Source organism: Paenibacillus aceti (assembly GCF_003614185.1).
In the GTDB taxonomy this organism is placed as follows: Bacteria; Bacillota; Bacilli; order Paenibacillales; family Paenibacillaceae; genus Fontibacillus; species Fontibacillus aceti.
Genome location: NZ_KZ987724.1, coordinates 299868 through 357538 on the forward strand (window position 1 = coordinate 299868; position 57671 = coordinate 357538).

Sequence of the window (57671 nt, forward strand, 5' to 3'; positions counted from 1 at the left end):
TAGAAATTCTCGTACAGGGCGATCATATCATTCTGGAAAGATATCGCCCAAAATGTGTGTTTTGCGGTTCCATGGAGCATGTTAGTGACTTCAAAGAGCGTTCTATCTGTAACCAATGTCTGGTCGAGATGACCCATCTGACCTAATCATAATAAATAAGCTTCCCGGACTCGGGAAGCTTATTTATTATAATCCTTTGGTTTTGTCATCGTTGTAGGATGAAGTAAGAATTCCGCATAAGAACATGGCCAATACAATAGCGATAATCCAGTACGTCAATGAGAAAGACAAGGACGACACCTCCAAGTTAGCATCTCTTGTTCCTATTATATCCATCTCCGCGACAAAAATAAATCTAAAATATGATATTGTTCATAGACAAGTGAAGAAATCGCGTTGCCGATGGCGCAGGTCAGCTAATAAGTGCGAATATGCAACTATATTGCTGCTTGTTACTATCCACCTGAGAAATAACTGTATAAATACAACTATTTCTCGCCGAAAGCCCCGTTTACGGTAAAATCAAGTCCAAGTAGTTGTATAAACACACTTATTTTCTAAATTCGGGTCCATTTTCCGGAAAATAAGTGTATTTTAGCAGTTATCTTTTTATTTGAAAAATAGAAAATGTGTAGGAACAGGACGAAGCTGACCATCGGAAGGATGGTTCACGATCTTGCCGTTAACGACAAGCGAGGATGAGCCACCGCCATCCAGGTTGTACGCATCTTGAACTCCCAGCTTATATAGTCTGCCCTGTAGTTCCTCCAGTGTAGCACCGGAGCCACCCTTCTCATTATATCCGTCCACGACGATGATCAGCAACTGATCGTCCTTGTAATTGCCGATAGCAGTTCGTGGTGCGCGTAAAGGAGAGGTTTTCCATTTTGCCGGGATTTCCTGCTTCTGGCCATTCTTCAGTAGAATCGGAACGAAGGAAGCGCCGAATTCTGGATTCAGCCGATCCAATTGCTCCTGACTGGAGAATTTTCCACCGATCAGTTTCCCCGATTTATTAAGTCCTACGAAGAATAGATCCTTATAGCTTGGTTCGAAGCTACCTAAATATTTGCCGTTCAGCATGGTTGTGCTTAGCGGGTAGCGCTCTTTTTCGGAGTCGGCGAATCCTCCGGGATTAATCCCTGCGACGGCGCCATAGCGTTTGGCTGCTGCCAATGTAGTCTCAGCGCCGCCTAGTTTGTCCTTGCCCAGTGTCATCTTCATCGCATCGGGAGATTTGAGCTTCACCTTCATGGCATAGCCGCGATAAGAGCCAGGATTTACGGTGAACAGCTCGATTCGAATCCGGTCTGACTCAATCGTCTTGTAAGGAGAGCCGAGCTTGCTCGTAATTTTATGGTTATAGATGATCTCCGGGCGTTTGGCTGCATTTTGTGAGGTCTGTACGATTTTGGACATGGTCGAGGTTGTCTTGTTGTACAGTTCAGCAGTCTTCTTAATCGACGTTATTGTTACTTTGGCATCCTGTTCTGCTTGATCCAGCTGTGCGGAAATCGCAGTGGTGGCAGCAGGGATGCCCGTATCGACGGTAAATGGCCGGGTCTCCTGATGAAGATGCAGACCGGGTCCGCTAATCAGCATCGCGATCAGCAGACCGAGGAAAGGTCCTGTGGCGAGCAGAAAAAAACGATTGATTTGTTTGATAGGCGTCATCATTTTAATAGATCCATCTTCTTCTGCAGTGCGGCCAGTTGTTTCTTGACTTCATTTAATTGCGAGTACAGCTTATTGCTGTTGTCGGTCTTGTCGCTCGAGTTGTCCTTCGTGAAGGTCAGCAGTTCATTGAAGACTTCAACTTTGCTGTTCAGCTCTTCAATCTGAGCGGATAGATCCGATAGCTGCGCTGTGTAGTCCGTCTTCATCGCTTCCGTGCGGGTCTGTATTTCCAGATTCATCTGTGTGATCATCGATTCTTTCAAATGATTGCTGTATAAATAAGCGCCAGTAACGCCAAGAGCAATTAGTAGAACCCAGGTTAGTAGAACCAGCTTCGCGGAAGGCTTGCGTTTCTTTCTGTTGGGGACGCTGTCTGTCGCCGGCTCTGTAGAGTAACGCATCATATCACCTCTAGATATCATTTCCAAGATTACATTCTATCATGTGGTATCGTTTCTCGCAAAATGTTGTATACCAGCTATTCTAGTGATGGGGTGGCTGAAAGCGAGAGGAAAATAGAGGGATCGCCAGCTGGATTGGGAGGGAGCCCAGGAGGATTTGGGGGTGAATCGATTTGAATTGATTTGCTGCAACAATTTGTCCTCAGGTACAATCGCCTTAGGGTGATGAATCGGGAAATGGGGGATGAACGTGGAGGGGTGGCTGAAGCAGATGATAGAGCGTCTGCCGGGAATATTGGGGGATGAGATTGAGGGGTTTATTCGAGACGGAGATTTGATATCTTTTGCGGGAGGCTGCGGCGGGGAGCTGCCTGCGATAAAGCAGCGGCTGGAGCGAATTGAGGAGGAGCTGCAGAGAGCTGGTCGGCTCCAGGGCGAAGAGGAGCTGGAGGAGGCTGCTGCTGAAGCTTCGGTCTGGCTTCAGCAGTGGCTATGCTCCGCCTATGAGCAGGTAGAAGGCGGAGATCGTGGAGCGGTAGCAGCGGCGGCGGATCGCCTGCTGCTACAGGATAGTGCGGCAGCCGCGCTGGAGCTTGTGTTCAGCGCGCTGCTTAAGCCGGGCGACGCGGTGCTGGTGGAGACGCCCAGCTCGCCGGAGGCGCTGTGGGCGCTGCGCAGCCGCGGCGCGATCCCTGTCCCGGTCAGCTGTGACCGGGACGGCATGCTGCCGGACGACCTGCGGCGTCTGATCAGCGCGGCGAAGCCGGCGCTGGTGTATGTGACGCCGCCGCATAGCGCCGGGCCGTCCGGCGCGGTGTGGAGCCAGCAGCGCAAGCTTGCGCTGCTGGAGCAGTGCGATCGGCATCGCGTGCCGATCGTGGAGGACGGCACCCCCAGCGGGGTGCCGGGGTTTGCGCGCGCCGCCGCCGGGCGTGGCGGCGCGCTCGGGGCGGGCTCCGCACCGCATGGGGAGCCGTCCGATAGCTTGTATTCCCTTTGGCATCAGGATGCCAAAGGAGAGGGAACAAGCGTGATCGGACTGGATGCGTGCGAGCGGGCCCTGTTCCCTGCGCAGCCGCTAGCTTGGCTGCGCGCTGATGCGGCGATGCTCGACAGGCTCGCCGCCGCTCATCCCCAGGCAGCCCTGCTTAGCCCGGCTGCCTGTCGCGGCCGCCTTATGCTTCATTCACTGCTGGCAGATGCCAGCTTCTCATTAATGCAGCATGCGGCCGAGATTCTGGCGGAATATGAAGCCCGCCGAATATATATGAAGCAATTATTCAAAGCCGCTGATTGGCGGGGCATCGAGATTCATGATCCAGGGTTCGGCCTATTCCTGTGGCTGCGCCTTCCCGAGGAAATCGATCCTGAAGCACTGCTCAGGGCTTCTTTGCTGGAGGGGACAGCTTTCGTGCCGAGCCATCGATGCTATGCACCTGATCAGAATACGCCAGATCCAGAGCTATCACCGCTTGGAAAAGGCGGATGGCTGCGCCTTAACTTCGCGGCTTACCCGAGCATGGGAATCGCGGAAGGAGTGGCCCGGATTGGAGATGCCCTCTCGGCATTCACGGCAAGAAGCTAGCTGTTATGCTGCAAACACCGTGCGTGGAAGCTCCGGAGTACCTAAAGAGTATCGAAATATCAAAAAGCCTGCAAAAATGCAGGCTTTAACACACAAAACCGCCTGTTTCCGTGAAATTCCTGCAAATATGCAGGCATTTCCTCCAAATTTCTCGAAACCAGGCTGATCCTAAGCAAAAACCTGCATAATCGCAGGAATTTTCTTTTTCGAGCCTATAATTATGATAAAGCCTGCATTTTTGCAGGAATTACTACCCTAACGGAGTTACTCTCTGCTCGCTTAGCCCGTCCCAAGCCAATATGTTGAATGAGTTACGCGCCCCTGCTCAAAGTTACTCCGTTCTAAGCTAGTTTGGATCATGAACACAAAAGTTGCGCGGTTAGCACGGTTTATAACTAATTATCTACGCACGCATGGTGCGTCACCAGCCCAATCTATGCGTAAAAGTTCACAAGCATCTGTTAGCGCCTTGCCCCTCTCAAACCAATATGTTGAAAGATTTCCATGCAATAGGTTCCTACCTGCATGCCAATAAGCGGTTTAGTCTATTTCTCAGCAGTTGGAGCGGCATTGCGCCAGCCATCGATAATGTGACCATACTGCTTAAGTCCGTGCTCGCCTTCGGAGGTTAGGACGTAGCGGCCACGAGAGACTCGGCGGAACCAATGGTAGTAATTTTTCTGCAGGATGGTCGCCGCCTGTCCGATGCCGCTTAGCGCTTTGATGTCTTTCGGGGCCATTTCTCCGCCTTCTTGCAGCACCATAGCTACGCGCAGCGCCTTCTCACGATAGGCAGTCATCAGTTTGGTGCCGTGGCTGCCGCCAATATTGTAGTCACCGCTTCTTTCCTTGAATTCATATTGCAGACGCGCAGCCCGGGTCTTCACGATCCTTTGGGAAGGCGCTGGCAGATGATCTCCAGGCAAACAGTGGATCTCCACAAAAGGCGGTTTAGTTTTGTATTGCGTAATCGTAATGAAGCCGAGCCCAAGTCTGCGGCATAGATTCGTAATGTCGCTCCAGCGCTGATTGTGGGCTCCTTTCTTGGCACGGGTTCGCTCCACGGCCAAATAGACCTCGCTGCTCAGTTTCTGGCGCTCCACTCCTTGCAGCAGGAGGGGCAAATTGAAGCTTTTCTTCATTTCGACGATTAGCGGCTGATCTTGTTCCGGGTGGAAGCCGACCAGATCGCAATGCCGTACCTCGCCTTTAATTTCATAGCCCCGCTCCTCAAAAAAAGCCTTCAGCGGAGCATACAATTCCGTCTCATGCTTGACTGCCATATTGCCTCTCCTTTATATCCTAAAATTTATATGTAACTGGGAACGTTATGTATCATTAAAAATGCTATTTCGAAAAAGGCTGCCCTGAGTTGTAACGAAACTAGGTATCGCTATTTGCATCAAAAGGAGCGATTTTAAAATGTAACGAAAAGGGTATCGCTATTGCGGCCAAAAAACGGCTAAATGGTGGATTTCTGCTCAAATAGCGATATGGAGTTTCATTAGATTTGAATGGGGGCCGATTTTGCGAAAATAACGATATGGAGTTTCGTTAGCGCTCCGGAGCTCCAGGAGGGAGACTTGGCCGTGCTTTTCAACAGGCTGCATATTTGCAGCTTTCAGAGGTTGCCCCCCAACTCCCACGACTCTCCATCCATACCAGGCTATCCATACTAGTCAAATTATAGCACAGCCGGAAATGCAGCTCGAACGGTTCGCGATCAGGGAGAGGGCCCAGGTGTTCCACGTACAGAGTACATATTAAATCAACTATTCCGACGGGAATAATTTATACAGAGAAAAAAGGTCAACTTCTTGCTTGTTTCCGCATAGGTATGTAATACACTTTTTCAAATTGAGTTATGTAGTAGGTGGCGTGGTTGAAGTAAGGTTGCAAGCTTACTGTAATAGTGAGTGTACGTTTTACTATCGATAGTGGACTTTTGAACAACCAGGATCAGGATCAAGGGACGGGGAGACCCCAAGCGGAGTACAGGAGGTACCGAACATGGATATTTTTGAACGAATAGCGTCTTACCGGGCGGAAAGCGATGCTCTGGCATGGAACGGAACATTTAAAGAATATGTCGCTCTGCTCGCTGAGGATCCTTCGCCCGCCATGACGGCGCATGCCCGGGTGTATGAAATGATTGAGTCTTATGGTGTGGAAGAGGTCAACGGCCGGAAGAAGTATAAGTTCTTTGAGCAGGAGATCTTTGGGCTGGATCGGGCGGTGGAGAAGCTGGTCGAGGAATACTTCCACTCCGCTGCCAGGAGACTGGATGTGCGCAAGCGGATCTTGCTGTTAATGGGCCCAGTGAGCGGCGGGAAATCAACGATCGTCACGATGCTTAAGCGTGGCCTGGAGAAGTTCTCTCGTACGGATCGCGGTGCAGTCTATGCTATCTCCGGCTGTCCGATGCACGAAGAGCCCCTGCATCTGGTTCCGCATGAGCTGCGCCCGGAGGTCGAGCGATCGCTGAATGTGCGGATTGAGGGGAACCTCTGCCCGGTCTGCCAAATGAGACTGAGGACGGAGTTCAACGGGGATATCGAGAAAGTGCCGGTGGAGAGAATTATCATGTCTGAGGATAGCCGAACCGGCATCGGCACGTTCAGCCCTTCGGACCCGAAGTCACAGGATATTGCTGACCTGACAGGGAGTATCGATTTCTCGACAATTACGGAATATGGCTCGGAGTCTGATCCGCGAGCGTACCGTTTTGACGGCGAATTGAATAAAGCAAACCGGGGGTTAATGGAGTTCCAGGAAATGTTGAAATGCGATGAGAAGTTTCTGTGGAATCTGTTGTCTTTGACACAGGAAGGTAATTTCAAAGCTGGAAGATTTGCCCTTATTTCCGCGGACGAACTTATTGTGGCCCATACTAACGAGTCGGAGTATAAGTCCTTCATCGCCAACAAGAAGAATGAGGCGCTGCAATCGCGGATGATCGTCATGCCGATCCCCTATAATCTGAAGGTATCGCAGGAGGAGAAGATCTACGCTAAGCTGATCGGTCAAAGTGACATGGGACATGTGCATATTGCGCCACATGCTCTGCGTTCGGCAGCGATCTTCTCTATTCTGACCCGATTGAAGGAGACGAAGAAGCAAGGGGTCGATCTGGTCAAGAAAATGCGCCTCTATGACGGGGAAGAGGTCGAGGGCTATAAGGATGCCGATCTGAAAGAGCTGCAAAATGAATATCTGGAGGAGGGAATGTCCGGCGTTGACCCGCGTTATGTCATTAACCGGATTTCCAGCGCTCTGATCAAGCAGGATATTCAGTGCATGGGCGCGCTTGATATTCTTCGGGCGCTCAAGGATGGACTGGATCAGCATGCCTCCATTACGAAGGAAGAAAGAGAGAGATACTTGAACTTCATCAGCATTGCCCGCAAGGAGTATGATGAGATCGCCAAGAAGGAAGTCCAGAAGGCGTTCGTATATTCTTTTGAAGAATCGGCCAAGACGCTGTTCGAGAACTATCTTGATAATATAGAAGCTTTCTGCAACTGGACGAAGCATCGCGATCCGCTGACCGACGAGGAACTGGACCCGGATGAGCGGCTCATGCGCTCGATTGAGGAGCAAATCGGTATTTCTGAAAATGCCAAAAAAGCATTCCGCGAAGAGATTCTAATCCGAATATCCGCCTATTCCCGGAAAGGCCGCAAGTTCGAATATAATCATCATGACCGACTGCGTGAAGCGATTGAGAAGAAGCTATTCGCGGATTTGAAGGATATCGTCAAGATCACGACGTCGACCAAGACGCCGGATGAGAATCAGTTGAAACGCATCAATGAAGTAAGCAAGCGTCTGATCGATGAGCATGGCTATTGCCCCGTGTGCGCGAATGAGCTGCTTCGGTATGTGGGCAGTTTGTTGAACCGATAGCAAGGTGAGAAATAACAGATTTCAGCATCATTGAATATTTATTCATTTTCTGAAAATGTCTTAACAAATCACAATTTTTACACTACAATTAAGAAGTAGCCTTTGATCGGGAACTGAATTTAGACAGCAGTCCAATCCTATATTTAAAAACAGGGCGTACCCTTGTCGCGGTGCGCTCTTTCCAATTTTTTTGGGCGGGCAAAATTACATGGTTTTGGAGTTGACGGTAAAACTTACATATTGCACAAGAAGGGACATACTTCATGAAAAAGAGATTGGCCGATATTGTAACCATTATGATTGGTGCGTTAATTTTTGCATTGGATGTTAATCTGTTCGTTATTCCGAATGATTTTGGCGAGGGCGGAGTTACTGGGGTTACGATCATTCTGTACTATTTATTTCGCTGGTCTCCCGGTCTGGTTAACTTCGTTCTTAATGCGATACTGCTAGTAGTAGGCTACAAGTTTCTTGATAAGCAGACGACGGTCTATACGATTATCGCTGTCACATTCAACTCTCTCTTCCTGTATCTTACCGAGGGCTGGACTATCGCTTCCGATAATTTGATGATCAATGCGATCTTCGGCGGAGTATTTGCCGGGGTCGGTATCGGCTTGATTATTAAGGTGGGCGGGACGACAGCCGGATCGACGATATTGGCAAGAATCATGAATAAGTATCTGGATTGGAATGTTAGCTATGCTCTGCTATTCTTCGATTTGATCGTGGCCTTCGCTTCTTTGTTCATTATTGGCGTACAGAGTCTGATGTTCACCATTGTGATGCTGTATATCGGTACTAAGGTGATGGATTTTATTATCGAAGGTCTGAATCCGAGAAAAGCGGTCATGATCGTGTCCAAGGAGCAAAATCAGATCGCCGAGCAGGTGAATGTCGTGATGGAGCGGGGCGTTACGGTGCTTCACGGACATGGTTTCTATACGAAGCTGCCGCAGGAAATTTTGTATATTGTCATTAGTAAGCAGGAGATCAGTCAACTGAAGAAGATCGTGAAAGCGATCGATACGAGTGCATTTATTACGATTCATGATGTGCGTGATGTGTTCGGGGAAGGATTTATGGAGCTGTCGAAATAGACGGCTCTTTTTTGTATTGTACAATATTAACCCTGGATTAGAAGATTTTCCACCTCAAATTCAAGTATAGAGAGGGTAATATAGAGGTGAAAACACATCATGGGAGGTGCTTCATGAGGATCATAGTAGAGGATACAGAGGAACAGTTCCACATTACTGCTGCACTTGAAGTTACGAAGCAGGTCATCGCGAAGCCGGAGAGCGTCATGATGCTTGCGGGCGGCCAGACAACGATCGGGCTGCATCAGGAGTTAGTTCGTTTGCACCAGCAGTGGCATGTTGATTAAGCCAAAATGTATGCGTTTACATTGGACGAGTACATCGGATTACCCCCTGACGATCCAAGAAGCGTCAGCTATCGGATTCGTCATCAGCTGCTGCACCATGTGAATGTTCGGAGCGACCATATTCATATGCCCGATGGATTAGCTGCGGATTTGCAGGCGGCCTGTGCCGAGTATGACAGACTGCTTGACGAGCATTCTGTTGATCTAGGAATTGTTGGTGTGGGGAGTAATGGGCATATCGGATTTAATGAGCCGGGGACGCCTCTTGTTCCTGCGTCTGTGCTGCAGCTTCATCCCTTTTTGACGGTTATCCTCGATAAGAAGGCGGCTAAATTATTGTAACTGTAATGAAGTCTAATCGTATATATAAGGATTACATAGATCAGGATAAATAGAAAGGAGATCTACAAAATGCGTGTTGGTATTGATGGACCGGTAACTGTAGGAATTGATATAGGTGCGACGAAAATATTGATCGGGTCGGTAACGCGACAGGGGGAAATCGTTCATCAGACCAGATACGGGATTGACTTGAGTACGGAATCGCTATTAAAGAGCAGTATCTACCATTCTATCGCGGATTACATACATGAGCACCGCAAGGAGAATCTGTCCGGAAATATCGGTGTTGGGGTGTTCGGACATGTTGACTTCGAGCAGGGAGACTGGCTTGGCACGATGAGATTGCCTGGGATGGAGATGATCCGATTCAGGGAGGATTTGAAGCTGCGATATGGAATGAATGTCGCCCTCGATAATGATGTACATACGGCGGCGCTGGCGGAGCTGCATCTGGGCAAAGGCCGTGAATACCGCCATTTTCTATATGTGAATGTGGGCACCGGGGTTGCTGCGGGAATCATAAGCGACGGCAGGCTTATACGGGGAGCGTCCAACTATGCAGGTGAAGTCGGTCACATTTTCGTCGGTCGTGATATGGAGCAGTGCATGTGCGGCAGTAGCTGGTGCCTGGAATCAGCAGCGTCCGGAGGCGGGATGATCAATCGGGTGATCCGCTGGATCAGCGAGTATCCCAATTCCAGGCTGCTCCCTTTGGTTAAATCCGGTGAGATTACTACCGCCGATATCTTCAAGGCCGCGCGTCAGGGAGATTCACTGGCGACGAAGATACATAAGGAATTCATCTGGTCGCTCGGGATCGGACTGGTCAATCTCGTCAATATTCTTAATCCGGAAGCGATTATTATGGGCGGGGGCGTGATGCGGGACGGCTGGCTGTTGAAGGAGCTCAGTTCTTTTATCTATCAGAATACGACCGGGGTATCCAGAAGAGGCTTGAAGGAAATAACGGTCACAGAGCTGGGGCCGCAGGTGGCGGGCTTGCTCGGTGCGGCTTGTCTGGCATGGGACTATGAGAAGACAGGTTGATTACTAGACTGGAAAGAGAGGGGAAGGCCGGATGAAGATTCTAATCAATCATATTGGCTATGAGTCAAATGGAAGTAAGCGCGCTGTTATTATGGGCGGGGATGCAGATGAGGTGAATGGCTTTCGGGTGGTAGATTCTAAGAGCGGGCAGACTGTCTACTCTGGAAATGCTCAGCGCTGTGGCAGGGTGGATAAATGGAGGGAATGGCATTTCTGGACGGCTGATTTTGACGACTTGCAGACCGAGGGACAGTATTCTATCGAATGTGATTTTCTACTTCAAAGCGCAGCGCTGGCTGCGGCCAGCAGGCACGCCTATCCCGGCGATTATACGCGCGAGCAATATTTGTAGGCGGCGCGTGAAGCCTATGACCATCTGGCCGAGCATCATGCTGAATATTTGAATGATGGGACGCCGAATCTCTTGGATGAGTATTGTGAGTTAACGGCTCTGACTGAGTTGTATAAGGCTTCTCTGGAACCGGATTATCTGAAAAAAGCAGGCGAATGCGTAGAGCGACTCATCGGATATTTGCATTCAAGTGGGGAGTTGGAGTGGTTACTGGAGCGCTAATGAGGAAGGACGTCCGTTCTTCCATCCTTCGGATGCCGGATTACCTGTCGTCTCCTTGTTGAATTATTTGGAGCGGAGAAGGATCAAGAGCGGAGAAGCAAGATACTTGAGGCGGCGCAAAAGGCCATGGAGTTCGAATTGCAGATTACGCGGGAGACCAGCAATCCGTTCCATCTGGCGCGGCAATTGGTGCAGAGTGTTGATGGCAGAAGGTATACTTCCTTCTTCCTGCCGCATCAGACAGAAGCTTCCCCTTGGTGGCAAGGAGAGAATGCCCGGCTAGCGTCTCTTGCAGCGGCGGCCAGACTGCTGGCCAAGCATTTGAAGGAGGATGCTGAGGCTGACCTGAGGGGCAGATTGCTCAGGTATGCAGATGCGCAATTGAATTGGATTCTCGGGCTCAATCCCTTCGATAGCTGTATGCTTCAAGGCTCGGGACGCAACAATCCGCAGTACCATTTCGTGAACGGGTTCGATTATATGAACTGTCCGGGTGGCATCTGTAATGGAATTACGTCAGGATTAACCGATGAGCAAGACATCGAATTATTCCTTAAATCCGTACCGGGGATTGTAGATGATAATTGGCGTTGGGCCGAGCAGTGGCTACCCCATGCTTCGTGGTATATGTATGCGGTCGCGCTCGGTGATGATCTGGAAAAGAGTTAACCAGTCTTTCGGAGCTCTAACGAAACACCATAACGTTATTTCGGCGAAATCAGCACCCACTCAAATCTAACGAAACACCATATCGCTATTGGGGTAGAAATCCTCATTTCGCCCCTGATTTGCCCTGATAGCGATACCCCGTTTCGTTAGATTTTCAAATCCCTTTGTTTGACACAAATAGCGATATCTAGTTTCCTTACAATTTAGAGCAGCCTCTTGTAACCTTAAAAATGCAGCTTCTCCCGCTTAGGGAGGGTGGTAAATGGGAAAAGCCTGCAAAACTGCAGGCTTTTAGAAAGTCCTCATGGTCTATATAATCCTTCGGCTCACTTTATTGCCGTCATAGCTGAACATAGCGCTCTTGTCTTCGACTACAGTCTCCAGATGAACGGGTCTGCCCCAGAGTGTGTAGACATAAGGGAGCGTCCGCTCCAAATATTTCAGATCTAGCTCAAGCCCTTCGTATTGATGCTTCAGCAGCAGCTCGCCAGCACGATTGTAGTCACCGTCCTGCACGACGATGTAAGGAAATCCGCCATTCATGCGGGAGGCGACCAGTTGATCGCGCACGTTCTCCCAGGCCTTGTCAGTGATTTTCCACTCTGGGCCCTGTTTCTCGAAAATATACAGATCCAGATCATCCACTAGTTGCTTCGTCAAGTAGCTGCGCAGGAAGGAAATATCGGAGTCCAGCTCGCGTACATCGAAGATCTTCTCCCGGCCTTGTCCGGGGACCCGCCCGAATCTCGTCCGTTCTTCCTCTGTTGGCTCGTTCCAGCGCCGCTCGATATCCTCGAATATTTTCAAACCTAAATAATAGGGGTTCAGGCTCTGGGAAGGCTGCACGACAGAAGCGTTAAGCTTGGCGAATTCGATCGTCTCCTCGCTGCTCAGATCCATTTCACGCAGTATGCGCTGATGCCAGTAAGAAGCCCAGCCCTCATTCATGATCTTCGTCTCCATCTGCGGCCAGAAGTAGAGCATCTCCTCGCGCAGCATGCTCATAATATCACGCTGCCAATCCTCCAGATCCTCGGAGTATTCCTGTATGAACCATAGCACATCCTTCTCGGGCTCCGGTGGAAAAGGAATCGCCTCCCCGCTATCCGGGAGGGCGGCGCTTTGGGTCTCCAGCTCCCACAGATCGTCATACTCTCCCTGCCGGATCGGTGCCTTTCGCTGCTCCTTGGCCAGGCGCTGCTTCGCTTCCATCTGCTGACGCTTATCGTAGCGCTGCGGCTTGATCAATTGACGATCGACATGCTCTTGGATCGCCAGCACGGCATCGATGAAGGCTTCCACCTTGCTAGCACCATGGATCAGCTCGTAACCATTGATCCGCTGAGCAGTTGCCGCCATGCTCTCGACCATATCCCGATTCGTGGCGGAGAAACGCAGATTATTCTTGAAGAAGTCACAGTGGGCGAGCACATGGGCGACAATCAGTTTGTTCTGAATCAGCGAATTACCTTCAAGCAGGAAGGCGTAGCAGGGATTGGAGTTGATGACGAGCTCATAGATTTTGCTTAATCCGAAATCGTATTGCATTTTCATTTTGTTGAAGGTCTTTCCGAAGCTCCAGTGGCTGAATCGAGTCGGCATACCATAGGCTCCGAAGGTGTAGACGATGTCTGCAGGGCATATTTCATAACGCATCGGATAATAATCCAGCCCGAAGCCGTCGGCGATCTCCATAATTTCCTGAATCGAGTATTCTAGCTGCTCCAGCTCGGTCGTCATGTTATTTTTCCCCCTCCCGTTTGTGGAAAAAGCGCTTCAAGGCCTGATATACTTCACCCTTTTCCTTAATGACATAGTACAGGAACCGCTCATGCGTCAAATTCCGGTAGGCCGACATTAGTGTGCTGCTCCGGTTGTATTGATTCACCTCACCGTAGCCGAACATATTCGAGCGCTTCAATAGCTCGCCGATCAGCCGGGTGCAGCGTACATTGTCCGAGGTCAGATTGTCGCCGTCAGAGAAATGGAAGGGATAGATGTTGTAGCTGGATGGGGGATAGCGTTCATCGATGATTTCCAGCGCCTTCTGGTAGACAGAGGAGCAGATCGTTCCGCCGCTCTCTCCCCGGGTGAAGAAGTCCTGCTCGGTAACCTCCTTGGCTTCCGTATGATGTGCGAGGAATACGATCTCAACTTTCTCGTACTGCTTGCGCAGAAAGCGGGTCATCCAGAAGAAGAAGCTGCGCGCGCAGTATTTCTCAAAATTGCCCATCGATCCGCTGGTATCCATCATGGCGATAATGACCGCATTGGAATGGGGGAGCTTCACATCCTCCCAGGTTTTATAGCGCAGATCATCCGGGGATATGCCATGGATGCCGGGTGAACCGGAGGTCGCATTGCGGCGCAGATTCTCCAATATCGTTCGTTTCTTGTCTATGTTGGACATCAGGCCCTTCTTGCGGACATCGTTGAAACGGAAGGAGACGGTCTCCAATTCGTCCTTCTCCTTCTCTTGGATGAAGGGAAGCTCCAATTCACTGAACAGCATATTCTCCAGGTCCTCGATGCTGATCTCGGCCTCTACGACATCATGGCCGGGCTGATTGCCTGCCTTACCGCCTTTGCCGGCATCCTTGGGTTGATCCTGGGCCAGCACATCACCCACTTCACTATCCCCATCCCCTTGCCCGACATGCTTCTGCTTCTGATAGTTATGAATGAAGCGGTACTCCTCCAGATTGCGCAGCGGTACCTTGATAATCTGCTTGCCGTCCGACATGATGATATTCTCTTCTGTAATCAGATCAGGCAGATTCTGTCTGATCACTTCCCGTACCTTCTCTTGGTGACGCTGCTGGTCCTGATAGCCTTTACGGTGCAGCGACCAGTCTTCCTTGGAGACCACGAAGCTAGACTTATTCTGTTCAAATGAAGATGACACGGTGGGCACCTCCCTATCGGAATGTCAGGATTTAAAAAGTAGCTGTAACTAAGTATATTCAAGCGGGGCGGTGATATGTGAGGGAGAGGCTCAGCTTGGCAGGTGAAATATTAACGGAGGGCATTAAAACAAATAACCCGCCGATGAAGGCGGGTATTGTGATTATAGCAGATCCGTGTTTCTGAATTAAAGGGTCTTCTTCGTATATAGAATCCCGATCGTCTTCGCGCCGCAGTGGCTGGAGATGACGCAGCCAGCTTTGGAGATAGCGACTTCTCTTGCTCCGGTCTTCTCCTGCAGAATATTCTGCAAATAGACGGCATCTTCATCCGCGAGGGAATGAGTGACGAAGATCAGGTCATTGTCCATGTCGTCTACGCGAGCCAGCGCATTATCCAGCATTTGCTGCAGCGCCTTCTCACGGCTGCCGCGCACCTTATAGGCTGGGGTCATCTTACCATCGATCACCTTGATCACCGGTCTGATCTTCAGCAGGCTGCTGACCAGGTTCTGCATACCCGAGCAGCGTCCGCCCTTATAGAGATAGTCAAGCGAATCGATGACAAATTCCGTCTCCACCTGCGGACGGGTTCGATGCAGCAGATCCATAATCTCTTCCATGCCCCGACCGTCTTCCGCTGCTCTGACCGCCTTCATGACCTGCAGTCCGATCCCAGTTGACAGGTTCAATGAATCGAATACATGAACCCGACCCTTCGGAAATTCGGCTGCAGCGATCAGGGCATTCTGATACGTAGACGATAGCTCGGATGACAAGCTGATATATAGAATATCCCTGCCTTCCGCTATTGCGGGAGAGAAGGCTTGGGTGAAGTCGGCTGGGGAAGGAGCGGCCGTCTTCGGCAGCTTTCCAGTCTCACTAACTTTCTGATATAGCATCGGGGTATCCAGATCAACACCATCTTTATAAGTCTGCTGATCAAAGGTGACATACAGGGGAATGATGCCAATGTCATACTTCCCAATCCAATCGGATGGCAGGTCACATGTGCTGTCTGTGAATATTTTAATGTTTCCCATTTTGTAGTCCTCCTTATGTGTTGTATAGTAAAGCTTTGTCTTCTGTTTAAACTCCAGACTTCTTAGTATACATGATTGCTACGGTATGTGGGCCACAATGGCTCGAAATGACACAACCCGCTTGAGAAATAGCCACTTCTCGCGCACCTGTCTGTTCTCTAAGCACGGCGGCCAGCTGCTGGGCTTCTTCCTCGGCCAGCGTATGAGCGACGATAATCAGATCCTGATCCATCGCTTCGCGATTTGCGAGTGCGTTGTCGAGCATTTTTTGTACGGCCTTGTCCTTTTTGCCGCGGACCTTATAGGCCGGAATAATCGAACCGTCGATCACTTTCAGAATCGGTCTGATCTTCAAGAGGCTGCCGATGAAATTTTGCATACCGGAGCAGCGTCCGCCTTTATATAAATACTCTAGTGTATCAATGACAAATTCGGTATTTACCAGCGGTCTGATCTGCTTGATCAGAGCGACGATTTCCTCCGCGCTCTTGCCTTGCTCCGCCGCCCTGACGGCCTTCATAACGAGCAGTCCGATGCCGCTGCACAGATTCAGCGAATCGATGACATGAATCCGTCCTCGTGGAAATTCCTCCGCCGCGATCAGGGCATTCTGATAGGTAGCGGACAGCTTGGAAGACAGGCTGATATAGACGATCGTCTCGCCACGCTCGATATACGGGCGGAAGATGTCTATGAAATCGGCTGGCGAAGGCGCCGTCGTCTTCGGAAGAACGCCCCCGGCATCGACTTTGCGATAGAGCCCCTCTGGAGTGATGTCGATCCCGTCCCGGTAAGTTGCATCTTCAAACACTACATAGAGGGGAATGATCCCTATGTCATATTTCACAATCCAATCTGCAGGCAGATCGGAGGTGCTATCCGCGAATATTTTTACCTGTGGCATATACCTCTCCTTATAATAACTGATTGATGGTGTCGCAGGCATCTATTCCTGGATTATAGATTTGCGAATAAGAACACGATGAGCGCTGGCAGTATAAATAATGCCGAGAATACCGTCCCCAGAATGGCGAATACCTTCTTGCGGTTTTTCATCGTTAATCCGACAATACCGAGAATAAGCGCGACCAGATTCACGGCGAAGGTTAGTACCAAGATCAAGACGCCAGCAATCGCGCTACCTTGTTGAATGAAATAACTCTCGAACAGTTCCTCAGGACTGTCCAGTACATTAGCCGCAGCTACTGACACAAGCACAGTGGCAACAATATAACCGAAGAACGACACCAGGCTCATGATGAAGGAGGCGATGCCAGGACCTGAATGTTTAGGCGATTGAATCGCTTGGTTAGCTTGCGCAAGGTGAGGCGGATATGTAGGGTAATTCCTCTGGTCAAAGTTTTCCATTTAAATAAGTCTCCTTTAGGCCATAATTGTCACTCTGTTTAATTTTTCATATCTCTGCCAAAAAATCAATGATTATTTCACTAGTATATTATACTAGAATGTATCAATCCGTTGGGTTAAGATGGTAAAAGGAAGATTTGAAGTATAAATAGGAGGCGTTAGAATGCAACGCAAATATGCCGGGATCGGCGCTATACTCATGTTATTGTCTGTGGCGCTAGGCGCGTTTGGCGCCCATGTGCTGAAAGCGGAAATCGGAGAGGCTGCGTTGGGGACGTTCGAGACGGGGGTTCACTATCAAATGATCCATGGGCTCGGGATGATACTGGCGTCTGTGGCTGCCGCCTTTGGAGGCAATGCAGGTAGATGGCGCTGGGCGAATATCCTGTTTCTGATCGGGACGATTCTATTTTCAGGCAGCTTGTACCTGCTTGCTATTACGGGCTGGAGATGGTTCGGTCCGATTACGCCGCTGGGCGGGGTGTCCTTCCTTGCAGGCTGGCTGATGTTCATTCTGGCAGCATGGGATAAGAAGCAGCAGTAAAATAGATTGAAGCGGGCGAATCTACGAATGAAGTAGATGGTCCGCTTCCTTGCTGTTTCGGATAATAGCTCCTCATTTCTCGTTAAGATCGATAATTTCACTGAGATGAAAAGAATATACCTGCTTCTCGTCGACATGATAAACCGTCAATGTATAGGTCTCCGGAATAAAGTTCAAGATCCGGCATGGAATGCTGAGCCGTTCTCCATTGCGGTTGACCAGCAGGCGGACGAGTGAATTATCGGCGATGTATTTCTTGATCCAGTTTTCAAAAGCTTGACTTTTGGCTAAGTTCTCAAAGTTATGAGTAGGCTGGGCCTGAATCAGTTCCTTGGGAGATTCGCCTGATTTTGCAGTCTTATCATCGGTGGTGGATGTGTTGACCGCATTCTCATTCAGTCTCTTGTAGGACTTGGCGATGAATGACTGTTTCCTGTTCGTAAGCATGGAGCTGATGATCTCACCCAGCTCGATACCTGAATTGACCCGATAATCGATAATGTCCTCATTGCTGTTCAGAAGCTGCAGCAGTTTTTGCAGTGCTTTTGCGTTAGTCTGCTCTCTGACTAGAATTTCTACATTAAATAGAAAACCTAGTTCCTCTTGGTCGTTTGCACTTGATTTCTTCATATTTCCCCCAAAAACTCATGTAATATAGCTTGTGCCCAAAAACATTTCATATGTTTTTACCCACTAATCATAGCACTGCTTCAAAGGGAAGCATAGTCCTAAAATCTTATAACCATACGGGATTCATGGCGGATTGCAAGGTAATTCGTAGTATTCAAATCTATATTAAAAAGGAAATGAATCTTTGCTGCTTGCGTTGATTCGGGTTGCAAAGTAGGGTAGAATGGAATGAGAATCAGTGAGAATCACCAATAATAATTCTAAACAGATAATTATTAGAATTATTTATGCTATAATGACTTTACCACAAAAGAGAACGAGTAATGGAGGGTATGATCAGAATGACAAAGTTCGTTGTTGAAGGTCTCAAAGCAACTATAGAAGGAAAGGAAATTCTCAAGGGAATTGACCTTGAAATAAAGGGCGGAGAAATTCATGCCATCATGGGCCCGAACGGAACGGGTAAGAGTACGCTTGCTTCCGCATTGATGGGACATCCTAAATATGAAGTAACCGATGGTTCTGTGAGCATGAACGGTGAAGATGTACTGGAAATGTCCGTGGATGAGCGCGCCCGTGCTGGCTTGTTCCTGGCGATGCAATATCCAAGTGAAATCGCTGGTGTCACTAACTCGGATTTCCTGCGCAGCGCGATCAACGCGCGTCGTGAGGAAGGCAATGAAATCTCACTGATTAAATTCATCCGCCAAATGGAGGGCAAGATGAAGGAACTGGAGATGAATCCTGAATTCGCTCACCGTTACCTGAATGAAGGCTTCTCCGGCGGGGAGAAGAAACGGAATGAAATTCTGCAAATGATGATGATTGAGCCGAAGCTCGTGATTCTGGACGAGGTCGACTCGGGTCTGGATATCGACGCATTGCGTATCGTTGCCAATGGGGTGAACAGTATGCGTGATGAAGATCGTGGATTCCTGATCATTACACACTATCAACGTCTGCTTAACTATATTAAACCGGATGTCGTTCACGTTATGATGCAAGGCCGGATCGTTAAATCGGGTGGTCCTGAGCTGGCAGAACGTCTGGAACGTGACGGTTATGATTGGGTCAAAGAGGAACTTGGAATTACGGATGAAACTGTCGGTCAAGAAGCCTAATACGGAAGGAGGGAACTGAAATGACGACACAAATCGTTCTTCCGGTGGAACTTGATGCAGTAAGACAAACGTCAGTGAATAACGGGGAACCGGCCTGGTTGACGGAGAGTCGTGCGAACGGAGTGAAGCTCGCTCAAGAGCTTGAATTGCCAAGATTGGAGAAAATGAAGATCGAGCGCTGGGATCTGAGCAATTTCGGCCAATTACGTGAAGGCTATGCAGCGTCGGCACAGCAGTTGCCGGATAGCGTAGCTTCTCTGGTCGATCTGAAGGAACATAGCAATCTGATCGTTCAGGTGAACAGCAGCACACAATTTGCGCAATTATCCCCTGAGCTTGCTGCGAAGGGTGTTATCTTCACAGATTTGGAGACAGCGGTCCGCGAGCATGGAGACCTTGTGCAACGATATTTGCACCAGGCGGTCAAGAGTGATGAGAACCGCCTGACAGCATTGCATTCCGCTCTATGGAGCGGCGGGATATTCTTATATGTACCTCGCAATGTGGAGATCGAAATTCCATTGCAGAGCATCTTCGTACAGGAGGATGACAAGACGACCTTTGCACCGCATATCTTGATCGTTGCTGAAGCGAATAGCCGCGTTACTTATGTAGATAACTATTTCTCGGCTCAATTCGATAAGACGATCGTTCATAGCGGTGTAGCGGAAGTATTCGTGCAAGCCGGAGCTAAGGTGCAATTCGCTACAGTGCATAACCTGGGTTCCAGTACGACGGATCTGAGCTATCGTCGTGGGATCGTGGAGAATGACGGTTCAATCGAATGGATCATCGGTGAAATGAACTTCGGCGATGTGATGAGTGAGACGTTGTCCATCCTCAAAGGGAATGGATCTCTGTCTGATATGAAGGTGATCGCGGTCGGATCAGGCTCACAGAAGCTGAATTATACGACGAAGGCGGTTCATTTCGGCAAGAGCTCGGAGAGCCAGATGATTACCCGGGCTGTTATGCGCGAGCAATCTACGGCGATCATTAACGGGATTACGAAGATTGAGAAAGGCGCGACCAAGGCCAATGGCGAGCAGACCGAGAAGGTTCTTATGCTCAGTCCGAAGGCGCGCGGAGACGCCAATCCAATTCTGCTGATCGATGAGGATGATGTCAAAGCTGGACACGCAGCCTCGGTAGGTCAAGTGAATCAGGAGCAAATCTATTATTTGATGTCCCGCGGGATTACCCGTGAACAGGCGGAACGTCTGGTCATTTATGGCTTCCTCGCTCCGGTCGTTACGGAGATTCCTCTGGAACCATTGCAGCAGCAGCTGCAGGGACTGGTAGAAAGGAAGTTGGGTCAATGAATGCGGCGTTGATCAAAGAACAGTTTCCTATTCTTCATCAGGAAATCAATGGTCATCCGCTCGTGTATCTCGATAGTGCTGCCACCTCTCAGAAGCCGCGTGCTGTGCTTGATGCGGTACAACGCTACTATGAGTGGGACAATTCCAATGTGCATCGCGGCGTTCACACGCTGGGAAGCCGGGCAACCGATGCATATGAAGGGGCCAGGGAGAAGGTAGCGCAGTTTATAGGGGCTGAGCGTACCCAGGAGATTATTTTTACCCGGGGAACGACGACCTCGTTAAATCTGGTGGCCTCAGCTTATGGGCCTGCGGTGCTTGAAGAAGGGGACGAAATCGTCATCACCCCGATGGAGCATCATAGCAATCTGATACCTTGGCAGCAGCTAGCAAGACGAACGGGTGCTACCTTGAAATATATCCCGCTTCAGCCAGACGGCAATATCGCGCTGGAGGATGCGGAGAAGATGATTACCGATCGGACGAAGATCGTCGCGATCGCCTATGTCTCCAACGTGCTTGGTGTGGTTAACCCGGTGAAGAGTATCGCGGAAATCGCCCATCGCCACGGTGCTGTCATGGTCGTAGATGGAGCGCAAAGCACGCCGCATATGAAGGTAGACGTGCGGGAGCTCGATTGTGATTTCTATGCTTTCTCAGGGCATAAGATGTGCGCTCCAACTGGAATTGGGGTACTATATGGTAAGAAGCATTTGCTGGAGTCTATGGAGCCGATTGAGTTCGGCGGCGAAATGATCGATGATGTCGGACTATATGAATCGACATGGAAGGAGCTTCCGTGGAAGTTCGAAGGCGGAACCCCGATTATCGCCGGCGCGATCGGCCTGGGCGCTGCGATCGATTTCCTGCAGGAAATCGGGCTGGATGCGATTCATCAGCATGAAACGAAGCTGGCGAAGTACGCCACGGCCAAACTCTCAGAAATTGAAGGGCTTACGCTTTACGGACCGCGGGAACGCGAGGTCGGACTGCTCACCTTCAATCTGCAGGATATTCATCCGCATGATGTAGCTACTGTTCTGGATGCCTCCGGGGTAGCCATTCGTGCCGGTCATCATTGCTGTCAGCCGTTGATGCGCTGGCTTAAGGCCAGTGCTACAGCTAGAGCAAGTCTCTATCTGTATAATACGGAGCAGGATATTGACCGTCTGGCGGAAGCTTTAGTCCAGACAAAGGAGTATTTTGGATAATGCAACTTGATGATTTATATCGCCGTGTAATTATGGATCACTATAAAAACCCGCGCAACCGCGGAAAATTCGATGACGATTCGTTAACCGTAGATTTGAATAACCCGACCTGTGGGGATCGTATCTCGCTCCAGCTGAAGCTGGAGGATGGCGTGGTCAAAGATGCCCGCTTCAGCGGAGAGGGCTGCTCGATCAGCATGTCCTCGGCATCGATGATGACTGAGGCGGTGAAGGGCCGGACCTATGCGGAAGCGATGGAGCTGGCGAACCGTTTCTCTTGCCTGATGCAGGGGAAAGCTGTCGAATTTGATGAGTATGAAGAGCTGGAAGCTCTGTCTGGTGTTAATAAATTCCCTGCCCGGATCAAGTGCGCGACATTGGCGTGGAACGCATTGAAAAAAGGGATTCATGAAGAAGAGTAAACCTGAGCTTATAAGCTTAATGAAAGTTTAAGGAGGTAATGCAGCCATGGCCAAGAAAGCACCTGAAATGGAAGAGTATAAGTATGGCTTTCGCGACGAGCATAAGTCAATTTTTCAATCGGGTAAAGGCTTGACTCGCGAGATTGTGACGGAAATTTCCCGAATGAAGAATGAACCGGAGTGGATGCTTAACTTCCGCCTGAAGTCGCTGGAGCAATTCGAGAAGATGCCGCTGCCGCGCTGGGGCGGAAATCTGGACGATCTTGACTTTAACGAAATTCAATACTATGTCAAGCCATCTGAGAAGCAAGGCAAGACATGGGATGAAGTTCCTGATGAGATCAAAGAGACCTTTGATAAGCTTGGTATTCCGGAAGCGGAGCAGAAGTTCCTGGCCGGGGTATCGGCTCAGTATGAATCCGAGGTAGTATATCACAGCATGCAGAAGGATCTGGAGGATCAAGGCGTTATCTTTATGGATACCGACTCTGCTCTTAGAGAGCATCCGGAGATCTTCCGTGAATATTTCGGTACGATCGTGCCTCCAGCGGACAATAAATTCGCCGCTTTGAACAGTGCGGTATGGTCTGGCGGCAGCTTCATTTATGTGCCGAAGGGCGTGAAGTGCGAGATTCCGCTGCAAGCCTACTTCCGTATTAACTCGGAGAATATGGGGCAGTTCGAACGGACGCTGATCATCGCTGATGAGGACAGCTTCGTACACTATGTAGAGGGCTGTACGGCTCCGATTTACAGCACGAACTCGCTGCACAGTGCTGTCGTGGAGATTATCTGTAAGAAGAACGCTCGTGTTCGTTACACGACGATTCAGAACTGGGCGCCGAACATTTATAATCTCGTTACGAAGCGTGCTGTTGCCGAAGAGAATGCAACGATGGAATGGGTTGATGGCAACATCGGCTCCAAGCTGACGATGAAATATCCAGCGGTCATCCTGAAGGGACGCGGCGCCAAAGGCAGCGTATTGTCCATTGCTGTCGCCGGCAAAGGCCAGCTCCAGGATGCGGGCGCGAAGATGATCCACCTCGCACCGGATACGACTTCGACGATCATCTCGAAGTCGATCAGTAAGCATGGTGGTAAGGTAACATACCGCGGTCTTGCATCGTTCGGCCGTCAGGCTGAAGGCGCGAAGTCCAATATCAAGTGCGATACGCTGATTCTTGATAATGAGTCGACTTCAGATACAATTCCATACAATGAGATCATGAATGATAACATTGTACTAGAGCATGAGGCGACGGTATCGAAGGTGTCGGAGGAGCAGCTCTTCTACTTGATGAGCCGTGGTCTGACCGAAGAGGAAGCGACGCAGATGATCATCATGGGCTTCATCGAGCCGTTCACGAAGGAACTGCCGATGGAGTACGCGGTTGAAATGAACAGATTGATAAAATTCGAAATGGAAGGGTCGATCGGTTAAGATCAGACCTTCACAGTGGAAAAAGGGCGATCCCCAAAGTCATGACTATTGTGACTTGGGGCGCCCTTTTTTATTTTTCGAGGTTCTAACGAACCTACAGAGCGTTATTTGCTCCGAAACGGGGGCGTTTCGAATCTAACGAAACACCATAGCGCTATTTGCGGTAAATGGTGGCTTCAAGCGGCAATTTAGGTGAAATAACGCTCCCCAGTTTCGTTACAGTTTTCACCTGCCGTTTTGGACGCGGATAGCGATACCACGTTTCGTTAGAGCTCACTGTACCGTTGGGGAGTTCGGCAAAGCCTGCAAAAATGCAGGAATTTCGCCTGTATCCCGCCTTTCGAGCGTAAATTCCTGCGAAAAGGCATCTTTTTTCGCTGAAGTGGCCTGATTTCAACGTATAAGGTGTAAATGCCTGCATATTTGCAGGCATTTCCTAAGAACAGCTAGTTTGGGACCCAAAAGCCTGCATATTTGCAGTTATGGAGCTAGTGCGATGGAGTATGGAGTCACCCCACAATGGAAGCACGTTAATTCAGCACTTTTTTCAGAAAATATTGCTTCGCGCCGTCATAAGGGGAGTCGTCCAGGATTCCGAAGATGGTGAAGCCCTGCTTCTTATAGAATTCAGGAGCCTGGAAGCTGAAGGTCTCCAGCTGGATATAGCGGCAATGGTGCTGTCGGGCAATCTCCTCGGCCTTGGTCAGCAGCTCTGTGCCTTTGTTCTGGCCACGTAGCGACTCGTCAACCCAGAGGAAATCAACATGCATCTGCTTCCAATAGATCGAGGCGGTAATGCCCGCCACTAGCTCATCCTGTTCATTCAGGAGTGTGATTTCAACGGTTCCGACATCATCAGTAAGATCTCCACTTGCTTGTGAAAGGTTAAATTCGACCAGCTTCTTACGTACCGCGCTATCCGTCTTATTAATCCATGATTTATTAAGTCTCATCGCTCTCTCCTATGTCTATTATTCATGTAAAGTTTGGCGGTGACGGTGGATGCTATCATCTATATCATGTCTATGACGTTATGCTACATATAAACCTCCGTAATTGTAAGCTCCCGTTCTCTGGATAAGTCGATAAAGCGGGATTCTGTGCGAATCAGCGGACGGAAGAAATCAGAAGGATTGGTCATGACGATATCTCCGACTTCACCAGAACTGAGCAAGACGCTCTTGCCGATGAAGTTCGGCAGCAGATGATTAATGAGCGCCTGTGTCGGCTCGGGGCATAATTTGCCAAAGCTCATGCTATTAAGCTCCTTAAGGACAGAGAACAGCTCCTGCTTCGATTGATAGATCCGGTTGGAGGTCATCGCCGTGTATACATCGGCTACAGCCGTTATTTTAGCATAAGGGTGAATCTCCTGTTCAGTCAACCTTTGCGGGTATCCACTTCCATCTTCGCGTTCATGATGCTGCAGAGCGATGAGTGCCGACAGCTCGTCCCCGGTGGAGTTCATAATGATCTCATATCCGTATTGAGTGTGCCGCTTAACCTCTTCAAATTCCTCGGGGGTCAATTTGCCGGGTTTGAACAGGATGTTTTCTGGTACTTTACTTTTCCCGATATCAATTAAATAACCGGCTTTACCAACTTTGTAGGCTTCTTCCTTGGAATATCCAAGCCAGCAAGCGATATAATAGGATAGCATTCCAACCTGTAAAGAGTGATTATATGTATAATTGTCATTGTTGCTCAGGAGCAGGAGTAATGCAACGACATCCTTCTGATCGTCAAGCTGCTCGACCATAGGTTCTAATAAACGGTCTACCTTAGAGTCATCGAAGTTTCCATTCGCGAGCGCTTCCAGAAATATGGCTTCAAATCCATCCACGGCTTCGTTAAATATGGGCTGTATCTTCTGAATGAACTGGGGAGGCGTGGAGGTGTCCGGAATGTCTTCATCCATACGAGGGACGATGTCAACATAGTCTATACCATGCTGCATCAGCTTAACGATCGCATTGCTGGACAACTCTTTTTCTTTTTGCAGGACTAATACGCCAAAATGGTTGAATACGTCAGACTGGAGCAGGTCTCCAGGATTAATGTCCATAATATGTACTTTCAAGAAGATGACACCTCAATATTGGGCTTTTTGTTAATCATATCAGGTAATATATGGGTTGACAACGGTATCATAGTTCTTAAATGCTATTTACTAGAAATTATCCAGGACTTTAGGGGTTAATATATAGCCCCATGGGCGTCATTTTGCAGTAAAATAGATCACAGAGTAGAATAAAGACCGATGCTCACGCATCAGCCTCCGGAGACAGGGGGAATCAGAGCAATTTCATCCGTTTCGGCAATGAGGCAGTCGCTCGCTGCATATTCCTGATTGATAGCCACTAAGCATTCTGAGATCAGCGCAGCTGCTTCAGGATAAGACTCGCTGAGTAGTTGCTTCAGGCGGCCGGCGGTGAGTGGAGATTCACTACAGTTGAAGGTTATCCGGGATGTCCCGAGACGGTCGGCTAGCCCGGCGAAGAGGGAAAGGGTTATTTTCATATTTATACACCTCGGAATTTATGCTTAAATCCCTATAATATATCATATATAAGAAGACAGTGGGCGTTTTCAAGGTATATAATTATATTTATCTTCATTTTTTGCAGGTTTGATGAATAAAAGACAACAAGGAGGCATTCATGTTGCCGGATACGGACGAAGAAACATTAACGATTATATATACGAATGATCTACACAGCCATTTCGGCGCCATGAGCAGAATAGCGGCCATGATCGATGACTTGCGGTCCGAGTCAAAGGGCGAAGCATTGCTCCTTGATATTGGGGATCATATGGATCGGGCTGCGCCGGAGACAGAGGGTACTATGGGGCTGGCCAATGTCGATGTGCTTAACCTGACAGGCTACGATGCAATTACTATAGGAAATAATGAGGGCTTGACCTTCACCCCGGAGCAACTGGAGGCAACCTATGCGAGTCTGAATTGTCCTGTTATTTGCAATAATATTCTGGATCAAAGAACAGGTCAGCCCCCATCCTGGATGAGAAAGCGACATATTATTCGCCGGGGCTCGTTCAGCATCGGATTAATCGGCGCTACGGCGGCTTTTTCTGATTTCTACAGTCTGTTGGGGCTGGATGCGCTTGACCCGCTGGAGACGATCCAATATGATGTAGAACAACTGCGCCAAGAGGTGGATTTGATTGTGGTCATGTCTCATTTAGGCATTGTGCTCGACAAGCAGCTGGCGGAGAAGGTACCGGATATCGATCTGATCATCGGCGGGCATACGCATCATCTGCTGGAGGAGCCCTTGTTCGTCGGGAAGACGGCGCTTACGGCCGCCGGGAAATTCGGCAGATATCTGGGCAAAATAAAATACCGCAAGAATCCGACTAACGGTAGGATCGAGCTCTACGACGGGAAGGTGCTTCAGGTTGAGCCTGGAATCGAGAACGAAGTTGTGCTGCATTCCATTGACATGGATCGGGAAAAGGCTCAAAATCAGTTGAGCCGGACGGTTACGATAACGGAACGGGATTTACCGATCTCGTACCATAATGAATCGCCATTCGGTAATTTGCTTGCCCAAGCGGTGAGGCGGTTCACGAATAGCGACTTGTCGATGGTGAACAGCGGACAACTGCTGAGCGGGCTTCCTTCTGGCGCAATTAGCGAAGGAATGCTGCACGAGCGTTGCCCATCACCGATCAACCCATGCACGATGCGCCTTAAGGGTGAGGATATTCTGTACACGCTGGAACAATCGCTACTGCCGGAAATGATGGATAAGGAAATATTCGGCTACGGTTTTCGTGGCAAGGTACTGGGCGGAATTTGTGTCGATGGCCTGGAACTGGTTTATAATCCGGATGCGGCGCCATATCAGCAGATTATTGAGGCACGTATAGCCGGGATCCCGCTGGAGCCTACAGTAACGTACACGGTTGGTACACTTGATATGTTCACTTTCGGAGTGGGCTATGAGCGGTTACAGTATGGGGATGATATGGAATTTATGCTTCCTCTATTTTTACGTGATTTGCTCAGATTGGAATTACAGACGACAGAGGCCGTAGATAGCTGCTTCCTCAACAGGTGGAAGATATCTAGACCAAGCGACTTATAAACGAGACGGAAGTGGTTTAGTGCGTTTAATAGCCATAGATTCCTTGCAGCCAGGAATGAAGCTGGGAAAGAAAATCTACAATGAGGATGGCATCGTCCTCTTATCGGAAAATGCGGAAATAAATGAAGCTATCATTCGTCGCTTGCGTTATCACGGCCTCGATTATATTTACATTGCTGATCATCGTACAGACGATATCCAGGTCAGCGAAATGATCGAAGAATCCACGCGTCGCCGCGCGCTGAATGAGATCAGGGTGAACTTCAAGAAGCTGATGGAGCCGGCGATGAAAGGAATGGTCTATCCCTATCTGGGCAAGACCTTCTCAGGTCTGGTCGAATCGATTATAGATGATCTTAGCTCAAGGGAAGACGCGATGATTATGATGATGAATATCGATAGTATGGATCATTATCTGTATCGCCATTCCTTGAATGTATGTATATATACTTTATTGCTGGGCCAGGTTTATGGCTATAGTAAAGAGGATTTGACTGTACTCGGCCTCGGAGCGATGCTGCATGATATCGGTAAGACGAAGGTGTCGAAGGAAATCCTGAATAAGCCCGCGCAGTTAACGGAAGAAGAGTTCGCACAGATGAAGCAGCATACAGAGATCGGGTTTAAATTGTTAAAAGATGAACCGGGGATTCCCCTCAAGGCGGCTCATTGCGCCTTCCAGCATCATGAGCGGATTAATGGGAGCGGCTATCCGCGGGGACTCAAGGGCGACGAGATCCATGAATTCGCCCGCTGGGTTGCGATCACCGATGCATTCGACGCGATGACGACTCACCGGGTATATCGCCCGGCGATGCTGCCCCATCAGGCGTTGGAGGTACTGTATACGGGCTGCGGGGAATGGTATGAGAAGTCGAAGCTGGAGCTGTTCAGAGATCACGTTGCCATTTACCCAATAGGGATGACTGTTGATTTGAGCACTGGCGAGCGAGGTGTAGTCGCCAAGATTCACAAGGCAATTCCACATCGGCCGATTATCCGGGTACTGACTAATTGTGACGGGGAAGACTTGAAGGCCCCATTTGAAATCGATTTATCGAGCCATCTCTCGGTTGTGATTACCGGAGTAGATGGTGCCAAGGAAGCTATAAAATAAATAAGGTGAGTATAAAATGAAAATAATGAGTACGAGCAATGAAGATATAAGGCTGATTAGCCCGAGCTATGATCCATGGGATCCGATTGTGTCGCTGAGAGAGCATGGGCGCCATGTATTGACTAGTGTAGAGATGACGGTAACTAATCTGTGCAATATGCGCTGCGAGCATTGTGCCGTAGGTGATAGTCTGGTTATGAAGGAGCCGGAGCATATTCCGCTGGTGACGATGCTTAGGGCGTTGGACGAGGTCGAGCATTTGCAGACGATCAGCATCACGGGCGGTGAGCCTACGTTCAGAAAGCAGACTGTTGACGAACTGATCGTTCCATTACTGAAATATGCCAAATCCCGGGGAATTCGTTCCCAGATTAACTCGAACTTAACGTTGGATTATGAGCGCTATGAGAAATTGCTGCCTTATCTTGATGTTATGCATATTTCCTTCAATTACACGAGCGAGCGCGATTTCCATGAGGTAGGCTTCGCGCGCAGTGGACATCCTGTGAAGGCTGAGGTCGCCTATCGCATGTATGACAAGATGGTGGAGAATACCCGGCGCTTGAGTGATGCAGGTATGTTCATCTCTGCGGAATCCATGATCAATTACCGGACTCATGAGAAGCTGCCAGAGATTCACCGCCTGATTCGGGAAATGGGCTGTAAACGGCATGAGGTTCATCCGATGTATGCGGCTGATTTTGCGGAGGGACTGCCGATGCTGTCACTGGATCAAATCCGCGAGTCGATTCATTCCTTGCTGGATGTCCGTGATCCTGAGCTGTGGATGCTGTTCGGAACTCTTCCTTTCTTTGCATGTAATCCAAATGGAGAGGATGCAGCGCTGCTGCGCCGTCTGCGTCAGGAACCGAATGTGACGGTACGGAATGATCCGGATGGACGCAATCGGGTGAATGTGAACATGTTCACCGGGGATGTGTTCGTAACTGACTTTGCAGCCATCCCGGCCTTCGGTAATATTGGTGACGCGCGTCTGGATCATATTTTTGAGAAATGGCTGACCGAGCATCCGCTGAATCAGAAGGTTAATTGCTATTGTCCAGCCGCGAATTGCTGTGGACCTAATCTGCTGGTTGCCGATATGTATTACAAGGATATTGATTTCAAACTACGCAAGGCGAATGAGTTATAATATAAACATATGACATTCTACGTTACTACACAGAAAAGAGGCGTTCATCTTGCACACCGATTTTGAAGTTGGCAAGATTATTCTAAATTTACTCATTGTATTAGTCCTGGTGTTCTTTAACGGGTTCTTCGTGGCTGCAGAGTTCTCGCTCGTTAAGGTGCGCCAATCGCGGCTGACCCAGCTTGCCAGCGAGGGAAATCGAAGGGCTTCCTATGCGCTTCGTGTTAATCGGAAGTTGGATGCATACCTGTCCGCTACGCAACTCGGGATTACACTTGCTTCTCTGGGCTTGGGCTGGGTTGGTGAGCCGGCTGTATCCGAGCTGATCGTCATGCCTATTATGTATAAGCTCGGAGTTACGGATCCTACGCTGATTTCCACGATTTCCGTAGCTGTAGGCTTTGCGATTATTACATTCCTGCATATCGTGGTCGGGGAACTCGCCCCGAAGTCACTGGCGATCCAGAAGACGGAAGAGGCCTCTCTATGGCTATCGGCACCGCTGCTGTTCTTCTACAAGCTGTTCCTGCCGGTCATTTGGCTGCTTAATGCGTCTGCGAACGGATTGCTGCGTTTAATCGGCATCGAGCCGGCCAATGAGAGCGAGGCAGCGCACTCTGAGGAAGAGATCCGGATCTTGATGAATCAGAGCGCGAAGAGCGGCGTGATCGATAAAGATGAAATGAAGCTGATGGACAATATTTTTGATTTCTCGGATATGCTTGCCCGCGAGGTTATGCTGCCACGGACGGATATGGATTGCTTGTACACCAATTTGTCCTGGGAAGAGAACATGAAGATTATCAATGAGACGAAGCATTCACGCTATCCGGTTGCGGTCGAGGATAAAGACCAGATTATCGGATTCGTACACATTACGGATCTATTGTTACCTGAACCGGACGGGCCAACGGAGCTGCCCGATATGGTGCGGCCGATCTTGAATGTGCCGGAATCGATGGAGGTTAGCCATGTTCTGCGGCTAATGCAGAAGCGCCATTCCCAGCTTGCTATTGTCGTGGACGAATATGGCGGGACCGCTGGTCTATTGACGGTGGAGGAAATTCTGGAAGAGATCGTCGGTGATCTTCATGATGAGTTCGAGGACGAGCGTCCGGAAATTGAGAAGCTGAATGAGGGCGTATATTCCGTCGATGGTCGTCTGCTGATTGAGGAAGTCAATGATCTGATCGGCAGCGATCTCGAAGACGATGAGGTCGATTCCATCGGCGGCTGGTTGTTCAAGGAGTTGGAAGGAATCCCGGCCAAAGGGAAGAAGAAGCAGGAGGATAATATTATTTTCGAGGTAGCGGAAGCGAGTCGGCTGCGGATTACCCGGGTCAAGATCATTAAATTACAGGAGCCGGAAACGTCGGATGATCCATGTGACGATGATGATTAAATAAATATAGAGCATTCGCTGCTGTAGAAGGTAAGAGCCGTCAGGTCATGCTGTACTTCGTGTACGGTGTGATGCTGGCGGTTTTTTGCTGTTTATTCACGCTTTATGGTTCAGAATTTGGGCGAGTGTCATATGTTAGAGAATGAGGATATATCGGGATGAATTATTGTCCCAGGCCGCAGCAACTTAGTAAATCCGCGTGCAAAGGAGGAATAGACTTGAATTTCACACAGGAAAAGACGTATACCCCCTTCATTGGCCCTTTTGATCCGTGTCCGCCTATACTGACCAAAACCTTCAGCACCCCACCTCAGTTATATATGCGCTTTCAGCCACCAAATCTGCCGCAGTTCAGTCCGCAGGAAGCCTTGAGACATGGAACATTATGGCCAGCATTATACAGCCCCTATGAGTCCCGCTGGGGGAAAGGAAGGCAGACGAATGAATGAGGTAATGAAGCCGCATTGTGATCAGGAATTCTATGATCTGTTGGAGAAGCTTCAGGCGCTTGATTTCACGCTCGTCGAGTTGAATCTGTATCTGGATACTCATCCGGAGGATTTGAATGCGATCAAGCAATTTAATCAATTGGCATTGGAGAGACGGAACCTGGCCGATCATTTTCAGAAGTTGTACGGTCCCTTGCAGAATTTCGGGCATTCTTTCTCCAGGTATCCGTGGGAATGGGTTAATGTCCCATGGCCATGGCAGGTCTAGGCCTGCCTTGATTCTCTGAAGCTTAAGCTTGGTGCTGGAAATGGTTCTTTTGAACATGTACTTAAGGTGAGCTAAAGGAGGTAAAGCATAGAAAATGTGGGTATACGAGAAGAAGCTGCAATACCCCGTTCGTGTAGGTAAATGCGATATCGGAATGGCGAAGCTGTTGCTGGAGCAGTACGGCGGTGCTGATGGGGAGCTTGCTGCTGCACTGCGTTATATGAACCAGAGATACACGATTCCGGATAAAGTGATAGGGCTACTTACTGACATCTCCACCGAGGAATTTGCGCATCTAGAGATGATCGCCACCATGGTGTTCAAGCTCACGAAGGATGCTACTGTAGAGGAGCTTAGAGCTAACGGATTGGCCCCCCATTATGTTGCCCATGATAGCGCACTCTTCTATGAGAATGCCTCGGGGGTGCCGTTCACGGCGGCCTATATCCAGGCCAAAGGCGATCCCATCGCTGACCTGTATGAAGATATCGCCGCTGAGGAGAAGGCCCGGGCTACATATCAATGGCTGATTGATATGACCGATGACGTGGATCTGCAGGACAGCCTGAAGTTCCTGCGTGAGCGCGAGATCATCCATTCGCTGCGCTTCCGCGAGGCGGTCGAGATCTTGAAGGATGAGCAGGGAAAGAGGACAGTGTTCTAGCAGGGCGGATTCGGATTGAAGGGGCATTCCTTAGGGAGTGTCCTTTTTAGTTGGGATTTGTGGTTAGAAAGTTGGGAGGAAGTCCAACGATTGCGTTCCGCTGCAGTACCTGGTGGCCGTGGGATGCAAGAAAGGATAGTCCTGCTTATTGTAAGGAATAGGATTACATAATTATGAAATAGAGGTATAATCATGGTAATATGCATGTGCTGCTTTAAGCTTCTCGGGTTCGTAGATACAACAACGTTATGTTATCTAAAATAAGTGTGGTTTTGAGGATAGAAAGTGTAAGAAGTATCTGTAGACTATTAATTATAGGAGGTAGTCAATGAAAATAAATAAAAGAATTTTGAATTACTCTCTCTGGATATCGCTATTAACAATACTTATGTTTCCAGGAAATTTATTTACTGAAGATACAAAAGGTATAAGATATGGTTTTCCATTTCCATTTTTAATACACTATCACCAAGATCATTGGTTTATTCGCGGTGTAAGTATTAATCTACTATATTATTTAATTGATGTAATAGTCATATATTTCATAATTATTGGTTTAAGAGGGATCTATAGGAGGATAAAATGATTTGTAATTAATTTTTAGATAAAAAGAGGTTAATTATGGAGATTAAGCAGATGATCAATAAAAACCTCTTGAGATGGAATGGAATTACGGCTATTCATGAGAAGTCTGATTTTTTATGATGTCGATGGATTTCTGGAAGGAAACGGCACCTTGAATTGTAACTTAATCGATGCAGCAAAGGATTGATATAATGATCAAATTCAATGCAGAAGAACTAGCAGAACCAATTAGAATAATAGTCGGAGCTTCTTCACAATGCTATCCTGGATGGATACAAACCCAAGAAGACGAATTGAATTTATTATCTCGATCGGATTGGGAAAGTAGCTTTAAAGCAAAGAAAATTAGGACGATTCTTGCTGAACATGTATGGGAACATTTGACTTATGAAGAAGGCATTGAAGCAGCTAGAAATTGTTTCGCATTCTTGGAACCACAAGGATATATTCGGTGTGCGGTTCCAGATGCTTTTTTTCAAAATGAATGGTATCAGAATATAGTTAAAATCGGCGGCCCTGGACCTAAAGATCATCCTGCAGCAAGTCATAAAATCGTTCATAACTATAGAACCCTTTCAAGAATGTTCGAAGAAGCCGGATTTAAAGTGAAATTACTAGAATATTGTGATGAAGGCGGAAAATTTCATTTTAATGAATGGGATCCTGAAGAAGGATTTATCTATAGATCTTATCGATTTGATCATAGAAACAAGAATGGTGAATTGGGATTTGTGTCACTCATAGTAGATGCAGTTAAAGGAATTGATTAGGTAGTCGAAGAAGCGAGGTTATTACATAACATTATATTCACGTGAATAGGGGAAGGGATATAGTGATATAACTACAAGTCATGTGCCCTTTACCGAAAAAAATATTGAATATGAAGAGATTTGGGACTGGTCTCCAGGTAATAGCTATGCTGTCGGCGTCTATAAATCCAATGAAGATGATTCGTTAAAAAGCTGGGGAATAGGTTTATATAATGATGAAAAAACTGACGAAAATACAAAAAAAATTTACTCAAGAATTTTTATGGAAATAGAAGAAATAGATAGTTAGACAGAAATTTATGAATAAATAACGGGGGGATATTTGGTGAAGCTGAATAAAAGATTAAACAAGTACTCTGTTCCGGAAGAATTATTATTTATTGCGGAACTAGATAAAGAATACTCAGCAAAGTACAAATATGATAGACTGTTGGGCGCTAATATTAATTTTGAAGATTACCGATATTTTGATACACCTTTAGATGTCATTCCTTTTGGATCGACGGGTGGTGATGGTATTCATTTTGGATTCCTTACTGATTATAGTAAGTGTGAATCTTTAGATAATGCGTATATTGTTTGTGTTTCTCCTATGGACTTTGATAAACCGATATCTCTTTTGTCTCGTAATATTAGAGAGTTCTTAGGTCTATGGATTGCTGTAGGTGATCCGAGCTTTATGGACTACTTTAAATACTGCTCTAGTGAAGATCAATTTAATGATTCCTTAAAGGATCATGAAAAGGATTTGCATGAAAGATCCTTAAAACTAGAACCTTATTTTAATATTGTTAGAAATAAATACAGAATAGAGCCAATCACAAATGTATATCAATACTTATTAACCGTTCAACAAAATAGGTATGACGAGGTGGTGCTGACTACTCAAGATGGAATAGGAGTGGTGAGTTACTCAACAAATTCGTGCAACCATACATCTTACAAGATAACCAGGGATGGGAGATATAATTTGAATGAAATTAGTGAATTTTTGAGTAGCTGTAGTATTGAAAGTAAACTTGCCTTAATCCGGGATTTACAACTTAATTATGTTCTAAATGATGAATTTAAGTTGAAGGAAATGATTTATAGAGAATTATTAAAAGACAATTTCGTAGATGAAGCAAGTAATCTCTTAAGGGAATTGTAAGTGTCAGTTTAGCCCCGCCGTACTCTCCTCCTTACTCTTGTTTTCTTTATTCTTGTGCCCAGTATAATGAAAGCGGCATAGATTAAGATGGCAATCGAATCGATTAACGTATTCGTAAGTGCCGAAACATCATAAAATGCAGTTACACTGAGAATGACCATCAGACGAATGAGCAGAAGTGACACGATCATCCACGCTGCAAACCGGATCTTAGATTTCTCACTTTGGAATGACAGGATAATCAATACTATGCCGAAAACCAGATTCTCAGCGGTGATAATATGCCAGACATACGTAAGAGAAAAGTCCGCATACTGCATGATTTGAATATGCATCAAATCGACGATGTCGTCCCTAGAATACCTGCGATAAGAATTATGTCCCCGAGACGGCGATACGATTCCAATACGGTAAGAAGACGTGTTTGAAATATCACCAAAACTATGTAGACTGCTGTAGATCTGACCTCATGAGGAACGCATGGAAAAAGATACGAGAGTATACCCGGTATTAGCATCTCATTGTCCAACGATGGAAATGGTCATAGAAAAACAGGAGACCACATATCATTAAACTGAATTTCGTCGTTCGTGAGAATCAGCTTGAATAGTTCATTTAAGCTCGCAATGTTGGGAAGGAGTTGTGCAAGGATGTCTCTTCAGGAGGAAGGTGTGCTTGCGATTGGTTCCGGCCGAATCCTGCTCTCTCTTGTTGAATCATGGAATGAATCCGGATTGTCTAATCTTGCGGTTTATGTCACTAACAAGGGATTAACAGACATGGGAAAACTCAAAAAACTCCGCAATCCAAATCTAAGCAGTAAGACCGAGACTGCGTTGAAAATTATTGCTACGGCAGGAGATGAGAAGCTGAATTGGAGGTCGATTGTTCGGCCTTTTCAATTTATTTTATATGTTTCGGAGCATGGCGAATTGGAGGAGCTTCGGAGTGTTCAGCATGCTTGTATAGCAGAAAGGAAACAGATGCTTCCTGCCATCGCGATAAGAGGAATGGGAATGGCAGGCCCGCTGCTACATCCTGACGGAGATGGACACTGGGAGTCGGCATGGCTGCGAATTCATTCGTCCGTCTTTCCCGAGACACGAACACCGGAGGTCCTCCCCACAGCGGGCGCAGGAATACTATCGAATCTTATTGTCCATGAATGGCATAAAGCGATTATGGGTGAGCATGAATTGGACCATAGAAATCAATGCTTTTTACTTGACCCTATCACGTTAACCGGAAGCTGGCATTCTTTTCTGCCTCATCCTTTAGTATCCGGGTATGACGCAGCCCGTCCGATGAAACATATGGAGCTTAACTTAAGCATAGATCATGAACAGGTAAGTCCGGAGGTATGGTTTACTGCCTTCAACCAACTGACTTCGACGGTAACAGGCATTTTTCATACATGGGAAGAGGCGGACTTAATCCAGCTTCCGTTGGCACAGTGTCTGGTTCAGCCTACAGATCCTTTGTCAAAAGAACCTGCACATCTTTTGCCAACCATTGTCCGTAGTGGATTAACGCATGTAGAGGCTCGGCTAGAGTCGGGACTGGCAGGGCTAGAAGCCTATTTGGTCCGCATAATCCCACTGCTGTTTGCTGGCTTGCCTCCACATCAGCGAGAAGGAGTCAGCATCGGAGTAGGCCGAGATATAACTGAAGCCGTTGGGCGGGGAGTTAGGACTTATTTAACTAAAGAGTTAGGCAAGCGGATTTTATCTGAAGAGCCGACTGTTGTTCAAAGTACAGCATGTCCACAAATTGAAGATGTCCGTTGCCATTATTATTTACAAGCGTTATCTACCCTAGAGGGGGAACCTCTTATTGCAATAGGTGAGCCGTTGCTTGGTTTTCCAACAGTGTGGGTCTATTCGGATTCCTCGTGGTATGGCAGTGCAGACCTTAGTTTCACGCTTGCACTTCGCCAATCCCTACAGAAGGCGTTGAGTAAGTCCGGGCGCACTACGGTTTCACCTGTTCTTCAGAAGGATCATGAAGTGCAAAACATTACAATTTCTGATAGCGATCCTCTAAGATATAGTTCTTTGATGTCAACAGCCATTGAGACTATGAAGCAATGCGATAAGCATCTTGAGGTGTTTGAACTGAACGGTGAATCTTTGTGGGGTAAAGGGCCGTTTGTAGCATACGGAGTAGTTCTCGGAGAGGAGGAATCCCCTTGAATACTGTTGCTATTATTGGGGAGGGGATGCTTGCGGATGCCGTGTATAAGCGCCTGTCAGGGTTCTCACTTGTTCGAAGAAAGGACTTCAGTGAAGATATACCCGCTGTAGACTTGGTATTGGTGCTGCAGGATGAGGATAACTCCTCCTATTATCTTGAAGCTGAACAGATGCTACGACCACGTGATATTCCCTGGTTGTGTGCCTATGTCTCCTTGGGAGAAGGAATCATAGGGCCACTGGTCGTTCCGGGAACGACTGGATGCTTCCAATGTGCAGAAGCTAGGGTTTCTTTGGCAGGGAGCAATCGCAAAGAAGTCAAGGATTTGCTTATGAGGCTCGTGTCTGATGATTCTGTACCCCATCATACTGCTGAAATATCTCCGACAGGGGCTGGTTATATGGCGCATATTATCTCAGCGGAAACGGATAAGGTGCTGCGGGGCGACAGAGCGAGTACGGAAGAGCATCTCTATTTGATCAACTTGAGTAATTTGAACAGCACAATCCATTATGTCATGCCGCTTGGGACTTGCTCGGTTTGTGGGCAATTGCCGGATGATTCACCGAAATTAGCGGAGATATCACTACAGAAGTGTCTAAAACGGAGCAACAGCTATCGCTGCCGCGGGGTGAGTGATTTGAAGGAGGTTCTGCTCAGAGATTATTGGGACAGTCGTACCGGAATCTTTAATGATAAGAAGTGGGGGCTTGACACTACCTTTGCCAGTGCCGCTATAAATCTTCCTTTGGGTTTCTACGATGAGATCACAGGGGGGCATTCTCACTCATATGTAGATAGCGAGCTCGCGGGGATATTAGAAGGGCTGGAGCGTTATTGCGGTGTGGCTCCACATGGTAAACAAACGATCGTGCAGGGCAGTTATTCCCAATTTAAGGGTACTGCGCTGGACCCGTCTATGGTAGGGCTTCATGCAGAGGAGCAATACGAGCAACCTGACTTTCCCTTCACCCCGTATGATCCTGATTCTCTAATGGAATGGGTCTGGGGATATTCGTTCCTACAGGCACGTCCGATTCTGGTTCCCAAACTGTTGGCTTATTACAGTCTGGGCGAAGGAGAGGGCTTTGTATATGAAACCTCTAACGGGTGCGCACTGGGAGGAAGCTTAGAGGAAGCCATCTTGTACGGGATTTTCGAGGTGGTTGAGCGGGACTCCTTTCTGTTGACCTGGTATGCAAGACTACAGGTTCCACGGCTTGACTATAGTTCATCGGGGGATTCGGAGCTGATCCTGATGATCCAACGTTTAAAAGCAGTTACGGGTTATGAAGTGAACTTGTACAATACCACGATGGAAAATGGGATTCCGAGCATATGGGCATTAGCAAAAGTAGGGACGAAAGGCAGCGTGAACCTCATCTGCGCTGCTGGAGCTCATCTCGATCCGATTCGGGCAGCCAAGAGCGCCATACATGAGCTGGCGGGCATGATCCCGATGGCTGAAAGGAGATTGAAGGAACGCAGACTAGAAGCTGAAGCTATGCTTGATGACTCGTTCCTTGTGCAGCAAATGGAAGATCACTCCTTGCTCTATAGCTTGCCACAGGCAGAGGAACGGCTTCACTTCTTATTAGACGAGGGAAACCCTGTCCGTACTTTTGCAGAGGAGTTCCATTCACTGACATGGCAAGAAGATTTAACAGAGGATTTAAAACAAATCCTTCGGGCTTTCCTCGGTCTTAAGATGGATGTCATTGTAGTTGACCAATCATCAAGTGAGACGCTCCGCAACGGGCTGCGTTGTGTGAAGGTGCTCATACCAGGAATGCTACCCATGACATTCGGACATCATCTTACCCGGCTCACTGGTCTGAATAGGGTACTGGATGTACCGATGAAGCTAGGTTACGCAAATCACAGGCTGACTCCGCAGGAGCTTAATCCTTATCCGCATCCATTTCCGTAAATATTCGCCGATTTTTCTAGACGAGAGTCCAATCCATAAGTCGTCTACAATCATACAATTTAGAATAAACAGGTGAAGGGAGGAATATCGCGATGGGAGAACTGGGGGGAATCGGAAGCTGTAGCTGTGGTGGTGGCTTGTTTACAAGTACGGGTGTAATCCTCGTTTTATTCATTTTGTTGGTTATTATTAGTCGTACATTTATTTGAATAGCAGCATATATACTATCGAGCTCTGTGTTTAACTTCCTTGATATTCGTTCTCGGATTTTGCTCTAGTCTAAAAAGCTTAAGTGGAGTTCCCGCTTGAGCTTTTTTATTTCTATAAATAAGAATCTCGATAACACCGTATTCACGCATCGAGACTATCGCCCCCTGGTTGTCCGTTGTATAATCATGGAAGGAGCTTAGATAACATACGACCCAGCCTGAGCAGCAGACGGCCATGCATCCATTAGAAACGACTTTCGATTTCTTCTCCACAGGACGCGTCAGCTTTATAGAAAAGATAAGCGAGAATACGGAGTGAAAATCAAATATGTGAACCTGGATAAAGAACCATTTTAATGAACTGGAAACGGGATTACGAGAATATGAAACGAAGGTTAATCCTGTGACGAACAGGGGGGTAAACAATCATATGAGCCGCTTGGTCATTATGACGGTTGGGAAGACGCATAGTGGAAAAACAACCTTTGCTAAAGAATTAGAAGCCGTATTGCAACAAGCAATTGTAATTGATCAGGATAATCATGCTGAATTTATTAACTGCCATTATAAAAAACTACGCCCTACAGAGGGTCCTAATACTTTGAAATACTCTATAACTAACGCAATTGTTAATTATGCTGCGGAGCAAAGTAATTTCCATATCATTTTAAGCAATTCCAATCTAAATAAAACAGGGAGAACCAATGTACTCCGCTATTTTCATGATAAAGGATTTGAAAGTATTATCGTTTACTTTGATTTATCTATGGATTTACTGAAAGAACGTGTGAAGCAAACCCAAAGAAGTAACGTAATATTTAGAAGTGCTTCAAGCTTTTTGGAGGTATTGGAGAAGCAAGAAAATTCGACCGAAATACAAGTACCTAGCGAGGATGAAGCTAATTACCTGTTCACCATTAAGGATCCCATTCATACTGCGGATATTATTCAGCAAATAAGGGCATTAGTGGGGGGGATCTAACTAAGAGGTAGTAATGTGGCCGGGAAAATAACTACATTAAGTTCGCTAAACTCCCATGGGTTTACTTTCTTAGTTTACTTGGTATCGGTATATGCCTAATGGACTCAATTGGATGATACAGTAGCATCCATGGACCTGAAAAACGCATAACTTCCTTAATTCTTTGACGGTAATCTGGTTTGTAACAATGGATAGGGCACTTTGCACAAGCTGTTTTATCTTCACCAAATTGGCAGAGCGATAGTCTTTTCATCGCATAATGATTTAAGTCCTGACATTCCTCGCATAACTCTTTATGATGATGTTTTTTCTTACAATATAGACGAATCATTTTTGAAATAATATCTTTTTCTTTTCGAATTTTAGGACCATTATTCAACTGCCTTTTTTTTGCTTCTGTAATCATATATTAAGACCTCTTTCGATATATAAAAATTAATAAGTGTAATATATATTAACAATATCATCTATTCATTTAATATGCCCATCTTCTTCTTACACTATAGATATTACTGAGAGAACGGGAAGCTTATATCTACAAAAAGATTATATCAAGCAAGGGGAAGCTTTGAATCGAATTTTAATGGACTAGTGGAATGGGTGATAACTTCATGAAGTTTCATTAAAACATCTCTACATAATGGAGTGATTCGAATAAAAACTTTAATTATCGGGATAGTTCTTGGCGTTTGTTCCGCTTTGCTGTTTGGGTTATTTATGAATTGGGATATGGCGATAAAGGTAACAGGAGGAATAGATGAATAGTAGCTATTTTACTTATCATATTAATGAAGTAACATTTCAGCTTAAGGACCGAGTCGATATCAGCTGGCTCCAGGAGCTGGGCACTGTTTTTGCAGTATTTGATCAACAGGATTCAGGAAATATTTGTTTTGGAGTTAAGCAAGAGGGGCAGAAAAAGTTTGTTAAATACGCTGGTGCTAGGCCCATGGACTATCAAGGAGATCCTGCCGAAGCGGTATCGAGATTAAGAAATGCAATTCCTATTTACTACGAACTGAAACATCCCAATTTAATAGATATCGTAGACCATTTTAGCGTTAAGGAGGGCCATGTGGCAGTATTTCAATGGTTTAATGGTGAATGCCTCCATTCGCACTGGTCGTATCCTCCTCCAGCAAAATACACGGACCCCAATTCCCCTTTTTATAAGTATAAACATCTAACGATCTAGCAAAGATTGAATTCCATCAACAGTATTCTTAAATTCCATGTATTTGTGGAAGAGAAGGACTATGTGGCTGTTGATTTTTATGATGAAAGTATCCTGTATGATTTTACAAATCATGAAACAAGGATCTGCGATATAGATTATTATCAAAAAAAGCCATTTCGAAATAATATGGGCAGACTTTGGGGATCCTCGCGGTTCATGTCTCCGGAAGAGTTCAAATTAGGAGCTGATATTGATAGTCGAACGAATGTCTACAATATGGGTGCCATTATATATGGGTGCCATTATATTTGGATTATTAGGTGGAGAGCTTGATCGATCCTTTGAGAAGTGAGAAGCTTTATAAAGTTGCTTGCAAAGCAATTAATGAGAATAAGCAGGAAAGGTATCAGTCTATTAGTGATTTCTATATTGCTTGGAGTATGGCAGCAACCCTCAAGCAAACTATTTAAATTTGCAAATATACAAAATACAATTAAAGATGTAAAATAACATTACTTGAGGCTTCTGGGCGGGCATATGAATTGTGTGCAGCATGACTTGTGAATTAAAACGCAAAGTTCCGGAAGATGTCTCAGGTGAAGAGGGCACATTGCTATGCCAATTCTATATAGAACAGATAGAGGAGATGGGAGAACCATGAAGTTTAAGACAACTAGAAAAATGATGATGCTGATGGCGTTGGTGCTTGTCGTTAGTATAGTAGGCGTGGCATGTGGGAGTAAGACGAATAATGCCAATACAAGTGGTGCGGGGAGTACAGCAGCTGAACTGCCGGAGTTAACGTTGGGCCTATTGCCCTCGATTGATGAGATTCCGTTCGTTATTGCCCATGAGCAGGGCTTTGATCAGAAGCATGGGGTGAATCTGAACATCCAGACATTCAAAAGCGCTAAAGACCGCGATGTGGCTTTTCAGGCGGGGAAGGTTGACGGGATAAGCGCCGATCTGGTTGCGATTTCGATCTATAATGAAGCAGGATTAGATGTAAAAATCACAAGTACAACCTTTGGGGAATTTGATTTGTTGACCGGAAATAACGAAATTCAGGATGTGAAGGATTTGAAGGGCAAAAACGTAATTTTGTCCAAGAATACCTCCACGCAGTACACTGTTGCCATGATGCTGAAGCAGGCTGGACTAACGGAGGAAGATATCCATATCACGGAAGTACCGCAAATTCCAACCCGGCTTGAGCTGCTGAAAAATAATAAATCGGACGCCGCAATTCTGCCGGAGCCGTTCGTTACAATGGGGAAAGCGGCGGGCTTACGGGTGCTTAGCTCCACGCATCAGGCTCAGGTGAATCCGTTCGTGCTGGCCTTCCCGCAGAGTGTGATTGATGCTAAGCCAGAGGCGATCCGCGCAATGTATGCAGCCTATGATGAGGCGGTTGCCTACATGCAATCCCATGATCAGAAGGATTATATTGACCTGGTGATCAAGGAAGTGGGCTATCCGGAAACCTTGAAGGACCAGATTGAGGTACCGGCTTACATTCCAGCTAATCAGGTCGATGTGAAAGAGGTCGAGTCGGCATTTGCTTGGGCTCGCGAGCAAGGTCTGCTGACGAAAGACATCACCCCTGAAGAGGTAATATCCGATGTCCAGTTCAAGAAATAACGGACTGTGCGTAAAGGAGCTTGAAGTTGAATACAAGAGCGGGGAGCTGGCGCTTGGGAGAGTGGATTTCACCTTGCCAGAGCACGGGATTTACACCATTCTCGGGCCATCCGGGAGCGGGAAATCCACGTTACTGCGCGCTGTGTCTGGCCTCCTGCTGGAATTTCGGGGAGAGCTGTTGTTCAATGGACAGTCTCTGCGCGAGCAGGACATTCTGATTGGTCTGGTGCCGCAAAATTACGGTCTCCTGCCCTGGAAGACAGTCAAGTCCAACATCAGGGTGGCCATGAAGATTGCCCATCCTAAGGGGCAGGATCGGAGGTCCCAGGAGGCGCAAATTGATCGCTGGCTGTCGGCGATGGGCATCCAGGAGCTAGCAGACCGTTATCCGCTGTCGCTAAGCGGGGGGCAGCAGCAGCGGGTTGCCATTGCGCGGGCATTTGCGATTATGCCCTCTATTTTATTGCTGGACGAGCCGTTCTCAGCGCTAGATGCCATTACGCGAGAAGCGCTGCAGCAATTGTTCCTGGAGCACTGGCAGGCGAACCCGACCACAGCGCTGTTCGTGACACATGATGTGGATGAGGCCATTCTGCTAGGGCAGAAGATTATTGTACTCCCGTCGAACAAGCGTGATGCGCCGGAGATTATTGACAATGGGACGGTATTCGGGCTGGAGCATGGGGAGAAGCGGTCCAGTGATGCCTTTTTTGCCCAGATCAAGAGAATCAGAAAGGTAATGCAGGCAAAATGGTGATTAAACGACGACTCAACTATATTTCAAGATTATTACTAGTATTCTTCGGGATGCATGTAGTCTGGTACGCGTTGTATCTGCTGGTGCATCATCCAATGCTGCCCAGTCCGCTGAGGGTCTATCAGGCAATGGGACAGCTCGGCGTTGGGAATATTGTGGTGAATGTCGGTTATAGTCTGATGCGGATATTTGCTGGAGTTCTGTTAGCGCTGATCATCGGTCTGCTGATCGGACTTCTGATGGGACGTTCGTCGCTTTGGAACAAGCTACTGGACCCAGTGGTGTATTTGACATATCCGGTACCCAAAATCGCCTTGCTTCCCGTGGTTATGCTATTCTTCGGGCTTGGCGAAACCTCCAAGATTCTTATGATAATGCTGATCCTGATTTTCCAGATAATAATATCCGTACGGGACGGAATAAAAGCCATTCCAGAGAATACCTATGATGTGCTGACAAGCATTGGCGCAGGGCCTGGTCAGAAGTTCTGGCATGTCACCCTGCCCGGCGCGTTGTCTGTGATCCTCAGCACGATCCGCATCTCGCTGGGTACGGCTATATCGGTTCTGTTTTTTACGGAAATCTATGGCACTGAGCATGGTATGGGCTTCTTCATTATGGATGCTTGGCTCAGACTGGATTATCCGCAAATGTACGCCGGGATCCTGCTATTTAGCCTGGTCGGCTTCATTCTGTTTCTGCTGGTGGATCTGCTGGATTACCGATTCATGAAGTGGCGGAAGTAGGGTGAGACGCAGAAGAAGCCCAGATAACAAACGCCCTAGCCATAGATAAGAGCTATCTATGGTTGGGGCGTTTGTTTGGTTACACATTACTCATCGCCCAAGCCCCATAGATTGACGATAAGTCACGGGGGATATGCCAGTAATGTCTTTGAAAACCCGGTAGAAGGTTGGCAAGCTTTGAAAGCCACATTCAAATGCGATTTCGGTTACTGCTTTATCTGTCCCCGTCAATGCTTGCTTAGCGGCTTGGACGCGTAACAAAGACAGGTAATCAGAGAAGCGGTATCCGGTCGTTTCCAGAAATGCACGGCTGAGGCGCGATGCACTTATGCCCAGCTCATCCGCCACCCCCACTAAACTCAGCGGTTCATGAAACCGCCGCTCCACCAAAGTGGCTAACGATTGTGCTTGACGAACCGTTTGTACCATCACCTGCCGCTCGTCATCACTAAGCCGCTCGTTATAATGTCTAAGCAGGCGGCCGCATAATTGAATAAGCGAGCTTTTCGCCATCGCCAAATAGCCGGGCGATTTCTCGCGAAGCTCCTTCGCTATTGCGAGGATCCAGGGCGTAAGCTCCCTTGCGAGGGGCGAGCTGCCGGCAATATGATTGCAAAAATGAGTAGAACGATAGGAGAAGGGCAATAAAAGACCTGGCTCCTCCGCCAACAGCAGCGCAGGATCAAAGTTAATAAACAGGTAGCGGCTTGGATCCTCCAGGTCAGATTGAGCGATATGATGCTCCTCGTTGTTGACGATAAATAAGTCGCCAGGACTGGCCGTATAGCGTTTGCTGCCGAAGAAGAAGCAGCCTTTGCCTGACAGGCAGAGGCCGACTTCCAGACTTGAATGCATATGGGGCGACTGTCGATTCGTAGCTGGCGTCCATTCGAAAGCGTTGATCGGAATCGGATGATCGTATGTGATATGCAGCTTCATTTGCCATCGCCCCCTGACATGAATCATGGTATAAGGCAAGTATACAATAAGAGCTGCTTTTCTTATAGTCGTTCCTCGTCGGTACAACAGACATGTTTACTGCTGAAGTTTCCGGAAAACATGATAGCTTCTTTGAGCACATTCTGAGATGGCAATCGGGTGGAAGCCGCTGATATCTGCATATAAAGTATCGTTCAGTGGCGTAATCCAGCTTTCAGGCAGCACAGACGCTCCAAGCGAAGCGCCAAGGATGGATCCGATGGTGGCACCATTGCAATCGGTGTCCCAGCCACCAAGAACGGCTGTAGTAATCCCTTTTTCAAAATCACCGCCGGAATGAATGAGCGCAGCCGCGCATAATGCGGCATTATTATTCGTATGAACACAGTGATAGTGCTTAAAGGCATCCCAAATTTTCTCTACCAGTTCAAGCTGATCTGGGGTTTCCTCAGCAATTTGAACCGCCAGTGCAATATCTTCGGCCAGACGGCTGTGCTGCGGAATTTCACTTAGCCCAATCTCAACAATCCGCTTCACATCACTCTCAACGAATGCGGCTGCAATCATCGCCGAGCAGAACATGGCACCGTAGATCCCATTTTTCACATGAGAGAAAGAGGCATCTCGCCAAGCAAGCTCAGCAGCAAGCTGAGGCTGGCCAGCAGCGCCATATGCATAGCCGTCTACGCGGATTTGAGCACCGATCCATTCCCGGAAAGGGTTCAAATAGGAACGTACCCACTGGATATGCTTCTCCCAGTCATCGGGCTGATCGCCGCTAATATGCGAAGTGACTCGGGCAAAATTCAGGTATGCCTGTGCTTCAGCCGTGAACACCTGACCGAAGGATAGGCGATGGTGCCACATCTTGCCGACATCCCAGGAGTTAAACTCAAGACCGCGCTCCTCAAGCATGAGCAATCCCAGCACGGTGTAACGAATATCATCATCCGTCTCCATAAAGCGGATATGGTCTCGGCAGCTGGCCAGACTGCTCCAGTGGGCAATTTCGATGTCATATTGAGCCTCTGCGGTCGATTTGCTTGGTGTGTAGTGGCGTATTGGCCATTGCTCGGCGCCTTCGAACCAGAGCTTAATATTATGCCAGCCGGGTCTGCCTGCTGATCCCTGCATGAAGGATGGAGCCTCCAAGGGCTTGCCCAATGCACAACCGACTGCACGGCCAAGCCAGGCACCATAAAACTTGTCTTGCCACACTTCGTCGTCCCAATCTCGATGAATCGTACGCGGTCCTTCAGGGCGTTCATCACGAATCGCTTCCAAATCTGATGGCTCGATATACTTAAACTCAGGGCTTATTTCCAGTGCCATTAATTCATGATATAGCTCCATAATTTGAGCTTCATCCATATCGACTGCTTCCAGTCGTTCCATGAAACCTGCTACATGGCAGCCTTCCTCTCCACGCTGCTGTATTTCGTGCCGGACAAGCTCTCGCAGTCCAATCCATTTCGTCATAACGGATTCCTCCATAATGTTTGTAAATTTCTTTATCACTGATTATAGCCAGCATTGTCGCTTACGACTTCTTAAAAAATGAAAGCGATATTCTCATTTTTTGCGTACTAGCATAGTTCGAGATCCTGTTTGCATAACATTCTGTTGACTGGTACGCTTGGAGAAGCTCAGACAACACAAGACCCAGCCTAGGATAGGAGAAATCTAATGGCAGGGTCTTATTTGTGAATAGAACAATGTTATTAGAAATTGACGTAAAGCATAAGAACATAAAATCATAAGACCAGGAGCTGAATGACTTGAAAATTATCGAGGAAAAATTCAATTGCTATGGAGAAGAAGATTATGATGCTTCATATATCAATTGGGGATTTGATGATTTGGATTCAGGCATTTTTAGGGTCAAGGAAGCTGAAGGAAGAACTACTTCAAATTGTGAGAGAAGGACTATAGTGGGGGAATAATAAATGAGACAATGGTATGAATTAAATGAAATCAATCACGAACTCCTGAAGTTTGCTGTTATGATCGCGAAATACAACAACCAGTTTATATGAAGAGACAGGCGCAGTAAGATTTGAATTAACGCCATTTGGAATTTACCAATTGAACGGAAGCTTTGGAATAGTGTTCTTCGCAGAGGTTGAAGAGATGAGCACCTACAGATGCCTTGCTAACATGATCGCACGTATCAAGCGGTCAAAAATGACCGTTAGAGCAACGAAAAAACAACTTGGCTCTTCTAACGGACAATTTTGACCATTAGAAGCAAAAAATATGGTTTTTGCGACCTAATCCCCTTGTAACGGACATTGTTGTCCGTTACAAGGGCGACATTCCAAAGAATCAACTCTAACGGTCAAAAGTGTCCGAGTAGCAGATCAAAGTAGGGGGGGCAACATTTTGACCCTCACAAAAGGGGGCGTCCCCAAGTTGGTACATCAACTTTTGAAGAGCAGCCCCCTCTTAAGCTTTATTTCTGTTTCATCTGCGCTAGTTTCCCCTCGCTCATCCCGTAAATGACATCAGCTATGGTGGTTACCTTCTTGGAGTGGGTAACGATGATGACACATTTTCCTTCCTGATGAGCAAGCGAAGTGAAGATATCCAAGATAGCTTCCTCTGTTGTACTATCCAGATTGCCTGTCGGCTCGTCGGCGATGATAATATCGGGATTATGTGAAATTGCCCGGGCAATACCAACACGCTGCTGTTCGCCACCGGATAACCTCAGTATTTTTCTGTCCGCCGTTTCTCTGTCGATGCCGACCTTTTCAAGTAAAGCATAAGCATAGGCTTTTTTATCCTTCTCGGGGCTTCCGTTAATATTCATGGACAGCACAATGTTCTCTATGGCGGTTGCATTGGTAAGGAGATTGAAGCTCTGAAATACAACCCCAATTCCTTTAGCTCTGTACTCGTCACGGTCGAGCTTTTTCAAGTCCTGATCGTTATGCATAATGGCTCCATCGGTGCATACATCAAGCCCGGAAATCAAAGAAAGCAAAGTCGACTTACCGGATCCAGACTTGCCGACGATGGTATGGACCTTTCCAGGTTCAAAAGAGGCATTCACTCCTTTGAGAACATTCTTCTTCGTACCTTCATATCTGTAGAAGACATTTTTTACTGTAAGTACGCTCATTGGACTATCACCTAATTCCTTTCCATGAGTATTTTGATGGGCTCATACTTTGTGATTTTACTGATGGAGACTAAGCCGGCAAATGAAGCCAGTAGAATGGAAATGGCGATAATCTCCGAGATCGTAACCAGGTCGAGTGAAATTTTCATTTCGGATAGCGGCATTGCACTCGTCTGTGCTCCTCCAAGCTGTGCACCGCCTAATTGCATCCCTCCAGGGCCCATCATCATATTTCCTCCGCTATCTGCTTGCGAAGCCGCTTCAGCTTGATTTTGCAGGAGCATGTCGGATACAGGCTGTGCAGCTACCGTACCCACACCTAATCCTATGACGAGACAAAAACAGGTGATGGTGAGAATTTCAAACCAGAGTCCAAGGGCCACCTTCGCTTTTTTCATCCCCATAGCACGAAGCACACCAATTTCATACTTGCGTTCCCTGATCGAGATCGAGGCCAGCAATAGAAGAATAATCGAGCCGAGAATGATGACGACGACCATAAATGTGATGGAAATGCTCTTTAATCCCTCTACAGGCTTTACTACTTTTTCATAGGATGCTGTGTCCGTATTCACATTGAAAAGCTCAGAAAGTCCCTTTTCCCTAACCTCTGCTTCAAATGGCTCCAGCATATCAGGGCTTTTCAGATAATAGGTCACATTCACATTAACTCCGGTCTCATTAGCCTGGCGTTGGTCAATTAATGTGTCGAGTGTCGTCAGCACCTCGTTGCGCCTGTTAAATCCTGCGGATTTAGGCATATTGTCATTGGCATATTCATCGGTCATGTCATTATAAACACCGACAACGGTTAATGGATAAGACACTTCACGTTGTAAACGGACAGTTCCCATTCCCGATAGAGACACGGTATATTCCATCCCCTCCACGGTTACCTTATCGCCTTCTTGAACATTGTCGGAGTTCAGATCAGAGGGCGGTTCAACGCTCATATTGGCCGTAAAAGTTATTGCATCCCCGAGGTTAATGTTGTTGCGGTCACGAAGCTCGCCACTGATTACAGCCTCGCCGTTCGCTTCTGGTAATCTGCCGCTTTCAAGGCTTCGGAGTCCTTCGTTAAATTCCTCCCAGCTATCTCCCATCAGCTTGTAATTCCCATTCATTCCGGGACCTTTCATCATGCCGCCTCCACCGACAATAGATGTAGTGCCTGCCCCCGATGAATTAGAGTCATCCTGGTCAATCGCTTCAATCTCAGAGGTATTTGCTGCAACCGAACCTGTTGCAAGACTTTCCTTGAGATACTCCGAGCTGGCGAATTGCAATAGCTGCTCTGAAGGAATCTCAGGCTTTTTGACCATGACTCTGCCGTCCGAAGAGTTTTTCTGTGCTTCTTCCATGACCTTCTGCATATCGGGCGTAATATACACCTCTGAGGCAAAACGCTCCTTGTAATCCTCAATCACTGCCGAAGAGGTATTGTTAATAATTAAAGACACAACGGTTGTCAAAATGATGAAAAAAATAATCGCGCCGATCATCAGGTTTCTACCTTTGTTTCGCACCAAATTTTTTAGTGCATTTTGCAAGATATACATGCTTTACAAGCTCCTTTTTGCACTTTTTATTTTTCAGGTTCTGCATCGATAACTTCAAATTCTTCAAATAAATCATCCAGCTCGTCGTTCGCCGAAGCATTGGGCTGGAATGGCCAGGACATATTACGACGAGGGTCGGATGGCTGATTCGCAGCAAGTCTTAAGTGAAGCATACCAGCAGTAAATAAAACCGCTGCAAAGCCAAGAAAGGTAATGGCATAAGTCAGCACCTGAGGTATAAACTCATGCCAGTAGTAATCGGATGTTTGTTCCGCTGTAGCGCCCTGTGTAACGGCATTGTCCAGCATTTCCAGCTGTGGCGGGATGTACAGGATGAGCTGCCAGATGCCCAAAGCTAGAATAATAGCGGACAGTATAAAGATCATGACGCTAGTAAGATTTTTTTTCACTATCAAATTTCCTCCTTATTGAATTCATATTGATTATTTAAAAGGACGAACCTTTAACCAACCTTAAATCGTAAATACAGGCAACAAAAAAACCCCCGGATCACGATCCGAAGGCTATGCAAGAGTATATTCTTCTAATTCAATTCAAAAACAAAGGTCGTGCTTTCTCCTTCAACGCTTGAGGCATAGATTTTTCCACCTGCATTTTCTATGATGGCTTTCGCAATGGATAGTCCAAGACCATAACCCCCGTCATGAGCCCTGGAAGGGTCAATACGATAAAAACGATCGAACAGCTTCGGCAGACTCTCCTTCGGAATGCCGCGCCCTGTATTTTTCACAGAAAAGAGTATATGATTTCGGGATTTTCTCAGCGTCACATTGATACTCCCGTTTTCATTTACATACTTTACGGCATTATCCAGCAGTATGATGACGACTTGCTTAATTTTATCAGGAACTCCGTTGGCGATGAGATCAGGCTCAATGTTCTGGGAGAGGGTTATTCCTTTTTCAAAAACAACAGCTTCCATCGCGAGTAGCACATCGGTAACGACATGGCAGATATTAAAAGGGGCAAGCTCACGATTTACAGCTTCACTGTCGGTTTTAGCTAGATACAATAGGTCACTGACGAGTTTTCCCATTCGATCGGTCTCGGCGGTGATATAATCCAGCCATTTCTGCTGGCTCTCGACCGTTGCTGTTTTATTGGCATACAAAGCCTCGGCATTGGCATGAATGACAGCGATCGGTGTTTTCAGCTCGTGCGAAGCGTCTGCGATAAACTGCTTTTGTTTCTCATAGGCGACTTCTACAGGTCTAATGGCACGGCGGGCAAAAAACAGGCTTATACCGAAAATGACAAACAGCATTACGATGCTGATAGCGCCAAAGGTGAGCAAAAGCTGGGAAAGGATGTTGTATGATTCAGTTACATCCATGAAATAAATCTGTTCTAATACGGGTGCTTGGGTGACACCGCTCTTTCCCCGGATAATAAGGTTGGCATTCATCGCATTGATTTTGAAAAGCCAACGTTGGCCATCGATCGAGATTACTGCGCTTTCTTTATTCGAAGCGGTGGCAAGCTGGGTTGCCTGTGCATAGATCCCTTCGGGTAAATCCAGATAAGAGTGAACATTCAGTAATTGGTTATCCTCACCGACTAAGACACTGAAAGTGGAAGCATAATCATTCGGTATTTTCCCGACAAATACCCTGCTGGTGTTGCTATCATCTGATTTCACCAGTGAATTCATCATGATCGGGGACACCGCGATATTAGTCAGTTTGATTTGGTTCTCATTCTGAATATTACTGTAGGTGATCATGTAAATGATCGCGAAGGCTGAGATCATGACGATCGTGATGATTGTCATATTCAGTAGGATAAATTTGTTCCGTAATCGCTTAAACATGTCTATCACCTTGAGATTTCAACACATAGCCGACCCCGCGCATCGTGTGGATCGAGGTTTCAGATTGAATATGATTTAGTTTTTTTCGCAAAAAAGAAATATAGACCTCCACGTTATTATCTTCAGCTTCGCCGTCGAATCCCCACAGCTTTTCAATAATGGTATTCTTGGATACAACCATGCCTCTCATATGGATAAGCAGCTCTAGTAGCTGGAATTCTTTCAAAGTGAGCTTGTACGATTTACTGCCGCAAAATAATTCGAGTGAATTGGGATTAATGTCAATATCTCCGTAAGACAATGTACCATCCTGGATCAACTCGCCCTTGCGACGGCTAAGCGCCCGGAGGCGAGCAAGCAGCTCCTCGGACTTGAATGGCTTGGCAATATAATCATCCGCACCGCTATCTAACCCGTTTACAGTATCCTCTGTCTCTCCCTTTGCGGTTAGAAGAACCACAGGAACAGAGATCCCCTGCTTTCTGATTTTTTTGAGGATCGTGATACCGTCTATTTTCGGAAGCATAATATCAAGAATGATGAAGTCGTAAATGGCCGATATCGCGCAGTCCAGCCCATATTCACCGTCATAAGCTAAATCGACTGTATAATTGTTCTTTCTGAGAACCTGGGCTACGGCTTCAGCCAGAGGCTTCTCATCTTCGACGATCAGTATTCTCACGCATCTACCTCCTTGTTCTCCTCTATCTTAACAACCGAACCTTTAATTAACCTTAATTGTATGCGGGAAGATTCATCCAGGGTTTCAGGAGGGGAGGGTATTATGACCTCCTCTTTGAACATTTCTTCTTGCTTTTATCTCTGATTAGCCTAAAACACCCCAAAACTGCAAAAATGCAGGCTTTTAGCTCAAAAATACATGTTTCGAGGAAATTCCTGCAAAAGTGCAGGCTTTTCACCCATTTCAGTAGAAATCTAGCTAATTCAGAGAAAAAGCCTGCATTTACGCAGGAATTTACTCCCTTGGTGGAGGATAATTGCTAAATTCCTGCATTTTTGCAGGCTTTTCAATTGTCCTAACAGAATAATTAATTCACAGTCAGTAGCGAAACAAAAATTCTTTAGTTCCCTCAGTTCAATTAACATAGAGCTGAGGTTTTTTTCTGCTTTTGATAAACACTATTCAACAAAAGGTGACAAAACTAGACATATTACGCTATTCTCTTTTAATTGCAAGCATACTACACTTGGTACATTGGTATTATTTTTTGCTTTATGACGAGTGATCCAGGTCGTAAGACATGATTCTAAGTATCTAATAATGATATTGTTATTCTGGTTTTTGTAAAAACATGGAATGTAGTCAGAGGTGAAGTATTGAACTCAATTAAAGAAAAGCAGAAACAGAAAAGTTCCCTCAGTTATTAGGCTTAAATATTAGAGACTCATGGGGAATGTTGCCCTATGAGAACAAAGAAGTCATGGCCGTAATTTGAAGAAGCATTTCGGTAAATTAGCAATAGATCAAAACGTCTAAAAGGAGCCATTCCTGTAATGAATTAATTTGAGGTTTGAATAAAAAGAGCGTCTCCTGTATGCTGGGTTCCGAATGGTCGACATTCATTCCCTAAGTTAGAAGGAGGACGCTCAATATGAAGTATAAACAATCTAAGAAACAGAATCAACGTATTGAACAAATTACCGAAAATACACTGGTTATCGGTGCAGACATCGCCAAAGAAACCCATGTAGCACGCGGGATCGATTTTCGTGGGATCGAATTGGGAAAAGATTGTGTATTTAAAAACGACCGTTCAGGTTTGTTAAAACTAGTATCGTGGATGAAGGAACTTCAACGGCAACATGCCAAGACTGACGTCATCTTCGGCATCGAACCAACCGGACACTACTGGTTTACCCTGGCTGAGTTTCTACAGCATGAGGGCATTAAACTAGTTATCGTAAACCCTCATCATGTTAGCAAGAGTAAAGAACTTGAAGACAATTCACCAACGAAAAACGACTACAAGGATGCCAAGGTTATTGCAGATCTCGTTCGTAACGGCCATTATTCGGAGCCCCGGCTTCCAAAGAGCGTTTATGCGGATTTACGCATCCTCATGAATCATCGAGAAAAGGTTATGTTAAACCTGGGTCAAGTCCAAAGACGGATTCAAAATTGGCTCGACCGGTTCTTTCCTGAATATCAAAACGTGTTTGCTGACTGGGAAGGAAAAGCCTCTCTCATCACGCTTGCAGAATTTCCTACCCCGCAAGAAATTGTAACACTTGGAGCTTTCACAGTTTTGAAACGGTGGAAACAAGAGGTTAAACGGGCGGTTGGCATGAAGCGAGCAGAGAAACTGGTTCAAGCAGCTCAGGACTCTATCGGCCTCACAGAGGGTTTAATGGCAGCCAAGATTGAATTGAAGAACTTGCTGGAGCAGCATACTTTGTTTACTCGGCAGATAGACGACATCATGAGACAGGTGGTAGAACTGCTTGAACAGATCCCTGGTTCGGAAGAAATGCTAACGGTTCCTGGGGTTGGAGTCGTAACATTGGCTGGATTTCTGGCCGAGGTAGGCGATCTCAAAGGATATAATCATAGTCAGCAGATTATACGGCTTGCGGGCTTTAATCTAAGGGAGAACAGTTCTGGGAAGAAGAAAGGGAAGTCCACGATTACCAAACGGGGACGGTCTCGACTTCGAGCTTTACTGTTCCGTGCGATGATGCCCATGGTGGCAAAAAATACAGAATTTAAAGCGCTGCATCACTATTACACGAAACGAGCCCAGAACCCGCTAAAGAAGAAACAATCTATTGTAGCCTTATGTGGAAAACTCATTCGAGTATTGCATACGTTGGGAACAAAACAGATACGCTACAATGCAAATGACGTATTGGGACCGGTACGCCAGTCTCAGCTACAGATGGTTGCTTAATTCAAACATTAACGATTCATCTTGCTTCACAGTGCTTAGACTTCAAACGCGACAAACAGAAGCACGGAGTAGCCGCAGATTTTTCATCATAAGGGCAACGACCCAGTAAAGGAGCAAGAAGCGGCATCCACCCCTTGAGAGGTAGAACGAAGGAATGTGAGGGCATAGACCCAGTGTGACATGGGAGGGTAAACCGTCGAGGGAATTGTGGATATCCAAGGTGCGATCATAGGTACCATCCACAGATTGGAAAATGTGTTCCAGGCTTTATTCCCGTCACCGGTTCCTCGAGAAAAATATGTCATAACAGCATGATATCCCCATCTCTTGAGAACATCGTGTTTGAGATTCTAAGAAAACGTGAGCAAATGAAAGAAAACATTAATTTATAGTGGGAGATGTGATAAATATGTTTAAGAAAACGTTGATGGCAATTATTGTTGGTACCACTGTATTTACCTCTGCTGGAGTAGCAAGTGCAGCGACTTCTTTACCTGAAGTACGGAAACCGTCCCTAGCAATTGATCTCATTGTAGATGGTAAGAGAGTTACTCTACCAGATACAGAGCCGTATATTGACGATGCTGGTAATACGATGGTTCCTATCCGTTTCGTGAGTGAGAAGCTAGGGGCCGATGTTAAGTGGGATAATGGAAAACAAATCGTAACTATTATTCATAAGGGGAATACGATTGTAATGCCAGTAGGATCGAAAAAGGTCACTGTGAATGGCAGCGAAATCACTCTCGATACAATGGCGATTAAGAAAGAGAGTCGTGTTGTAGTTCCTCTTCGTTTTGTGAGTGAAACTCTCAATACCGAAGTTAAATGGGATGGAGCTTGGAGTGCGGTAAATATCGTAAGTCCAGAGTATCAAAGTAAGATTGATAATGGTGCTGTAACACTAGATCGCTGGGGTCGTGAGCTTAGAGCTAACCAAAACTCTGATGAATGGATTCTTATGAGTGATACTCCTGATAATGTGTATAAGATTGGAAAGTATAAGATTACCCATACGGACACACAGAGACCAGCAAAGGATTATTATAATTTATTCAGTAAAGAAGATCTAGACCGCATAGTGAAGAATATAAAGGAGTACTATAGGTTAGCTCTGAACGTAGATTTTAGGTCCATTAATCCTACCAACTACTTCCAGCAATCCTTTAAACTTCAAGGTAGTAATGGATATTTAAATCCTACCCCTTTCACGAACACAGCAAACTTTATTAAACAAAATAAAGTTATATCAGAAGGATATGCATATCCAGATCCTACTACTTTATATTACTTTCATGGCACGGTCTTCATGAGAACTAAGTTTAAGTTCAGAGTATTAAATGCAAATGATTATAGTCAGTTTAACATGGATAGTATTGATCCATCTGCTAGTTCAGAATCTCCTAAATGGGTTAAGAAAGGTCAATGGTACGAAACTTATTCTGATGTATCTTTATTTACTAACCATCAAGATTTCCAATCTACTTTAAAAATAGGATCTACAGAAAATATGTTTGTAAAGGAGTATTATGTTCACAAGGAGTTGAAGTAATTGTATAAGAAGATATTAAACATATTGCTTTGCATAATTCTCATAATCAGTACTTTAACGAATACGGTATATGGAGCATCTGGAGGATCTAATAATGGGGAATCTGGAACAGGATCGCTAGGTCTGAGTTTTATAAAGGATCCAAACGATCCAAAATATGGAGACCTGCATTATGAAGCTCTCGACACCACTGGTATACGCTACGTATCGGTAGGATGGATTATAAGAAAAGATTAGAAGTGTGACGATCATGGTGGTAATCCTAAGCCCCTTACAGCTAAATGTAATCCTATGTCAGGTAAGAAGGAAGTAGAATATATTCAGTTAGATTTAGAGCAGATGCTTAAAGAAAAGAAGATGACGAAGACAAGTAAATCTGAAGGAACAAAAACTAGAACTATCTATGAGATGGAGGCCAAATACATCCAAGATATCCTTAAGGCACGGGATATCTTTAAGGATATTAAAGAGGGCGATCCAGTCTTTTTTTCAGCTTACTTCAATGTAACTTCTGGAGGTAAGAAGAAAAGTGGTCCTCATTACAGTTTGGAAGAAATACGAGATGCTGAGTGGTGGAAAGATAAAAGTGGATTTCGGCAATACTTCGATCAGAAGGTATACTTCTACGGTACATTAAAAGTCACTGCAGAAAGATACGATTCTACGCGAGTTGATGGTTGAGAATACGCAATACGCGAGTCTGATGAAGATGCTGGAACTGCTCGATCAACAGATTATCGATGTCTTCAAGAATACATCGCTCACAGCAGAAGAACGATTTGGGAGCTCATGGAATTATCGAAGGGAATCATCGAAGTCTATCAAGCGATGGATCAGAGCGTGAATGGATTGCTCG

Annotated in this window: 58 protein-coding genes and 1 pseudogene (2 of these 59 cut by a window edge); 37 read left to right on the plus strand and 22 right to left on the minus strand. The window is 46.7% G+C overall.

Going from position 1 to position 57671, the window contains the following annotated elements:
• On the plus strand, window positions 1-146 hold the 3' portion of the coding sequence (locus BFJ94_RS01275; RefSeq protein WP_120460460.1) for an AbrB/MazE/SpoVT family DNA-binding domain-containing protein. The gene continues 100 nt to the left of window position 1, outside the view; 146 of the gene's 246 nt are visible here — the last part of the coding sequence; its start codon lies off the left edge, out of view; its stop codon occupies window positions 144-146.
• Window positions 147-609: 463 nt separating this feature from the next.
• Here BFJ94_RS01275 and BFJ94_RS01280 read toward each other — a convergent pair whose 3' ends face one another.
• Together BFJ94_RS01280 and BFJ94_RS01285 are read right to left on the minus strand one after the other, a co-directional pair.
• Window positions 610-1677, minus strand: a complete 1068-nt coding sequence (locus BFJ94_RS01280) for a phosphodiester glycosidase family protein (RefSeq protein ID WP_120460462.1) — start codon at window positions 1675-1677, stop codon at window positions 610-612.
• Window positions 1674-2078 (minus strand): hypothetical protein, encoded by a 405-nt coding sequence (locus BFJ94_RS01285; RefSeq protein ID WP_120460464.1) that lies wholly within the window; start codon window positions 2076-2078, stop codon window positions 1674-1676. Before BFJ94_RS01285 ends, BFJ94_RS01280 begins: the two co-directional genes overlap by 4 nt.
• Window positions 2079-2328: 250 nt before the next feature.
• Between BFJ94_RS01285 and BFJ94_RS01290 the strand changes: the two genes are divergently transcribed.
• Window positions 2329-3663, plus strand: coding sequence for an aminotransferase class I/II-fold pyridoxal phosphate-dependent enzyme (locus BFJ94_RS01290; RefSeq protein ID WP_162944107.1), 1335 nt, complete (start codon window positions 2329-2331; stop codon window positions 3661-3663).
• A gap of 545 nt (window positions 3664-4208) precedes the next feature.
• On the opposite strand, the gene BFJ94_RS01295 is transcribed toward BFJ94_RS01290, so the two are convergent.
• On the minus strand, window positions 4209-4946 hold the full coding sequence (locus BFJ94_RS01295; protein WP_120460467.1) for a DUF2161 domain-containing phosphodiesterase: 738 nt from the start codon (window positions 4944-4946) through the stop codon (window positions 4209-4211).
• 727 nt (window positions 4947-5673) lie between these two features.
• Between BFJ94_RS01295 and BFJ94_RS01300 the strand changes: the two genes are divergently transcribed.
• The 7 genes from BFJ94_RS01300 (at window position 5674) to BFJ94_RS01325 (ending at window position 11588) form a co-directional block, all read left to right on the plus strand.
• Window positions 5674-7569 carry a PrkA family serine protein kinase gene (locus BFJ94_RS01300; protein ID WP_120460469.1) on the plus strand — a complete coding sequence of 632 codons (1896 nt, stop codon included), beginning with the start codon at window positions 5674-5676 and terminating at the stop codon, window positions 7567-7569.
• 263 nt (window positions 7570-7832) lie between these two features.
• On the plus strand, window positions 7833-8669 hold the full coding sequence (locus BFJ94_RS01305) for a YitT family protein (protein WP_120460471.1): 837 nt from the start codon (window positions 7833-7835) through the stop codon (window positions 8667-8669).
• Between the two features lie 113 nt (window positions 8670-8782).
• On the plus strand, window positions 8783-8956 hold the full coding sequence (locus tag BFJ94_RS25275; RefSeq protein ID WP_162944109.1) for a hypothetical protein: 174 nt from the start codon (window positions 8783-8785) through the stop codon (window positions 8954-8956).
• A 6-nt stretch (window positions 8957-8962) separates the two neighbouring features.
• Window positions 8963-9298 (plus strand): 6-phosphogluconolactonase, encoded by a 336-nt coding sequence (locus BFJ94_RS01310; protein WP_120460473.1) that lies wholly within the window; start codon window positions 8963-8965, stop codon window positions 9296-9298.
• 69 nt (window positions 9299-9367) lie between these two features.
• A complete protein-coding gene (locus tag BFJ94_RS01315) occupies window positions 9368-10345 on the plus strand; it encodes an ROK family protein (protein WP_120460475.1) in 978 nt (325 codons plus the stop codon).
• A 31-nt stretch (window positions 10346-10376) separates the two neighbouring features.
• On the plus strand, window positions 10377-10697 hold the full coding sequence (locus BFJ94_RS01320; protein WP_120460477.1) for a cellulase N-terminal Ig-like domain-containing protein: 321 nt from the start codon (window positions 10377-10379) through the stop codon (window positions 10695-10697).
• Between the two features lie 348 nt (window positions 10698-11045).
• Window positions 11046-11588: a glycoside hydrolase family 9 protein gene (locus tag BFJ94_RS01325; protein ID WP_120460479.1), complete on the plus strand. Its 543-nt coding sequence runs from the start codon at window positions 11046-11048 to the stop codon at window positions 11586-11588.
• A gap of 309 nt (window positions 11589-11897) precedes the next feature.
• Here BFJ94_RS01325 and BFJ94_RS01330 read toward each other — a convergent pair whose 3' ends face one another.
• The 5 genes from BFJ94_RS01330 to BFJ94_RS01350 all read right to left on the minus strand — a co-directional run bounded on the left by BFJ94_RS01330 (window position 11898) and on the right by BFJ94_RS01350 (window position 16902).
• Window positions 11898-13328 carry a SpoVR family protein gene (locus BFJ94_RS01330; RefSeq protein WP_120460481.1) on the minus strand — a complete coding sequence of 477 codons (1431 nt, stop codon included), beginning with the start codon at window positions 13326-13328 and terminating at the stop codon, window positions 11898-11900.
• Between the two features lies 1 nt (window position 13329).
• Window positions 13330-14493: a sporulation protein YhbH gene (gene yhbH / locus BFJ94_RS01335; RefSeq protein ID WP_120460483.1), complete on the minus strand. Its 1164-nt coding sequence runs from the start codon at window positions 14491-14493 to the stop codon at window positions 13330-13332.
• Between the two features lie 186 nt (window positions 14494-14679).
• Entirely contained in the window at window positions 14680-15534 is an 855-nt protein-coding gene (locus BFJ94_RS01340) for a DegV family protein (RefSeq protein WP_120460485.1), read from the minus strand.
• A gap of 46 nt (window positions 15535-15580) precedes the next feature.
• Window positions 15581-16438 carry a DegV family protein gene (locus BFJ94_RS01345; protein ID WP_120460487.1) on the minus strand — a complete coding sequence of 286 codons (858 nt, stop codon included), beginning with the start codon at window positions 16436-16438 and terminating at the stop codon, window positions 15581-15583.
• Between the two features lie 53 nt (window positions 16439-16491).
• Entirely contained in the window at window positions 16492-16902 is a 411-nt protein-coding gene (locus BFJ94_RS01350) for a hypothetical protein (protein ID WP_120460489.1), read from the minus strand.
• A 163-nt stretch (window positions 16903-17065) separates the two neighbouring features.
• Here BFJ94_RS01350 and BFJ94_RS01355 point away from each other — a divergent pair, with 163 nt between their 5' ends.
• Window positions 17066-17446 (plus strand): DUF423 domain-containing protein, encoded by a 381-nt coding sequence (locus BFJ94_RS01355; protein ID WP_120460491.1) that lies wholly within the window; start codon window positions 17066-17068, stop codon window positions 17444-17446.
• A gap of 72 nt (window positions 17447-17518) precedes the next feature.
• On the opposite strand, the gene BFJ94_RS01360 is transcribed toward BFJ94_RS01355, so the two are convergent.
• Window positions 17519-18076 carry a hypothetical protein gene (locus BFJ94_RS01360; protein ID WP_120460494.1) on the minus strand — a complete coding sequence of 186 codons (558 nt, stop codon included), beginning with the start codon at window positions 18074-18076 and terminating at the stop codon, window positions 17519-17521.
• Between the two features lie 341 nt (window positions 18077-18417).
• Here BFJ94_RS01360 and sufC point away from each other — a divergent pair, with 341 nt between their 5' ends.
• The 5 genes from sufC to sufB are packed head-to-tail and all read left to right on the plus strand — an operon-like array spanning window position 18418 to window position 23596.
• Entirely contained in the window at window positions 18418-19197 is a 780-nt protein-coding gene (gene sufC, locus BFJ94_RS01365) for a Fe-S cluster assembly ATPase SufC (protein ID WP_120465038.1), read from the plus strand.
• A 20-nt stretch (window positions 19198-19217) separates the two neighbouring features.
• Complete coding sequence (gene sufD / locus BFJ94_RS01370; protein ID WP_120460495.1) at window positions 19218-20519, plus strand: Fe-S cluster assembly protein SufD; 1302 nt, start codon at window positions 19218-19220, stop codon at window positions 20517-20519.
• Window positions 20516-21730: a cysteine desulfurase gene (locus tag BFJ94_RS01375; protein ID WP_120460497.1), complete on the plus strand. Its 1215-nt coding sequence runs from the start codon at window positions 20516-20518 to the stop codon at window positions 21728-21730. The genes sufD and BFJ94_RS01375 overlap by 4 nt, the downstream gene beginning before the upstream one ends.
• Window positions 21730-22152: a Fe-S cluster assembly sulfur transfer protein SufU gene (gene sufU / locus BFJ94_RS01380; protein WP_120460499.1), complete on the plus strand. Its 423-nt coding sequence runs from the start codon at window positions 21730-21732 to the stop codon at window positions 22150-22152. The genes BFJ94_RS01375 and sufU overlap by 1 nt, the downstream gene beginning before the upstream one ends.
• Window positions 22153-22198: 46 nt before the next feature.
• Window positions 22199-23596: a Fe-S cluster assembly protein SufB gene (gene sufB / locus BFJ94_RS01385; RefSeq protein ID WP_120460502.1), complete on the plus strand. Its 1398-nt coding sequence runs from the start codon at window positions 22199-22201 to the stop codon at window positions 23594-23596.
• A 154-nt stretch (window positions 23597-23750) separates the two neighbouring features.
• On the opposite strand, the gene BFJ94_RS25280 is transcribed toward sufB, so the two are convergent.
• From BFJ94_RS25280 to moaD, 4 genes are all read right to left on the minus strand, one after another.
• Complete coding sequence (locus BFJ94_RS25280; RefSeq protein ID WP_162944111.1) at window positions 23751-24017, minus strand: hypothetical protein; 267 nt, start codon at window positions 24015-24017, stop codon at window positions 23751-23753.
• A gap of 109 nt (window positions 24018-24126) precedes the next feature.
• Entirely contained in the window at window positions 24127-24549 is a 423-nt protein-coding gene (locus BFJ94_RS01390) for a GNAT family N-acetyltransferase (protein WP_120460504.1), read from the minus strand.
• 83 nt (window positions 24550-24632) lie between these two features.
• Window positions 24633-25676 (minus strand): HD-GYP domain-containing protein, encoded by a 1044-nt coding sequence (locus BFJ94_RS01395; protein ID WP_120460506.1) that lies wholly within the window; start codon window positions 25674-25676, stop codon window positions 24633-24635.
• Between the two features lie 191 nt (window positions 25677-25867).
• Window positions 25868-26116, minus strand: a complete 249-nt coding sequence (gene moaD, locus BFJ94_RS01400; RefSeq protein ID WP_120460508.1) for a molybdopterin converting factor subunit 1 — start codon at window positions 26114-26116, stop codon at window positions 25868-25870.
• A gap of 143 nt (window positions 26117-26259) precedes the next feature.
• Here moaD and BFJ94_RS01405 point away from each other — a divergent pair, with 143 nt between their 5' ends.
• The 9 genes from BFJ94_RS01405 (at window position 26260) to BFJ94_RS01455 (ending at window position 35266) form a co-directional block, all read left to right on the plus strand.
• Complete coding sequence (locus BFJ94_RS01405; protein WP_438803671.1) at window positions 26260-27708, plus strand: bifunctional metallophosphatase/5'-nucleotidase; 1449 nt, start codon at window positions 26260-26262, stop codon at window positions 27706-27708.
• A 19-nt stretch (window positions 27709-27727) separates the two neighbouring features.
• Window positions 27728-28825: an HD-GYP domain-containing protein gene (locus tag BFJ94_RS01410; RefSeq protein WP_120460512.1), complete on the plus strand. Its 1098-nt coding sequence runs from the start codon at window positions 27728-27730 to the stop codon at window positions 28823-28825.
• Between the two features lie 16 nt (window positions 28826-28841).
• A complete protein-coding gene (yfkAB, locus tag BFJ94_RS01415; protein ID WP_438803670.1) occupies window positions 28842-29978 on the plus strand; it encodes a radical SAM/CxCxxxxC motif protein YfkAB in 1137 nt (378 codons plus the stop codon).
• A gap of 49 nt (window positions 29979-30027) precedes the next feature.
• Window positions 30028-31380: a hemolysin family protein gene (locus BFJ94_RS01420; protein ID WP_120460514.1), complete on the plus strand. Its 1353-nt coding sequence runs from the start codon at window positions 30028-30030 to the stop codon at window positions 31378-31380.
• 218 nt (window positions 31381-31598) lie between these two features.
• Window positions 31599-31829: a spore coat associated protein CotJA gene (locus BFJ94_RS01425; protein ID WP_276145660.1), complete on the plus strand. Its 231-nt coding sequence runs from the start codon at window positions 31599-31601 to the stop codon at window positions 31827-31829.
• Window positions 31822-32097, plus strand: coding sequence for a spore coat protein CotJB (locus tag BFJ94_RS01430; RefSeq protein WP_120460518.1), 276 nt, complete (start codon window positions 31822-31824; stop codon window positions 32095-32097). The genes BFJ94_RS01425 and BFJ94_RS01430 overlap by 8 nt, the downstream gene beginning before the upstream one ends.
• A gap of 94 nt (window positions 32098-32191) precedes the next feature.
• A complete protein-coding gene (locus BFJ94_RS01435) occupies window positions 32192-32761 on the plus strand; it encodes a manganese catalase family protein (protein WP_120460520.1) in 570 nt (189 codons plus the stop codon).
• Window positions 32762-33537: 776 nt separating this feature from the next.
• Window positions 33538-34116, plus strand: coding sequence for a class I SAM-dependent methyltransferase (locus tag BFJ94_RS01445; protein WP_120465040.1), 579 nt, complete (start codon window positions 33538-33540; stop codon window positions 34114-34116).
• 325 nt (window positions 34117-34441) lie between these two features.
• Window positions 34442-35266 carry a hypothetical protein gene (locus tag BFJ94_RS01455; protein ID WP_120460524.1) on the plus strand — a complete coding sequence of 275 codons (825 nt, stop codon included), beginning with the start codon at window positions 34442-34444 and terminating at the stop codon, window positions 35264-35266.
• 8 nt (window positions 35267-35274) lie between these two features.
• Here BFJ94_RS01455 and BFJ94_RS25705 read toward each other — a convergent pair whose 3' ends face one another.
• Window positions 35275-35727: a MerR family transcriptional regulator gene (locus BFJ94_RS25705; RefSeq protein WP_229716807.1), complete on the minus strand. Its 453-nt coding sequence runs from the start codon at window positions 35725-35727 to the stop codon at window positions 35275-35277.
• Window positions 35728-35916: 189 nt separating this feature from the next.
• Here BFJ94_RS25705 and BFJ94_RS01465 point away from each other — a divergent pair, with 189 nt between their 5' ends.
• The 4 genes from BFJ94_RS01465 (at window position 35917) to BFJ94_RS01475 (ending at window position 40580) form a co-directional block, all read left to right on the plus strand.
• Complete coding sequence (locus BFJ94_RS01465; protein ID WP_120460528.1) at window positions 35917-37458, plus strand: hypothetical protein; 1542 nt, start codon at window positions 35917-35919, stop codon at window positions 37456-37458.
• A complete protein-coding gene (locus BFJ94_RS01470) occupies window positions 37455-39389 on the plus strand; it encodes a TOMM precursor leader peptide-binding protein (protein ID WP_188831359.1) in 1935 nt (644 codons plus the stop codon). The genes BFJ94_RS01465 and BFJ94_RS01470 overlap by 4 nt, the downstream gene beginning before the upstream one ends.
• Before the next feature lie 92 nt (window positions 39390-39481).
• Window positions 39482-39598, plus strand: coding sequence for a YjcZ family sporulation protein (locus tag BFJ94_RS25710; RefSeq protein WP_229716789.1), 117 nt, complete (start codon window positions 39482-39484; stop codon window positions 39596-39598).
• A gap of 430 nt (window positions 39599-40028) precedes the next feature.
• The gene (locus BFJ94_RS01475; protein WP_120460530.1) at window positions 40029-40580 is read left to right on the plus strand and encodes an ATP-binding protein; all 552 of its coding nucleotides are present in this window, start codon (window positions 40029-40031) and stop codon (window positions 40578-40580) included.
• Window positions 40581-40641: 61 nt separating this feature from the next.
• Here the strand turns inward: BFJ94_RS01475 and BFJ94_RS01480 are convergent, their stop codons facing one another.
• On the minus strand, window positions 40642-40986 hold the full coding sequence (locus BFJ94_RS01480; RefSeq protein ID WP_120460532.1) for a nitrous oxide-stimulated promoter family protein: 345 nt from the start codon (window positions 40984-40986) through the stop codon (window positions 40642-40644).
• Window positions 40987-41337: 351 nt separating this feature from the next.
• On the opposite strand from BFJ94_RS01480, the pseudogene BFJ94_RS01485 reads away from it, so the two are divergent.
• From BFJ94_RS01485 to BFJ94_RS01500, 4 genes and pseudogenes are all read left to right on the plus strand, one after another.
• A pseudogene (locus tag BFJ94_RS01485) lies at window positions 41338-42227 on the plus strand (serine/threonine protein kinase).
• A gap of 187 nt (window positions 42228-42414) precedes the next feature.
• A complete protein-coding gene (locus BFJ94_RS01490; protein WP_120460534.1) occupies window positions 42415-43398 on the plus strand; it encodes an ABC transporter substrate-binding protein in 984 nt (327 codons plus the stop codon).
• A complete protein-coding gene (locus tag BFJ94_RS01495; RefSeq protein WP_120460536.1) occupies window positions 43379-44155 on the plus strand; it encodes an ABC transporter ATP-binding protein in 777 nt (258 codons plus the stop codon). Before BFJ94_RS01490 ends, BFJ94_RS01495 begins: the two co-directional genes overlap by 20 nt.
• Complete coding sequence (locus tag BFJ94_RS01500) at window positions 44149-44901, plus strand: ABC transporter permease (protein WP_120460538.1); 753 nt, start codon at window positions 44149-44151, stop codon at window positions 44899-44901. Before BFJ94_RS01495 ends, BFJ94_RS01500 begins: the two co-directional genes overlap by 7 nt.
• A gap of 90 nt (window positions 44902-44991) precedes the next feature.
• Here BFJ94_RS01500 and BFJ94_RS01505 read toward each other — a convergent pair whose 3' ends face one another.
• Together BFJ94_RS01505 and BFJ94_RS01510 are read right to left on the minus strand one after the other, a co-directional pair.
• On the minus strand, window positions 44992-45840 hold the full coding sequence (locus BFJ94_RS01505) for a helix-turn-helix transcriptional regulator (RefSeq protein ID WP_120460540.1): 849 nt from the start codon (window positions 45838-45840) through the stop codon (window positions 44992-44994).
• A 96-nt stretch (window positions 45841-45936) separates the two neighbouring features.
• Window positions 45937-47319 carry an ADP-ribosylglycohydrolase family protein gene (locus BFJ94_RS01510; RefSeq protein ID WP_120460542.1) on the minus strand — a complete coding sequence of 461 codons (1383 nt, stop codon included), beginning with the start codon at window positions 47317-47319 and terminating at the stop codon, window positions 45937-45939.
• A gap of 299 nt (window positions 47320-47618) precedes the next feature.
• On the opposite strand from BFJ94_RS01510, the gene BFJ94_RS25285 reads away from it, so the two are divergent.
• Complete coding sequence (locus tag BFJ94_RS25285; RefSeq protein ID WP_162944113.1) at window positions 47619-47783, plus strand: hypothetical protein; 165 nt, start codon at window positions 47619-47621, stop codon at window positions 47781-47783.
• 509 nt (window positions 47784-48292) lie between these two features.
• Here BFJ94_RS25285 and BFJ94_RS01515 read toward each other — a convergent pair.
• The 5 genes from BFJ94_RS01515 to BFJ94_RS01535 form a co-directional block, all read right to left on the minus strand.
• Window positions 48293-48964 carry an ABC transporter ATP-binding protein gene (locus BFJ94_RS01515; RefSeq protein ID WP_120460545.1) on the minus strand — a complete coding sequence of 224 codons (672 nt, stop codon included), beginning with the start codon at window positions 48962-48964 and terminating at the stop codon, window positions 48293-48295.
• Between the two features lie 11 nt (window positions 48965-48975).
• Window positions 48976-50523 carry an ABC transporter permease gene (locus tag BFJ94_RS01520; protein ID WP_120460546.1) on the minus strand — a complete coding sequence of 516 codons (1548 nt, stop codon included), beginning with the start codon at window positions 50521-50523 and terminating at the stop codon, window positions 48976-48978.
• Between the two features lie 26 nt (window positions 50524-50549).
• Window positions 50550-50933: a hypothetical protein gene (locus BFJ94_RS01525; protein WP_162944115.1), complete on the minus strand. Its 384-nt coding sequence runs from the start codon at window positions 50931-50933 to the stop codon at window positions 50550-50552.
• A gap of 134 nt (window positions 50934-51067) precedes the next feature.
• Entirely contained in the window at window positions 51068-52354 is a 1287-nt protein-coding gene (locus BFJ94_RS01530; RefSeq protein ID WP_120460550.1) for a sensor histidine kinase, read from the minus strand.
• Window positions 52347-53036, minus strand: a complete 690-nt coding sequence (locus BFJ94_RS01535; RefSeq protein WP_120460552.1) for a response regulator transcription factor — start codon at window positions 53034-53036, stop codon at window positions 52347-52349. Before BFJ94_RS01535 ends, BFJ94_RS01530 begins: the two co-directional genes overlap by 8 nt.
• Before the next feature lie 931 nt (window positions 53037-53967).
• Here BFJ94_RS01535 and BFJ94_RS01540 point away from each other — a divergent pair.
• From BFJ94_RS01540 to BFJ94_RS01560, 4 genes are all read left to right on the plus strand, one after another.
• Complete coding sequence (locus BFJ94_RS01540; protein ID WP_120460554.1) at window positions 53968-55263, plus strand: IS110 family RNA-guided transposase; 1296 nt, start codon at window positions 53968-53970, stop codon at window positions 55261-55263.
• A gap of 409 nt (window positions 55264-55672) precedes the next feature.
• Entirely contained in the window at window positions 55673-56815 is a 1143-nt protein-coding gene (locus BFJ94_RS01545; protein WP_120460556.1) for a copper amine oxidase N-terminal domain-containing protein, read from the plus strand.
• Between the two features lie 291 nt (window positions 56816-57106).
• A complete protein-coding gene (locus tag BFJ94_RS01555) occupies window positions 57107-57496 on the plus strand; it encodes a hypothetical protein (protein WP_120460560.1) in 390 nt (129 codons plus the stop codon).
• A 108-nt stretch (window positions 57497-57604) separates the two neighbouring features.
• Window positions 57605-57671 carry the 5' end (the start) of a hypothetical protein gene (locus tag BFJ94_RS01560; protein WP_120460562.1) on the plus strand. Its footprint extends 281 nt past the window's final position, so the window shows 67 of its 348 coding nt (coding positions 1-67); the start codon lies at window positions 57605-57607; its stop codon lies off the right edge, out of view.

Coding starts and splice junctions, on each gene's coding strand:
- BFJ94_RS01515 (WP_120460545.1), bottom strand. CDS start 48,964: ATGAGCGTACTTACAGTAAAAAATGTCTTCTACAGATATGAAGGTACG.
- BFJ94_RS01345 (WP_120460487.1), bottom strand. CDS start 16,438: ATGCCACAGGTAAAAATATTCGCGGATAGCACCTCCGATCTGCCTGCA.
- BFJ94_RS01320 (WP_120460477.1), top strand. CDS start 10,377: ATGAAGATTCTAATCAATCATATTGGCTATGAGTCAAATGGAAGTAAG.
- BFJ94_RS01315 (WP_120460475.1), top strand. CDS start 9,368: ATGCGTGTTGGTATTGATGGACCGGTAACTGTAGGAATTGATATAGGT.
- BFJ94_RS01445 (WP_120465040.1), top strand. CDS start 33,538: ATGATCAAATTCAATGCAGAAGAACTAGCAGAACCAATTAGAATAATA.
- BFJ94_RS01430 (WP_120460518.1), top strand. CDS start 31,822: ATGAATGAGGTAATGAAGCCGCATTGTGATCAGGAATTCTATGATCTG.
- BFJ94_RS01375 (WP_120460497.1), top strand. CDS start 20,516: ATGAATGCGGCGTTGATCAAAGAACAGTTTCCTATTCTTCATCAGGAA.
- BFJ94_RS01465 (WP_120460528.1), top strand. CDS start 35,917: ATGTCTCTTCAGGAGGAAGGTGTGCTTGCGATTGGTTCCGGCCGAATC.
- BFJ94_RS01475 (WP_120460530.1), top strand. CDS start 40,029: ATGAGCCGCTTGGTCATTATGACGGTTGGGAAGACGCATAGTGGAAAA.
- BFJ94_RS01495 (WP_120460536.1), top strand. CDS start 43,379: ATGTCCAGTTCAAGAAATAACGGACTGTGCGTAAAGGAGCTTGAAGTT.
- BFJ94_RS01310 (WP_120460473.1), top strand. CDS start 8,963: ATGTATGCGTTTACATTGGACGAGTACATCGGATTACCCCCTGACGAT.
- BFJ94_RS01490 (WP_120460534.1), top strand. CDS start 42,415: ATGAAGTTTAAGACAACTAGAAAAATGATGATGCTGATGGCGTTGGTG.
- sufC (WP_120465038.1), top strand. CDS start 18,418: ATGACAAAGTTCGTTGTTGAAGGTCTCAAAGCAACTATAGAAGGAAAG.
- BFJ94_RS01295 (WP_120460467.1), bottom strand. CDS start 4,946: ATGGCAGTCAAGCATGAGACGGAATTGTATGCTCCGCTGAAGGCTTTT.
- BFJ94_RS01510 (WP_120460542.1), bottom strand. CDS start 47,319: ATGACGAAATGGATTGGACTGCGAGAGCTTGTCCGGCACGAAATACAG.
- BFJ94_RS01480 (WP_120460532.1), bottom strand. CDS start 40,986: ATGATTACAGAAGCAAAAAAAAGGCAGTTGAATAATGGTCCTAAAATT.
- BFJ94_RS01285 (WP_120460464.1), bottom strand. CDS start 2,078: ATGCGTTACTCTACAGAGCCGGCGACAGACAGCGTCCCCAACAGAAAG.
- sufU (WP_120460499.1), top strand. CDS start 21,730: ATGCAACTTGATGATTTATATCGCCGTGTAATTATGGATCACTATAAA.
- BFJ94_RS25275 (WP_162944109.1), top strand. CDS start 8,783: ATGAGGATCATAGTAGAGGATACAGAGGAACAGTTCCACATTACTGCT.
- BFJ94_RS01435 (WP_120460520.1), top strand. CDS start 32,192: ATGTGGGTATACGAGAAGAAGCTGCAATACCCCGTTCGTGTAGGTAAA.
- BFJ94_RS01500 (WP_120460538.1), top strand. CDS start 44,149: ATGGTGATTAAACGACGACTCAACTATATTTCAAGATTATTACTAGTA.
- BFJ94_RS01505 (WP_120460540.1), bottom strand. CDS start 45,840: ATGAAGCTGCATATCACATACGATCATCCGATTCCGATCAACGCTTTC.
- BFJ94_RS01340 (WP_120460485.1), bottom strand. CDS start 15,534: ATGGGAAACATTAAAATATTCACAGACAGCACATGTGACCTGCCATCC.
- BFJ94_RS01355 (WP_120460491.1), top strand. CDS start 17,066: ATGCAACGCAAATATGCCGGGATCGGCGCTATACTCATGTTATTGTCT.
- BFJ94_RS01305 (WP_120460471.1), top strand. CDS start 7,833: ATGAAAAAGAGATTGGCCGATATTGTAACCATTATGATTGGTGCGTTA.
- BFJ94_RS01520 (WP_120460546.1), bottom strand. CDS start 50,523: ATGTATATCTTGCAAAATGCACTAAAAAATTTGGTGCGAAACAAAGGT.
- BFJ94_RS01530 (WP_120460550.1), bottom strand. CDS start 52,354: ATGTTTAAGCGATTACGGAACAAATTTATCCTACTGAATATGACAATC.
- BFJ94_RS01300 (WP_120460469.1), top strand. CDS start 5,674: ATGGATATTTTTGAACGAATAGCGTCTTACCGGGCGGAAAGCGATGCT.
- BFJ94_RS01555 (WP_120460560.1), top strand. CDS start 57,107: ATGTCAGGTAAGAAGGAAGTAGAATATATTCAGTTAGATTTAGAGCAG.
- BFJ94_RS25710 (WP_229716789.1), top strand. CDS start 39,482: ATGGGAGAACTGGGGGGAATCGGAAGCTGTAGCTGTGGTGGTGGCTTG.
- BFJ94_RS25280 (WP_162944111.1), bottom strand. CDS start 24,017: ATGCAGGCATTTACACCTTATACGTTGAAATCAGGCCACTTCAGCGAA.
- BFJ94_RS01350 (WP_120460489.1), bottom strand. CDS start 16,902: ATGGAAAACTTTGACCAGAGGAATTACCCTACATATCCGCCTCACCTT.
- BFJ94_RS01540 (WP_120460554.1), top strand. CDS start 53,968: ATGAAGTATAAACAATCTAAGAAACAGAATCAACGTATTGAACAAATT.
- BFJ94_RS01545 (WP_120460556.1), top strand. CDS start 55,673: ATGTTTAAGAAAACGTTGATGGCAATTATTGTTGGTACCACTGTATTT.
- BFJ94_RS01330 (WP_120460481.1), bottom strand. CDS start 13,328: ATGACGACCGAGCTGGAGCAGCTAGAATACTCGATTCAGGAAATTATG.
- BFJ94_RS01360 (WP_120460494.1), bottom strand. CDS start 18,076: ATGAAGAAATCAAGTGCAAACGACCAAGAGGAACTAGGTTTTCTATTT.
- yfkAB (WP_438803670.1), top strand. CDS start 28,842: ATGAAAATAATGAGTACGAGCAATGAAGATATAAGGCTGATTAGCCCG.
- sufB (WP_120460502.1), top strand. CDS start 22,199: ATGGCCAAGAAAGCACCTGAAATGGAAGAGTATAAGTATGGCTTTCGC.
- BFJ94_RS01390 (WP_120460504.1), bottom strand. CDS start 24,549: ATGAGACTTAATAAATCATGGATTAATAAGACGGATAGCGCGGTACGT.
- BFJ94_RS01325 (WP_120460479.1), top strand. CDS start 11,046: ATGGAGTTCGAATTGCAGATTACGCGGGAGACCAGCAATCCGTTCCAT.
- sufD (WP_120460495.1), top strand. CDS start 19,218: ATGACGACACAAATCGTTCTTCCGGTGGAACTTGATGCAGTAAGACAA.
- moaD (WP_120460508.1), bottom strand. CDS start 26,116: ATGAAAATAACCCTTTCCCTCTTCGCCGGGCTAGCCGACCGTCTCGGG.
- BFJ94_RS01280 (WP_120460462.1), bottom strand. CDS start 1,677: ATGATGACGCCTATCAAACAAATCAATCGTTTTTTTCTGCTCGCCACA.